This window comes from Delftia sp. 60 (assembly GCF_002754395.1).
Classification (GTDB): Bacteria; Pseudomonadota; Gammaproteobacteria; order Burkholderiales; family Burkholderiaceae_C; genus Comamonas; species Comamonas acidovorans.
Genome location: NZ_PEFD01000001.1, coordinates 4,691,716 through 4,747,236, shown reverse-complemented (window position 1 = coordinate 4,747,236; position 55,521 = coordinate 4,691,716). Strand labels below are relative to the sequence as shown.

49 protein-coding genes (1 of these 49 only partly in view) are annotated in these 55,521 nt (G+C 69.3%); 25 read left to right on the top strand and 24 right to left on the bottom strand.

The features are described 5' to 3' along the window. On the top strand, positions 1–972 hold the 3' portion of the coding sequence (locus CLV01_RS21490) for an alcohol dehydrogenase catalytic domain-containing protein (protein ID WP_099733242.1). 150 nt of this gene lie to the left of the window's left edge; 972 of the gene's 1,122 nt are visible here — the last part of the coding sequence; its start codon lies off the left edge, out of view; the stop codon is at positions 970–972. Positions 973–1,017: 45 nt separating this feature from the next. Next, a complete protein-coding gene (locus tag CLV01_RS21485; RefSeq protein WP_012206377.1) occupies positions 1,018–1,974 on the top strand; it encodes a sugar-binding transcriptional regulator in 957 nt (318 codons plus the stop codon). A gap of 49 nt (positions 1,975–2,023) precedes the next feature. Here CLV01_RS21485 and CLV01_RS21480 read toward each other — a convergent pair whose 3' ends face one another. The 3 genes from CLV01_RS21480 to CLV01_RS21470 all read right to left on the bottom strand — a co-directional run bounded on the left by CLV01_RS21480 (position 2,024) and on the right by CLV01_RS21470 (position 4,400). Beyond that, positions 2,024–2,671, bottom strand: coding sequence for a LysE family translocator (locus tag CLV01_RS21480; protein WP_013801705.1), 648 nt, complete (start codon positions 2,669–2,671; stop codon positions 2,024–2,026). Between the two features lie 106 nt (positions 2,672–2,777). Continuing rightward, positions 2,778–3,449: a glutathione S-transferase gene (locus CLV01_RS21475; protein WP_099733243.1), complete on the bottom strand. Its 672-nt coding sequence runs from the start codon at positions 3,447–3,449 to the stop codon at positions 2,778–2,780. 93 nt (positions 3,450–3,542) lie between these two features. Beyond that, positions 3,543–4,400: a LysR family transcriptional regulator gene (locus CLV01_RS21470; protein WP_012206374.1), complete on the bottom strand. Its 858-nt coding sequence runs from the start codon at positions 4,398–4,400 to the stop codon at positions 3,543–3,545. 109 nt (positions 4,401–4,509) lie between these two features. On the opposite strand from CLV01_RS21470, the gene bla reads away from it, so the two are divergent. After that, on the top strand, positions 4,510–5,421 hold the full coding sequence (gene bla / locus CLV01_RS21465) for a class A beta-lactamase (RefSeq protein WP_099733244.1): 912 nt from the start codon (positions 4,510–4,512) through the stop codon (positions 5,419–5,421). Between the two features lie 170 nt (positions 5,422–5,591). On the opposite strand, the gene argA is transcribed toward bla, so the two are convergent. Further along, positions 5,592–6,938, bottom strand: coding sequence for an amino-acid N-acetyltransferase (argA, locus tag CLV01_RS21460; RefSeq protein WP_099735079.1), 1,347 nt, complete (start codon positions 6,936–6,938; stop codon positions 5,592–5,594). Positions 6,939–7,221: 283 nt separating this feature from the next. On the opposite strand from argA, the gene CLV01_RS21455 reads away from it, so the two are divergent. From CLV01_RS21455 to CLV01_RS21440, 4 genes are read left to right on the top strand one after another with little or no spacing between them, the layout of a single operon-like run. Then, complete coding sequence (locus CLV01_RS21455; RefSeq protein ID WP_099733245.1) at positions 7,222–8,673, top strand: TolC family protein; 1,452 nt, start codon at positions 7,222–7,224, stop codon at positions 8,671–8,673. Then, a complete protein-coding gene (locus CLV01_RS21450) occupies positions 8,670–9,719 on the top strand; it encodes an HlyD family secretion protein (RefSeq protein ID WP_099733246.1) in 1,050 nt (349 codons plus the stop codon). Before CLV01_RS21455 ends, CLV01_RS21450 begins: the two co-directional genes overlap by 4 nt. Before the next feature lie 13 nt (positions 9,720–9,732). After that, positions 9,733–10,947, top strand: coding sequence for an ABC transporter permease (locus tag CLV01_RS21445; protein ID WP_047219430.1), 1,215 nt, complete (start codon positions 9,733–9,735; stop codon positions 10,945–10,947). A gap of 1 nt (position 10,948) precedes the next feature. Then, positions 10,949–12,082, top strand: coding sequence for an ABC transporter permease (locus CLV01_RS21440; protein ID WP_034395430.1), 1,134 nt, complete (start codon positions 10,949–10,951; stop codon positions 12,080–12,082). A gap of 12 nt (positions 12,083–12,094) precedes the next feature. Here CLV01_RS21440 and CLV01_RS21435 read toward each other — a convergent pair whose 3' ends face one another. Together CLV01_RS21435 and CLV01_RS21430 are read right to left on the bottom strand one after the other, a co-directional pair. Further along, positions 12,095–13,300, bottom strand: a complete 1,206-nt coding sequence (locus CLV01_RS21435) for an MFS transporter (RefSeq protein WP_012206367.1) — start codon at positions 13,298–13,300, stop codon at positions 12,095–12,097. A gap of 51 nt (positions 13,301–13,351) precedes the next feature. Next, entirely contained in the window at positions 13,352–14,350 is a 999-nt protein-coding gene (locus CLV01_RS21430) for a LysR family transcriptional regulator (protein ID WP_012206366.1), read from the bottom strand. A gap of 76 nt (positions 14,351–14,426) precedes the next feature. Between CLV01_RS21430 and CLV01_RS21425 the strand changes: the two genes are divergently transcribed. Next, positions 14,427–15,311, top strand: coding sequence for an amidohydrolase family protein (locus CLV01_RS21425; protein ID WP_180288441.1), 885 nt, complete (start codon positions 14,427–14,429; stop codon positions 15,309–15,311). A gap of 26 nt (positions 15,312–15,337) precedes the next feature. Further along, the gene (locus CLV01_RS21420) at positions 15,338–16,333 is read left to right on the top strand and encodes a tripartite tricarboxylate transporter substrate binding protein (protein WP_013801717.1); all 996 of its coding nucleotides are present in this window, start codon (positions 15,338–15,340) and stop codon (positions 16,331–16,333) included. Between the two features lie 15 nt (positions 16,334–16,348). Here the strand turns inward: CLV01_RS21420 and CLV01_RS21415 are convergent, their stop codons facing one another. Together CLV01_RS21415 and CLV01_RS21410 are read right to left on the bottom strand one after the other, a co-directional pair. Continuing rightward, positions 16,349–17,980 carry a gamma-glutamyltransferase family protein gene (locus tag CLV01_RS21415; protein WP_043822809.1) on the bottom strand — a complete coding sequence of 544 codons (1,632 nt, stop codon included), beginning with the start codon at positions 17,978–17,980 and terminating at the stop codon, positions 16,349–16,351. A gap of 13 nt (positions 17,981–17,993) precedes the next feature. Next, positions 17,994–18,983, bottom strand: a complete 990-nt coding sequence (locus CLV01_RS21410; protein ID WP_013801719.1) for a Bug family tripartite tricarboxylate transporter substrate binding protein — start codon at positions 18,981–18,983, stop codon at positions 17,994–17,996. A 132-nt stretch (positions 18,984–19,115) separates the two neighbouring features. On the opposite strand from CLV01_RS21410, the gene CLV01_RS21405 reads away from it, so the two are divergent. After that, complete coding sequence (locus CLV01_RS21405) at positions 19,116–20,000, top strand: LysR family transcriptional regulator (protein WP_043822811.1); 885 nt, start codon at positions 19,116–19,118, stop codon at positions 19,998–20,000. Between the two features lie 36 nt (positions 20,001–20,036). Here the strand turns inward: CLV01_RS21405 and CLV01_RS21400 are convergent, their stop codons facing one another. Next, on the bottom strand, positions 20,037–20,420 hold the full coding sequence (locus CLV01_RS21400) for a tautomerase family protein (RefSeq protein WP_034395446.1): 384 nt from the start codon (positions 20,418–20,420) through the stop codon (positions 20,037–20,039). 100 nt (positions 20,421–20,520) lie between these two features. Between CLV01_RS21400 and CLV01_RS21395 the strand changes: the two genes are divergently transcribed. The 3 genes from CLV01_RS21395 (at position 20,521) to CLV01_RS21385 (ending at position 23,825) form a co-directional block, all read left to right on the top strand. Further along, positions 20,521–21,378: a LysR family transcriptional regulator gene (locus CLV01_RS21395; RefSeq protein ID WP_099733248.1), complete on the top strand. Its 858-nt coding sequence runs from the start codon at positions 20,521–20,523 to the stop codon at positions 21,376–21,378. A 411-nt stretch (positions 21,379–21,789) separates the two neighbouring features. Next, entirely contained in the window at positions 21,790–22,644 is an 855-nt protein-coding gene (locus CLV01_RS21390) for an RNA ligase family protein (RefSeq protein ID WP_065345099.1), read from the top strand. A gap of 35 nt (positions 22,645–22,679) precedes the next feature. After that, positions 22,680–23,825, top strand: a complete 1,146-nt coding sequence (locus CLV01_RS21385) for an AAA family ATPase (protein WP_099733249.1) — start codon at positions 22,680–22,682, stop codon at positions 23,823–23,825. Positions 23,826–23,856: 31 nt separating this feature from the next. On the opposite strand, the gene CLV01_RS21380 is transcribed toward CLV01_RS21385, so the two are convergent. Continuing rightward, complete coding sequence (locus CLV01_RS21380; RefSeq protein ID WP_099733250.1) at positions 23,857–24,840, bottom strand: Bug family tripartite tricarboxylate transporter substrate binding protein; 984 nt, start codon at positions 24,838–24,840, stop codon at positions 23,857–23,859. 57 nt (positions 24,841–24,897) lie between these two features. After that, positions 24,898–25,902 (bottom strand): Bug family tripartite tricarboxylate transporter substrate binding protein, encoded by a 1,005-nt coding sequence (locus CLV01_RS21375; protein ID WP_180288440.1) that lies wholly within the window; start codon positions 25,900–25,902, stop codon positions 24,898–24,900. Between the two features lie 97 nt (positions 25,903–25,999). Here CLV01_RS21375 and CLV01_RS21370 point away from each other — a divergent pair, with 97 nt between their 5' ends. The 4 genes from CLV01_RS21370 to CLV01_RS21355 are packed head-to-tail and all read left to right on the top strand — an operon-like array spanning position 26,000 to position 31,475. Further along, complete coding sequence (locus CLV01_RS21370) at positions 26,000–28,615, top strand: aconitate hydratase AcnA (protein WP_099733251.1); 2,616 nt, start codon at positions 26,000–26,002, stop codon at positions 28,613–28,615. A 25-nt stretch (positions 28,616–28,640) separates the two neighbouring features. Continuing rightward, positions 28,641–29,606: a GntR family transcriptional regulator gene (locus tag CLV01_RS21365; protein WP_099733252.1), complete on the top strand. Its 966-nt coding sequence runs from the start codon at positions 28,641–28,643 to the stop codon at positions 29,604–29,606. A gap of 19 nt (positions 29,607–29,625) precedes the next feature. Beyond that, complete coding sequence (locus tag CLV01_RS21360; protein ID WP_099733253.1) at positions 29,626–30,369, top strand: ABC transporter substrate-binding protein; 744 nt, start codon at positions 29,626–29,628, stop codon at positions 30,367–30,369. Further along, positions 30,366–31,475: a lactonase family protein gene (locus CLV01_RS21355; RefSeq protein ID WP_099733254.1), complete on the top strand. Its 1,110-nt coding sequence runs from the start codon at positions 30,366–30,368 to the stop codon at positions 31,473–31,475. Before CLV01_RS21360 ends, CLV01_RS21355 begins: the two co-directional genes overlap by 4 nt. 27 nt (positions 31,476–31,502) lie before the next feature. On the opposite strand, the gene CLV01_RS21350 is transcribed toward CLV01_RS21355, so the two are convergent. Then, positions 31,503–32,669 carry a metallophosphoesterase gene (locus tag CLV01_RS21350; protein ID WP_180288439.1) on the bottom strand — a complete coding sequence of 389 codons (1,167 nt, stop codon included), beginning with the start codon at positions 32,667–32,669 and terminating at the stop codon, positions 31,503–31,505. 214 nt (positions 32,670–32,883) lie between these two features. On the opposite strand from CLV01_RS21350, the gene hrpA reads away from it, so the two are divergent. From hrpA to CLV01_RS21330, 4 genes are all read left to right on the top strand, one after another. Beyond that, a complete protein-coding gene (hrpA, locus tag CLV01_RS21345; RefSeq protein ID WP_099733256.1) occupies positions 32,884–36,957 on the top strand; it encodes an ATP-dependent RNA helicase HrpA in 4,074 nt (1,357 codons plus the stop codon). A gap of 265 nt (positions 36,958–37,222) precedes the next feature. Next, entirely contained in the window at positions 37,223–37,873 is a 651-nt protein-coding gene (locus CLV01_RS21340; protein ID WP_099733257.1) for a cysteine hydrolase family protein, read from the top strand. A 61-nt stretch (positions 37,874–37,934) separates the two neighbouring features. After that, a complete protein-coding gene (locus tag CLV01_RS21335; RefSeq protein ID WP_099733258.1) occupies positions 37,935–38,837 on the top strand; it encodes a LysR family transcriptional regulator in 903 nt (300 codons plus the stop codon). A 2-nt stretch (positions 38,838–38,839) separates the two neighbouring features. Beyond that, positions 38,840–39,343: a hypothetical protein gene (locus CLV01_RS21330; RefSeq protein WP_099733259.1), complete on the top strand. Its 504-nt coding sequence runs from the start codon at positions 38,840–38,842 to the stop codon at positions 39,341–39,343. 1 nt (position 39,344) lies between these two features. Here CLV01_RS21330 and CLV01_RS21325 read toward each other — a convergent pair whose 3' ends face one another. Beyond that, positions 39,345–39,884 carry a pyridoxamine 5'-phosphate oxidase family protein gene (locus tag CLV01_RS21325; protein ID WP_099733260.1) on the bottom strand — a complete coding sequence of 180 codons (540 nt, stop codon included), beginning with the start codon at positions 39,882–39,884 and terminating at the stop codon, positions 39,345–39,347. 238 nt (positions 39,885–40,122) lie between these two features. Between CLV01_RS21325 and CLV01_RS21320 the strand changes: the two genes are divergently transcribed. The 3 genes from CLV01_RS21320 (at position 40,123) to CLV01_RS21310 (ending at position 43,080) form a co-directional block, all read left to right on the top strand. Further along, a complete protein-coding gene (locus CLV01_RS21320; RefSeq protein ID WP_063325719.1) occupies positions 40,123–41,817 on the top strand; it encodes a long-chain fatty acid--CoA ligase in 1,695 nt (564 codons plus the stop codon). A 171-nt stretch (positions 41,818–41,988) separates the two neighbouring features. Then, on the top strand, positions 41,989–42,789 hold the full coding sequence (blaOXA, locus tag CLV01_RS21315; RefSeq protein ID WP_099733261.1) for a class D beta-lactamase: 801 nt from the start codon (positions 41,989–41,991) through the stop codon (positions 42,787–42,789). A 72-nt stretch (positions 42,790–42,861) separates the two neighbouring features. After that, positions 42,862–43,080, top strand: a complete 219-nt coding sequence (locus tag CLV01_RS21310) for a hypothetical protein (protein WP_013801743.1) — start codon at positions 42,862–42,864, stop codon at positions 43,078–43,080. Positions 43,081–43,153: 73 nt separating this feature from the next. Here the strand turns inward: CLV01_RS21310 and CLV01_RS21305 are convergent, their stop codons facing one another. The 9 genes from CLV01_RS21305 to CLV01_RS21265 all read right to left on the bottom strand — a co-directional run bounded on the left by CLV01_RS21305 (position 43,154) and on the right by CLV01_RS21265 (position 53,309). Next, on the bottom strand, positions 43,154–44,803 hold the full coding sequence (locus CLV01_RS21305) for a PepSY-associated TM helix domain-containing protein (protein ID WP_099733262.1): 1,650 nt from the start codon (positions 44,801–44,803) through the stop codon (positions 43,154–43,156). Then, positions 44,800–45,138: a hypothetical protein gene (locus tag CLV01_RS21300; RefSeq protein WP_097201948.1), complete on the bottom strand. Its 339-nt coding sequence runs from the start codon at positions 45,136–45,138 to the stop codon at positions 44,800–44,802. Before CLV01_RS21300 ends, CLV01_RS21305 begins: the two co-directional genes overlap by 4 nt. Beyond that, the gene (locus CLV01_RS21295; protein ID WP_013801746.1) at positions 45,119–45,391 is read right to left on the bottom strand and encodes a hypothetical protein; all 273 of its coding nucleotides are present in this window, start codon (positions 45,389–45,391) and stop codon (positions 45,119–45,121) included. The genes CLV01_RS21300 and CLV01_RS21295 overlap by 20 nt, the downstream gene beginning before the upstream one ends. 82 nt (positions 45,392–45,473) lie before the next feature. After that, on the bottom strand, positions 45,474–47,627 hold the full coding sequence (locus CLV01_RS21290) for a TonB-dependent receptor (protein WP_099733263.1): 2,154 nt from the start codon (positions 47,625–47,627) through the stop codon (positions 45,474–45,476). A gap of 159 nt (positions 47,628–47,786) precedes the next feature. Continuing rightward, positions 47,787–48,686: an NAD(P)/FAD-dependent oxidoreductase gene (locus CLV01_RS21285; RefSeq protein WP_099733264.1), complete on the bottom strand. Its 900-nt coding sequence runs from the start codon at positions 48,684–48,686 to the stop codon at positions 47,787–47,789. Further along, complete coding sequence (locus tag CLV01_RS21280; protein ID WP_099733265.1) at positions 48,673–49,158, bottom strand: Rrf2 family transcriptional regulator; 486 nt, start codon at positions 49,156–49,158, stop codon at positions 48,673–48,675. The genes CLV01_RS21285 and CLV01_RS21280 overlap by 14 nt, the downstream gene beginning before the upstream one ends. A gap of 66 nt (positions 49,159–49,224) precedes the next feature. Beyond that, a complete protein-coding gene (locus CLV01_RS21275; protein ID WP_034395494.1) occupies positions 49,225–50,217 on the bottom strand; it encodes a tripartite tricarboxylate transporter substrate-binding protein in 993 nt (330 codons plus the stop codon). A gap of 50 nt (positions 50,218–50,267) precedes the next feature. Then, positions 50,268–51,416, bottom strand: coding sequence for a porin (locus CLV01_RS21270; protein WP_013801751.1), 1,149 nt, complete (start codon positions 51,414–51,416; stop codon positions 50,268–50,270). Between the two features lie 183 nt (positions 51,417–51,599). Further along, positions 51,600–53,309 (bottom strand): tannase/feruloyl esterase family alpha/beta hydrolase, encoded by a 1,710-nt coding sequence (locus CLV01_RS21265; protein ID WP_099733266.1) that lies wholly within the window; start codon positions 53,307–53,309, stop codon positions 51,600–51,602. A 195-nt stretch (positions 53,310–53,504) separates the two neighbouring features. Between CLV01_RS21265 and CLV01_RS21260 the strand changes: the two genes are divergently transcribed. Continuing rightward, on the top strand, positions 53,505–54,392 hold the full coding sequence (locus tag CLV01_RS21260; protein WP_013801753.1) for a 4-hydroxyphenyl-beta-ketoacyl-CoA hydrolase: 888 nt from the start codon (positions 53,505–53,507) through the stop codon (positions 54,390–54,392). Positions 54,393–54,398: 6 nt separating this feature from the next. Here the strand turns inward: CLV01_RS21260 and CLV01_RS21255 are convergent, their stop codons facing one another. Together CLV01_RS21255 and CLV01_RS21250 are read right to left on the bottom strand one after the other, a co-directional pair. Next, positions 54,399–54,899, bottom strand: a complete 501-nt coding sequence (locus CLV01_RS21255) for a MarR family winged helix-turn-helix transcriptional regulator (protein WP_099733267.1) — start codon at positions 54,897–54,899, stop codon at positions 54,399–54,401. Between the two features lie 81 nt (positions 54,900–54,980). Then, positions 54,981–55,268: a TFIIB-type zinc ribbon-containing protein gene (locus tag CLV01_RS21250; protein ID WP_099733268.1), complete on the bottom strand. Its 288-nt coding sequence runs from the start codon at positions 55,266–55,268 to the stop codon at positions 54,981–54,983. Positions 55,269–55,521: the final 253 nt, after the last annotated feature.

Below are 55,521 nucleotides of genomic sequence, written 5' to 3'. Positions count from 1 at the left end.
GGCGACTGCAAATGCTGGGCTGGCGCGCCGCGCTTCTGGGGAGATCCGGAAAAAGGCCGCCCCGCCTATGTGCGCCCGCCGGTGATCGCGGGCCACGAGTTCTGGGGCCATGTGGTGCAGGTGGGCGAGGGTGCCCAGGAGCACCACGGCGTGCAGCTGGGTGACCGGGTGATCGCCGAGCAGATCGTGCCCTGCCATGCCTGCCGCTATTGCAGGACCGGCTTTCGCTGGATGTGCGAGGTGCACGATGTCTACGGCTTCCAGGGCCAGGTGGCCGATGGCGGCATGGCCGAGTACATGCGCCTGTCCGCCCGCGCCGTGGTGCACCGGATTCCCGAGAGCGTGGACTTCGAGGATGCGGCCATCACCGAGCCACTGTCCTGCGCCATCCATGCCGTCAACCGCGGCGACATCCAGCTCGATGATGTGGTGGTCATCGCCGGCGCGGGCACGCTGGGCCTGCTCATGGCCCAGGTGGCGCGCCTGAAGACGCCGCGCAGGCTGGTGGTCATGGACCTGTCGGACCAGCGCCTGGCGCTGGCACGCCGCTGCGGCGCCGACGTGACCATCAACCCCGCGCGCGAGGATGCCCGCGCCATCGTGCGTGCGCTGACCGACGGCTATGGCTGCGATGTGTACATAGAGACCACGGGCGCGCCCTCGGGCGTGACGCAGGGGCTGGACCTGGTGCGCAAGCTCGGCCGCTTCGTGGAGTTCAGCGTCTTCGGGCGCGAGACCACGGTGGACTGGTCCATCATCGGCGAGGAAAAGGAGCTGGACCTGCGCGGCGCCCACCTGAGCGCCCATTGCTACCCCATTGCCATCGACCTGCTGGCGCGCGGGCTGGTCACCTCCGAGGGCATCGTCACCCACCGCTATGCGCTGTCGGAGTGGGAGAGCGCCATCCGGGTGGCCGATTCCATGGACTCGGTCAAGGTCCTGCTGCTGCCCCACGCTGGCGAGGCCCGGTGAGCGGCGCTACACTGCGCGCCTTTCCCGGCACCCTTGGAGGCACCCTTGACTGAAAGCGACCTGACGCGACTGGCGACCCTGTACTACGTCGATGGATGCACGCAGGACCAACTGTCCAAGGAGTTCGGCATCTCGCGCGCCACCGTCGGGCGGCTGCTGCGCCGCGCGCAGGAAGAGGGCATTGTCGAGATCCGCGTGCGGCCGCATTCGCTGGTGTCCGCCGACCTGGAGCGGCAGCTGACCGAGCGCTTTCACATCAAGCGCGCGCTGATCGCGGTGGACCACAAGGATGCCGACCGGCAGCGCGAACTGCTGGCAGGGCTGGTGGCCAGCGAGCTGGAGCGCATCCTGGTCGATGGCTCCATCGTGGCCGTGGGCATGGGGCGCAACGTGTCCTCGGTCTCCGAGCACGCCCTGTCCGCCACACGGCGGGAATGCCACTTCGTCAGCGCCATCGGCGGCTCCTACCGTGGCGGGGAGGCGATGAACGCCGATCACATCGCGCGCCGCCTGGCCGCGCGCTTTGGCGGCAAGTCCGAATCGCTCTATGCGCCGGCCCTGGTGGGCGATCCGCAACTGCGCAAGGCGCTGCTGGACAACGACACCGTCAGGCACACCCTGGACAAGGCGCGCCGCGCCGACATCGCCCTCATCGGCGTGGGCGATGTCAGCGTGGACAGCAACATGGCCCGCATGGGCTGGTTTTCCGCGCAGGAGATCTCGGACGCCCGCCGCGCGGGCACGGTGGGCGACATGATGGGCTACGACTTCATCGACATCCACGGCCAGCCGGCCGCAACCCCCATGCAGGACCGCGTCATCGGCCTGAGCCGCGAGGACCTGCTGCGCATACCCAACGTCATCGCCGTGGCGGCCGAATCCAGCAAGGTCACGGCCATCCTGGGCGCCCTGCGCACCGGCGCCATCGACACCCTGGCCACCACCACGGCCAACGCGGCGGCCGTGCTGCAGCTGGACGATGTCATGGGGACGACGCGCTGACGCAGTGGGGGAGGCGCGGCTGTCGGGCGGCGCGCCTAGTTCGACGCGCCTAGTTCGACGCGCGGCGGTAGAAGGCCAGCGAGCCTGCCAGCGCCAGCAGCATGCCGCCGCACAGGCGGTCCAGCCACATCACGGCCCGCCCGCGCAGCAGCCGCGCGGCGCGTGATCCGGCGAAGGCATAGGCCAGCATCACCAGGAAATCGATGAGCGCGAACACCAGCGCAATGGCGATGTACTGCGGCGCCTGGGCGGCCGCCGGGTCGATGAACTGGGGCAGCAGGGCCGAGCAGAACAGGTAGCCCTTGGGATTGGTCACGGCGACCAGGAACGATTTGAACAGCACGGTGCGGGCGCTGTAGCCGTCGGCGCCGGCCTCTGCCTTGCCGTCACCCTGGGGTGCCGACAGCGATCCGCCCTGGCTGCGCAGCATGCGCAGGCCCAGCCAGGCCAGGTAGGCCGCTCCCGCCCACTTGACCACCGAGAACCAGAACTCCGAGGCCGCCAGCAGCGCGCCCAGGCCCAGCGCGACAGCGCCGACCAGCACGAAGTCCGACAGCACGGCGCCCAGCATGCCGGGCAGGGCGCGGCGCACGCCGTGGCGCGAGCCATTGGCCAGGGCCAGCAGCACGGTGGGGCCGGGGGTGATGATCGCGATCAGCGCGACCAGGGAGAAGACGAGCAGGGTGGCGAGGGTCATGTCGGCGAAGGCTCATGCGGTTGGCAACAGCCTGCCACTGTGCCAGCTTTGCCTGCCGTGCGCAGCCCCTGCCGACCCGGGGCAGGGCAGGCGGGGCGGGCAGGCGTCAGTCGCTGCCCACGCCGCCGGCGGCAAAGACCGGGCCGCGCGTGTCGGGCACCCAGCCCGGGTAGGTTTCCATCACTTCGGCGAACAGGGCCGAGTCGATCCAGCGCTGCAGCCAGGCCTGCAGGTGCGGCCAGGGCTGCTCGTTCCATTGCGACTCGTCGATGCGCGCGTACTGGCGCACGAAGGGGCGCAGCGCCATGTCGGCCAGGCTGGGGTTCTGGCCGAACAGGTAGCCGGTGGCCTCCAGCTGGTCGTCCAGCTCGGCCAGCCAGGTCAGGGCATCGGCCTGGGCGTGGTTGACCTCTTCGGCCGTATAGCGCTCGGGGTACTTGCAGCGGTCCAGGGCGTGCTTGAAAAAGCCGTCGTTGCGCTCGATCAGCGCCAGCATGTCCTGCAGCGAACCGCTGGTCGGTGCCAGCCAGCCGTCCGGGTCATTGGCGCGCAGCGCGTGCAGCATGACATCCAGGCTCTGCTCGATCACGCGGCCGTCCTCCAGCACCAGCACGGGCACCGTGCCCTTGGGCGAAGCGTCGAGCAGCGCCTGCGGTTTGTTGCGCAGGTTGATTTCGCGCAGCTCGCAGGCCAGGCCGGCATGGGCCAGCGCCAGGCGGGCGCGGATGGCGTAGGGGCAGCGGCGAAACGAGTAGAGAACCGGCAGGGTCTGGGTCATGGAGCGGGGACGGGGCTAGGGGCCAAAAGCGGCAGATGATAGCGCCGGGGCCAAAGTCAGGCGGCCTGCGGGTCTTGCCGCGGGCGTCCGTGGCTATTGCAGCTGCGCCAGCAGCCATTGCCTGAAGGTCTTGAGCGCCGCGCTGGGTGCGCGCGAGCGCAGGTGGGTCAGCCAGTAGGCGCCCGTGTCCACCTCCTGCTCGAAGGGGCGCACCAGCCGGCCCTGCTGCAGCAGGTGCTGGAACATGCGCGCCGGCAGCAGGGCCACGCCCGCGCCCTGGGCCGCCGCCTCGGCCAGCGTCAGCGAGGAGTCGAACATGGCCCCGCGCGCCAGCGGCGCGCTCTGGTCCAGCGTGGCAAACCAGCTCTCCCACTCCTGCAGGCGGTACGAGCGCAGCAGCGTCTGCCCGGCCAGGTCGGCCGGCTGGCGCAGGCGCTGGGCCAGGGCCGGGGTGCACATGGGCGTCAGCGGCGCGCGCAGCAGCAGCTCGGCGCGCGTGCCCTGCCAGGCGCCGTCGCCGAAGCGCACGGCCGCATCCAGCCCTTCGCCGGCCAGGTCCACGCGGTTGTTGTGCGTGAGCAGTCGCAGGTCGATGTAGGGGTGCTGCTGCTGGAACTGGCCCAGCCTGGGAATCAGCCAGCCGATGGCGAAGGTGCCGACCACGCCCACGGTGAGGACCTCGCGCGGGCGCGGTTCGGCCACCTGCTGCAGCGAATGCTCTATGCGCGCAAAGCTCTCGGCCACGGCAGGCCACAGCGCATGGCCCTCGTCGGTCAGCGCCAGGCCGCGCGGCAGGCGCCGGAACAGCGGCTTGCCCAGGCGCTCCTCCAGGTTGCGGATGTGCTGGCTGACGGCGGCCTGGGTCACGCACAGCTCGTCGGCCGCCCGCGTCAGGTTGAGATGGCGCGCGGCCGCGTCGAACATGCGCAGGGCATTGAGGGGCAGTTGCATGGTGAGCCAATAGTTTTTCTAAGGGATGCTGCCAATTATTCACGCTGGTCGCAGCTTGGGCGCGGCGCTATCGTTGCGGTTGTCGATCTGCAACTGAAAAGGAAAAACAATGCAAAGACGCGATTTTCTGATGACGGGCGGCGCGGCCGCCTGCATGGCTGCCGGGCTGGCCGGCTGCGCCCTGCCATCAAAAAAACAGGGGGCTGCCGACCAGGCCTTCAGGACCGAGCTGGCGCGCATCGAGAAAAGTGTGGGCGGCCGGCTCGGCGTGGCCGTGCTGGAGGTGGAGTCGGGCGCCAGCGTGGACCACCGCGGCGACGAGCGCTTTGTCATGTGCAGCACCTTCAAGCTGCTGCTGGCCGCCCAGGTGCTGGACCGCGTGCAGCAGGGCGATGAGCGCCTGTCGCGCCGCGTGCACTACGCCAGCTCCCGGCTGGTTCCCTACTCGCCGGCCAGCGGCCCGCGTGCCGGTGATGGCGGCGGCATGACCATCTCCGAGCTGTGCGAGGCCGCCGTGGTGCTCAGCGACAACACGGCCGCCAACCTGCTGCTGGACGCCAGCGGCGGACCGCAGGCGCTGACGCAGTGGCTGCGCGCCAGCGGCGACGAGACCACGCGCCTGGACCGCATGGAGCCCGAGCTCAACGAAGGCCTGCCCGGCGACGAGCGCGACACCACCACGCCCCTGGCCATGGTGCAAAGCATGCAGCGCCTGCTGCTGGGATCGGTGCTGGACGGCCATGGCCGCGCCCTGCTGCAGCAATGGCTGGTGGCCAGCCGCACGGGCGACAAGCGCCTGCGCGCGGGCATGCCGGCCGGCTGGCGCGTGGGTGGAAAGACGGGCACCGGCGATCGCGGCACGGCCAACGATGCCGTCATCGCCTGGCCCACGCCGCAAAGCGCACCGCTGCTGGTGACCGGCTACCTCACCGAATGCCCGGCCGACGCGCCGCAGCGCGATGCGGCGCTGGCAGCGGCCGGCAAGGCGGCCGCACGCTGGCAGGCAGCAGTGCAAGGCTAAGTTGCGCCACCATGTCGCTTGATTTGGGCGATTTCAGAAAATTGGCGCGGCCTGAAGACGAGAGACACCGAGGAAGGGCCTGGGCCGGCCGCGCCGCCCCCGCACCGAGGGTGTCGCCGGCCGCCCGTATGCCCCCTCGTGAGGGGGAAGGCGCACAGCGCCTCAGGGGGTTACAACTTCTTGACCAGGACCTGACTTTTGCGGTCCCAGTTGTACTTGGCCTTGCGCGCCTCGGGCAGCCAGTCGGGGTCCACGGGCTGGAAGCCGCGCTTGATGAACCAGTGCATGGTGCGCGTGGTCAGCACGAACAGGCTGTCCAGGCCCTGGGCCTTGGCGCGCTGCTCTATGCGCTTGAGCAGCTTCTCGCCATCGCCCGTGCCCTGGCTCTTGGGCGAGACGGTGACGGCCGCCATCTCGGCCGTACTGGCGCTGGGATAGGGGTAGAGCGCGGCGCAGCCGAAGATCACGCCATCGTGTTCGATGATGGTGTAGTGGGCGATGTCGCGCTCGATCTCGGTGCGGCTGCGCTTGACCAGAGTGCCGTCCTTCTCGAAGGGCTCGATCAGCTGGATGATGCCAGCCACGTCGTCGGGCGTGGCCTCGCGCAGTTCTTCCAGCTTCTCGTCGATGATCATGGTGCCGATGCCGTCGTGCACATAGATCTCCAGCAGCAGCGCGCCGTCGATGGCGAAGGGCAGGATGTGGCTGCGCTCCACGCCGTGCTCGCAGGCATGCACGCAGTGCTGCAGGTAAAAGCCCGTGTCCGTGGGCTGCTCGGGCGTGGGCAGCTCGGCCAGCATGCGGCGGGCCGTGGCCAGCGGCAGCTCGGTGTCGATGGGGTTGGTCTCGTCGGCCGGGCCCGTGGGGTCCATGCGGATGCCCGGCACCTCGGTCATGAAGATCAGCTTGTCGGCCTTCAGCTCGATGGCCACGCGCGTGGCCACCTCTTCCATGCTCAGGTTGAAGGCCTCGCCGGTGGGCGAGAAGCCGAAGGGCGACATCAGCACCATGGCATCCATGTCCAGGGCGCTGCGGATGCCGCTCACATCGACCTTGCGCACCAGGCCCGAATGCTTGAAATCCACGCCGTCCACGATGCCCACGGGCCGCGCCGTGAGGAAGTTGCCCGAGATCACTCGCACCCGCGCGCCGGCCATGGGCGTATTGGGCAGGCCCTGGCTGAAGGCGGCCTCGATCTCGTAGCGCAGCTGGCCAGCGGCTTCCTGGGCGCAGTCCAGCGCCACGGAGTCGGTGATGCGCACGCCGCGCGAGTACTGGGCCTCATGGCCCTTGGCGGCAAGCTGCTCGTTGACCTGGGGACGGAAGCCATGGACCAGCACGATCTTCACGCCCATGGCCTGGATCATGGCCAGGTCCTGGACGATGGAGCTGAGCTTGCCCGATGCGATGGCCTCGCCCGTCAGTCCCACCACAAAGGTCTGGTGTCGGAACTTGTGGATATAGGGAGCCACGGACCGGAACCAGGGGACGAAGGTGAAGTTGAAGACGGTGGACATGGTGGTCAGTCGGGGCATCGGGCCGATGCCGGGCAGAAAAAAAAGGCCTGCGGACAGGTCCGCCAGGACATGCTCGCGCAGGCAGGCGCCAGTGTAGCGGCATGGCGCGGCACCTGCGCACAGAAATGGGATGGAACGCCACGCAAATCGGCCCTGCTGCACAGTGCCGGGGGCACAAGGCACAGGACCTTGTCCGACGGGGGCCCGCCTGCAAGCCCGTGTAAGCTTCGCCACCATCGGTGAACCACGCAAGGCGCCCCCATTCATGCCATTGAGCGCTTCCATGTTTTTTCCGTTGCTTGCGCGGCCCGCGCGCCTTGTGCCGTGGCTGGCGGCGCTGGGCATGGTCGCAGGGGCGGCCCAGGCTGCAGGGGAGGCTCCGGCCTCCCAGGCCGCCGCCGCGATGAGCTTCGCGCAGGCCCGCCAGGCGCTGCTGCAGGGCTCCGACCAACTGGCCGCCTCGGCCAAGGCCGTGGAAAGCGCGCGCCTCAGACGCCAGGGTACGCAGGGGCTGGGCGGGCCTTCCGTGGCCATCACGGGCCTGGGCTACCGCTACTCGGCCAATGCCGACATCGATCTCGATCCTGCGCGGCGCACCCTGGACGGCGTCCTCGGCCAGCTGCCGCCCTCGGTGGGGCCGGCCATTCCCTCGCTGCCGCAACTGCCCACCTCCTATGCCTTGCAGCGCAAGAGCACGAATGCCTCGGCCAGCCTGTCCCTGGTCTGGCCGCTGTACCTGGGCGGCCTGTCCGATGCGGTGCGCAGTGGCCTGGACGCTGCCACCGACGAAGCCCTGGCCGATGCCGCCAGCAGCAGCCACGCCCTGCATTCGCTGCTGGTGCAGCGCTACTTTGGCGCCCAGCTGGCCGAGCGGGCCGCACGGCTGCGCGAGCGTGCGCTTGAAGGCGTGCGCGTGCATGACACGGCGGCGCAAAGCATGCTCAAGGCGGGCGTGATCTCCCGGCTGGAACGCCTGCAGGCCCGTGCCGCGCTGGCCGACGCCGAGCAGCAGGCGCGCAAATCGCGCGACGACGCAGACCTGGCCGCAGCGGCGCTGGCGCGCACGGTCAAGGCGCAGCGGCAGGTGCTGCCCAGCACGCCGCTGTTCGTCAGCAGCCGGCCCCTGCCGCCGCTGGACGGCTTTGTCGCCGCGGCCCAGTCGCACCATCCGGGTCTGGACAAGGTGCAGGCCAAGAAGCGCCAGGCCGAGTCGCTGCACGATGCCCAGGAGGCGCTGCGCCGGCCGCAGCTGCTGGCCTTCGGTTCGCGCGAGGTCAATACCAGCGGCAAGCCCAACTGGGTGGCTGGCGTGGCCGTGCGCTGGACGCTGTGGGACAGCATCGACCGCGATGCGCTGGCCGCCTCCTCGCAGCGCAAGATCGAGCAGGCCGAGCTGACCGAAGCCCAGGCGCTCAGCGACATCGCGCTGCTGGTCGAGAAGAACTGGCTGGGCGTGGAGCAGGCACGCCGCCAGTACCAGGCCCAGCAGGCCCAGGAGGATCTTGCGCGCGAGCTGCTGCGGCTGCGCGAGGCCGGCCTGCGGGAAGGCACCAGCACCACGCTGGACCTGATCGATGCCAGCCTCAATCTCGCCAAGGTCCAGACCCAGCGTGCCGAACTGGCCAACCAGTATGTGCAGGCCCTGGCCGCACTGCTGGAGAGCACGGGCCAGAGCGAGGAATTCGACCGATTCATGGCCCAGGCCGACATACAGATCCCACCCGACGCACCATGAGCACAGCCACGCCCGACCATCCCCCCAGCGCCCCCGAAGCTCCCGGCCCCGCGCCCGTGCCGCCGGGGCGCAGGCGCCCCTGGCTGGCCCTGGCCATCGTGCTGGCCGTGCTGCTGCTCGTGGCCTGGGGCTTTTGGCGTGCGGCGCAGCCCGCCCCCCTGTATTTCCAGGGCCAGATGGAGGCACGCGAGACCGACATCGCGCCCAAGGTCACGGCGCGCATTGCCAAGGTGCGGGTCACCGAAGGCCAGAAGATCCAGCCTGGCGATTTGCTGGTGGAGATGGACAGCCCCGAGGTGCGCGCCAAGCTGGCCCAGGCCGAGGCCGCGCGCGATGCCGCCCAGGCCCAGGCCGACAAGGCGCAGGCCGGCGCACGCCCGCAGGAAGTGCAGATGGCGCGCCTGAACTGGCAGCGCGCCCAGACGGCCGCCGACCTGGCCCAGACCTCGCTGCGCCGTGTGCAAAGCCTGTTCGACCAGGGACTGGTTGCGGCCCAGAAGCGCGATGAAGCCGATGCCAACTGGCGCGCCTCGCGCGACCAGGCGCTGGCCGCGCGTGCGCAGTATGAAATGGCGGCTTCGGGCGCGCGCCAGGAGGATCGCAGCGCTGCCCAGGCCCAGGCACGCCAGGTGCAGGGCGTGGTGGCCGAGGTGGAGGCCGCGCGTGCCGAGACCGAGCTGCGCAGCCCCGTGGGCGGCGAGGTGGTCCAGGTGCTGGCCCGCCAGGGCGAGCTGTCCCCGCAGGGCGTGGCCGTGGTCACCGTGGTGGACCTGGCCGACCAGTGGGTGGTGCTCAATGTGCGCGAGGACCAGCTTGCACGCTTTGCCCAGGGCAGCCGCTTCACCGGCCGCCTGCCGGGCCTGGAAAACCGCGAGGCCGGCTTCGAGGTCTACTACCTGGGGGTGCTGCCCGACTTCGCCACCTGGCGCGCCACGCGTGCGGGCCAGGGCTTCGATGCGCGCACCTTCGAGGTCCGCGCGCGGCCGCAGCAGCCCATTGCGGGCGCGCGGCCCGGCATGAGCGTGGTCGTGGAAGGCGGCCGTTGAGCGGCCGGCGGCAGTGAGCGCGAACCCGCCCACGGCCTTTGCCGCCAGCCTGCGGCGCGAATGGCGTCTGCTGCGCGGGCGGCCCTGGGACCTGGCCATGGTCAGCTGGGTGCCGCTGCTGGCACTGCTGCTCATGGTCTGGATCTTCTCGGCAGGACTGGTCCAGCGCCTGCCCGTCGCCGTCTGGGACCAGGACCACAGCGCCCTGTCGCGCCAGCTGGTGCGCATGCTGGATGCCACGCCGGGCCTGGCCGTGCAGTCGCAGGCGCTCAATGCCTCGGAGGCGCAATGGGCGCTGCAGTCCATGAATGCCTACGCCGTGGTGCAGATCCCGCCCGGCTTTGCGCGCGACATCAAGCGGGGCCAGGGGGCCGACGTGGTGCTCATGCACAACGCCCAGCTGGCCACGCATTCCAGCCTGATCCAGCGTGACCTGCGCCAGGTGGTGGGAACGCTGTCGGCCGGCGTGGAAATGCAGGCCCGTGCCAAGCGCGGCGACCCGGCCCAGGCGCTGCGCGTGCGCATGGAGCCCATACGCACCAACCTGGTGTCGCTGTTCAACATCTCCACCAATTACGAGCAGTTCCTGGCGGCGGCGCTGATTCCCGCGCTGCTGCACATCCTGGGCATGACGGCCGGCGCCTGGTCCGTGGGGCGCGAGCTGCGCGACCGCACGCTGGGCCAGTGGATGGCCGAGGCTGCGGGCCCGGGAAAGCCCGGCTGGAGCGCCATTGCGGGCGCCTTGGCGGGCAAGCTGGCGCTGTCCTGGGCCAGCCTGGGCCTGGGCGGTACGCTGGCCATGCTGTGGCTCACGGCCGGACGGGGCTGGCATCCGGGGCAGGGCGCTGCCAGCCTGGCCTGGGTGGCGCTGGCCCTGCTGCTGCTGATCGCCGTGAGCCTGGCGGCCGGGGCGCTGCTGGCGGCGCTCACGCTGTCGCTGCGCACGGCGCTGTCGGGCGCGGGCCTGCTGTCGGCGCCGGCCTTTGCGTTCAGCGGCGTGGGTTTTCCGCTACTGGCCATGCCCGATTCGGCACGTGCCTGGGCCCTGTCCATGCCCTATACCCACTATGCGCGGCTGCAGATAGAGCAGCTGCAGATGGGCGCGCCCATCGTGCAGAGCCTGCCCGTGGTGGCCGGGCTATTGCTGGCCGCGCTGGTGTTGCTGCTGCTGGCCACGGCAGGCCTGGCGCGCGGCCTTTCCCGCCCCGACAAATGGGGAGGGCGTTGAGATGGCCAGGGGCTTTGCGCAAGACTTCATCAGCGCCCTGCGTGCCGTGTTCGGCGATGTGGGCGTGCTCATGCTGCTGGTGGGCGCGCCCGTGCTCTACGGCTTTTTCTATCCCTGGTTCTACGGGCAGGAGGTCGTGCAGCGCGTGCCCGTGGCCGTGGTGCAGCACGACGGCAGCGGCCTGGCACGCCAGATGCTGCGCTTTGCCCAGGCCAGCCCGCGCATCGAGGTGACCCTGGTCACGGGCGACGAGGCCCAGGCGCAGCAGGCCCTGCTGGATGGCCGCGTCATGGGCTACGCGCTGCTGCCGCGCGACCTCAAGCGCCGCGTGGTGCGCAGCGAAGAGGCCGTGGTCCCCGTCTATGCCAACGGTGCCTACCCGCTGGCCGCCAAGCAGGTGCAGTACGGCTTTGCCGAGGCCTTCGGCACGGTCTCGGCCGGGGTGGAACTGCGGCGCCTGACGGCCGGCGGACAGAGCGCACTGCAGGCCCAGGCCAGCCGCTCGCCCGTCAACCTGCAGATGCAGGCTTTGTTCAATCCGACGGAAGGCTACGGCAGCTTCGTCGTCGCCGCCGTGGCCATCATCATCCTGCAGCAGACACTGCTCATGGGCGGCGCGCTGCTGGTGGGAACCTGGCGCGAGCAGGGATTGGACAGGGCGCCGGCACGCACCTGGCTGGCGCGGCTGCTGGCGCTGTGCACGCTGGGCTGGCTCTCGGGCCTGTACTACTTCGGCTGGATCTTCGTCTGGCACGACTATCCGCGCGGCGGCAATCCCTGGGGTGCGCTGGCGCTGCTGGCCGTCTTCGTCCCGGCCGTGGCGGGCGTGGCGGCGCTGCTGGGCTGGTGGCTGGCCAACCGCGAGCGTGCCATGCAGGTGGTGCTGTTCACCTCCATCCCGCTGGCCTTCGTCGGCGGCTTCAGCTGGCCGGCCGAGGCCCTGCCGCAACTGCTGCAGGCGCTGCGCTGGCTGTCACCCAGCACGGCCGCCATCCAGGCCTCGCTGCGACTGAACCAGGCCGGCGCCCCGCTGGAGGCGGCGCTATGGCATCTGTCCGTGCTGCTGGCCCTGGCGCTGCTGGGCTGGGTGGCCGTGCTCTGGCTGGGCAGCCGCCGCGTGGACCCTGGCGATTGACCGGTCGGGGCTTCAGGCCGGCGCGCCCGCGCCGCGACCCCGTCCCTGCACGGCCAGCATCAGCAGCACCACGCCCACGATGGGCAGCAGCCAGGTGTTGATGCCGTCCCAGCCGGCCGTGTGCAGCAGCTGGCCCGAGCCGAACGAGGCCACGGCCACGGTGCCGAAGACCAGGAAGTCATTGAGAGCCTGCACCTTGGCGCGCTCGGCAGGGCGGTAGCACTCGGTGACCATGGCCGTGGCGCCGATGAAGCCGAAGTTCCAGCCCACGCCCAGCAGCACCAGGGAGCCCCAGAAGTGCAGCAGCTCCAGCCCCATCAACGCCATCAGGGCCGAGGCGGCGATCATCACCAGCCCCAGCGCCGTGATGCGGCGCTTGCCAAAGCGCGCGATCAGCCGGCCCGTGAAGAAGCTGGGCGCGAACATGGCCAGCACATGCCACTGGATGCCCAGCGCCGCCTCGCCCACCGTGTGGCCGCAGCCCACCATGGCCATGGGCGCGGCCGTCATCAGAAAGGCCATGAGGCCGTAGCTGACCACGCCGGCCGAAGCCGCCACGATGAACTGCGGCGTGCGCGCAATCTCGGCCAGCGGCCGGGCCTCGCCCGCCACGGCGCGGGCCTGGGGCGGCGGCAGCTTCAGGCCCAGCAGCAGCGGCAGGGCCAGCAGGGCGAGCACGGCCTGGCTGTAGAAGCTGCCTGCGAACGGCGTCATGGGCAGGGCGTCGCGCGTCCAGATCACCACCTGCGGGCCGATGATGGCCGCGATCAGCCCGCCGATCATCACGCGCGAGATGGCGCGCGCCTGCTCGGCGGGGTCGGTCATGGCGTCGGTGGCGGCAAAGCGGTAGCTCTGCACGCAGGCCGCGTAAAAGCCCGCCAGCGCCGTGCCGATGCAAAAGGTCACGAAGTCCGATTGCGCAATGCCCTGGGCCGCGATCACGCCCGAGACCACGCCCAGGATGGCACCCAGCACATAGGCCGTGCGCCGCCCCATGCGCTGCATCAGCCAGGCCGCAGGCAGCGTGGACAGCGCCAGGCCCAGCTGGTAGATGCTGACCGGCAGCGTGGTGGCCGTGGGATTGGTGGACAGCTGCTGGCCGACCAGGCCGCCCAGCGAAATGATGATGGGCGGCGACGCGCCCCCCAGCGATTGCGCGGCCACGAGCAGGCCGAGGTTGCGGCGCTGCAGCGCTGGAGTGTGTTGTTCTGGTGTCATGGCTTGTGCGGCGGAAAGACCGCATCTTCACCGAAAAGCATGAGGGCTGGGTTAAGCGTTGTTCCGTGTGCCAGCCCTGTCCAGGCGCTGCTGGAGCAGGGACTTGCTGTACGCCTCCTGGAAGATCTGGTGGATCAGCTCCCTGAACCATTTGTGCCCCGCGTCATGGTCGTTGCGCGGATGCCAGACGGCGTCGATGGACAGGGCCAGCTCGGGAAGGGGCATGGGGCGCGCCACGCAGTTGGAGCCGGACAGCACGCTGTGCATCCAGTGCGCGGGCATGGCGGCCACCAGGTCGGTGGATTCGATGACGGGCACCATGCCCAGCCAGGTGGGCACCTGGAACATCACGCGCCGCGCCAGCCCGCGCTCGGCCAGGAGTTCATCCACGATGCTGCTGCCCACGCCCGTGACCTTCAGGTGGCCCTGCTCCAGGTATTTCTCCAGCGTGAGCGGAGAGGCGGCGGCCGGATGGTCCTTGCGCATCAGCACCATCCACTGGTCGTCCAGCAGGCGGCGTGACGCCGACAGCACCGAGCGCCCGCGCGAGACGGAAAGGCGGATTTCCACGCCTTCGTACTCGACGCGGTCCGAGGGCTGGCGGCCGTCGAAGGACTGCACCGACAGGCTGATGCCCGGCGCCACCGCACGCAGATGGATGCACAGCTGCGGGAGCAGCAGCACGCCCACGTAGTCGGACAGGCGCAGGTGGAAATTGCGCCGCGCCGTGGCCGGATCGAAGCCCTTGCTGACCTCGATGGCGCTTTCGATCTCGCTGAAGGCCTTGCGGAAGCTGCGCGCCAGGCGCACGGCCTCGGGCGTGGGCGACATGCCTTCGGCCGTGCGCAGCAGCAGCGGGTCGTTGAACTGGGTGCGCAGCCGGCGCAGCGCATGGCTGACGGCCGAGGAGGTGATGCCCAGCCGCGCGGCGGCCTTGCCCACGCTGCGTTCTTCCACCAGGGCCTCGAAGATCACCAGCAGGTTGAGGTCGATGCTGCGCAGGTTGACCGGAGCCCGGGGCGCGCCGTCTGCATGTTGAATGCTGTTCATTTTGATGATGACAAAGATGAGCTTGACTGAATTTTACGTGCGTCACGACAATGCACCAGCTTTGAAATGAATGCCCATGAATTCACCCAGTTTCAACCGCTGTGCCGGTGATTGCGACGCAGTCGAAAATCCAGCGGAACAATATCTGTTTCCAGAAAATTCCTGCGATACCCATTTCCATGTATTTGGTCGTTCCGATGATTTTCCGTTGATTGCGGAACGCGCCTATACACCGGCTGCCGCGTCCATGGACGATTATTGGAAAGCCTTTCGCCCATTGGGCGTGGACCGTTGCGTTCTGGTCCAGCCCAGCGTGTATGGCCGCGATCACGGCCTTCTCACGCAGACGCTGCGCCATGCCGAGGCGGGCCGCATGCGTGGCGTGGCCGTGATCTACGAGGACACGCCGGATACAGAGATCGAAGCGCTGCACGCCCTGGGCGTGCGCGGCGCACGGTGCAATGCGCTGTTTTCGGGCGGGGTCTCCGTCTCCAGCCTGCGGGCCGTGGCCGACCGCATCCGGGGCCTGGGCTGGCATGTGCAATTGCTGGTGAACGTGGATGAAGACCCTGGCCTGGCGCAGCGCGTGGCCGACATGGGCGTGGCCGTGGTGGTGGATCACTTCGGCCACCCGTCGCGCCAGCTGGGCGCCGGCGGGCCGGGCAGCCGCAACCTGCAGGCGCTGATGAAGGAAGGCCGGGCCTGGGTGAAGTTCTCGGGCGCCTACCGGATATCGGCAACGGCATCGGCCGTGGACCCGGCCGTGGTTCCCATTGCACATGCCTTGGTGCAGGCCAATCCGCACCGGATCGTATGGGGGTCGGACTGGCCGCATCCCGGAATAAAGGCCCGTTCGAATTCTGTTGGCGAATTGGCGCAGGCATTGATGGATTGGGTTCCAGAGGAATACAGGCACACGGTATTGGTCGATAACCCCGCGCGCCTGTATTGGGGTCATTGATTTTCAAATAGCAGGAGACAGAGAAAATGAATCGAATCACATCGGGCCGCAGAGGCTTTATCCGCACGGCGGTATCTTTCGCGGCGCTGGCTGCGGCATCGGCTGCATCGGCAGTGCAGGCGCGCGCATTTCCCGCCAAGCCGCTCACGCTGGTCGTGCCCTTTGCGCCGGGCGGCAATGTGGACATCGTGGCCCGCACGCTGGGCATTCCGCTGGCCCGGCATGCGGGGCAGTCCGTGATCGTGGACAACCGTGCGGGCGGCGGTGGTGCCGTGGGTTCGGGCTGGGTGGCGCGCGCCGAGCCGGACGGGCATACGCTGCTGGTGGCCACGCCGGGCCAGTTGGGCACCTTGCCCGAGATGATCAAGCTGCCCTACCGCGCCGACAGCTTTGCGCCCATTGCGGTGGTCAGCCGCACGCCCGTGGTCGTGGTGGTGCGCGCCAACGACGCGCGCTTCAAGACCGCTGCCGATTTCATCAAGGCGATGAAGGCCAAGGATGGCAGCGTGACCGTGGGCCATGCCGGTCCGGGCTCGCCCAATCACCTGGCCGTGCTGCAGCTGGAAGATGCCGTGAAGGTGCGCGTCAATCCCGTGCCCTACAAGGGATCGGGGCCGGCCCTGGTCGATTTGATCGGCGGGCAGATCGATGCCGTGGTGGACCAGATCACCAGCTCCACGCCGCATATCAAGAGCGGCGCCCTGCGCGCGCTGTTCGTGCTGGGGCCGCGCGCCGGGGGCGGGCTGGCCGATGTGCCCGACCTGGCCCAGCTGGGCCTGCCGGTGTTCGATGCCACTACCTTCGTGGGCGTGTTCGCGCCCAAGGGTGCGCCCACGGCCAGCGTGGACAGCCTGTATGGCTGGATCTCCCAGTCTGTGGCCGACCCGGAGTTCAGCCGCCTGATCCGCGAGCTGGGCAGCGAGCCCTTCCCGGCCAGCGCGGCCGTGCTGCAGCGCCTGGTCAGCGAAGAGGCCGCGCTGGCGGCGCGGCTGACCCGGCAGGGGCGTCTGCGCGCGGAGTAGCCGCCGCGCGCACTTCTAGTACCCGGCCGCCAGCCCGTCGCGGCGCGGGTCGCTGGCGATCTGGTAGCCCTCCACGGCGGGATCGCCCATGCGCCAGATGAACTGGCCGGCGCCGAAGTCCTGGTAGGGGTCGTGGATGACCTCCACCTGGTGGCCCAGCGCCTGCAGACCGGCGATGGTGGCCGGCTCCATGCCGCCTTCCACGTTGATGGCCAGGCCTTCGTTGACGCGCCAGCGCGGCGCATCGCAGGCCGCCTGGGGCGACTGGCGGTAGTCCAGCATGCGCACCACAGTCTGCATGTGGCCCTGGGGCTGCATGTTGCCGCCCATGACGCCGAAGCTCATCACGGGCTGGCCGTCGCGGGTCAGGAAGGCCGGAATGATGGTGTGGAAGGGGCGCTTGCCCGGGCCCACCAGGTTGGCGCGGTTGGGGTGCTGGGGGTCGGTGCCGAAGCCGTGGCCGCGGTTTTGCAGGCTGATGCCGAAGGTCGGCTCCACCACGCCCGAGCCAAAGCCCGAGAAGTTGCTCTGGATGAAGCTGACCATCATGCCGTTCTCGTCGGCTGCCGTCAGGTAGATGGTGCCGCCGCGCACGGGGTTGCCGGCCTTGAAGTCCTGCGCACGGCGCGGATCGATGAGCCTGGCGCGCGAGGCCAGGTAGGCGTCGTCGAGCATCTGTGCGGGCGTCACCTCCATGTCCGCGTCAGCCACGTAGCGGTAGATGTCGGCAAAGGCCAGCTTCATGGCCTCGATCTGCAGATGCTGGGAGGCCACGCCATCCACGGGCAGGCTGGCCAGGTCGAAGTTGGACAGAATGCCCAGCGCGATCTGCGCGGCAATGCCTTGCCCGCCCGGCGGGATCTCGTGCAGCGTGTGGCCGCGGTAGTCCTTGGCCAGCGGCTGCACCCATTGCACCTCGTGCGCGGCCATGTCGGCCATGCCCAGGCAGCCGCCGTGCTGCTGCACGAACGAGGTCACGGCCCGGGCAATCTCGCCTTCATAGAAGGCCTTGCCGCGCGTGGCACCAATGGCGCGCAGGGCGCGCGCTGCGGCGGGAAAGCGGAACAGCTCGCCCACTTCCGGCGCGCGGCCCCGGGGCAGGAAGCTTTCCCTGAACCCCGGCTGCGATTGCAGCTCGGGCGCGCCTGCGGCCCATTTCTGCTGGACCACGGGCGGCACCAGGTAGCCGCGCTCGGCGATCTCGGCGGCCGGCTCCATCAGTGCGTCAAAGGGCAGCTTGCCGAAGCGCTCGTGCAGGGCCACCCAGGCGCTGACGGCGCCCGGCACGGTGATGGAGTCCACGCCCCGGCGCGGCGGCTTGTCCTGGCGGCCATAGCGCTGGTGGAAGTATTCGGGCGCCCAGCCCTGCGGTGCGCGGCCGCTGGCGTTGAGTCCGTGCAGTTCCTTGCCATCCCAGAGGATGCAGAAGGCGTCCGAGCCCAGGCCGTTGCTCACCGGCTCGACGATGGTCATGGCCGCCGCCGCCGCAATGGCCGCGTCCACCGCATTGCCGCCTGCCCACAGCATGCGCAGGCCGGCCTGCGCCGCCAGCGGATGGGAGGTGGACACGGCATTGCGCGCGAACACGGGCACCCGCCTGGAGTCGTAGGGATTGCCGGGAGTGAAGGGAGAGGAAGAGGCGTGCATGAAAGAACCTGCCTCAGTCGGCGGTGATGCCCATGGTCTTCACGTCGCGGCTCCAGCGTGTCAGCTCGCGGTCGATCTGCTGCTTGAAGGACTTGGGGTCGCTGGTCTCGGGGTCCAGGCCCTGGGCCTCGAACTGGGCCTGCACTTCGGGGCGCTCCATGATCTTGCGCACTTCCTGGGCCAGCCGCTCGACGATGGCCGGGTCCGTGCCGCCCGTGGTGAACAGGCCGTACCAGGACGTGAAGGCATAGCCGGGCAGACCGGCCTCGGCGACGGTGGGCACGTTGGGCAGGTTCTTGACGCGCTGCTTCGTGGTCACGGCCAGGATGCGGGTCTGGCCGGTCTTGGCCGAGGTGATGGCGGGCGGAATACCCGAGAAAATGGCCTGCACCTGGCCGCCCGACACATCGGTGATGGCCGGGCCGTTGCCGCGGTAGGGCACGTGAACCAGGTTCACGCCGGCCTGCTGCGCGAACAGCGCGCCGGCCAGGTGCAGCGTGGAGCCGTTGCCCGACGATGCGTAGTTGATGCTGCCCGGTGCCTTGCGCGCTGCCTCGATCATTTCCTGCACCGTCTTGTAGGGCAGGGCGGCGTTCACCAGCAGCGCGTTGCCGGACTCGGCCACCAGGGTGATGGGCTCCAGGTCCTTGCGCGGGTCGAACGACAGCTTCTTGGCCAGCACGGGCGCCACGGTGTTGCTGCCGATGGAGCCCAGCAGCAGCGTGTAGCCGTTCTTGGGCGCCTTGGCCACCACTTCGCTGGCGATCAGGCCGCCTGCGCCGCCGCGGTTCTCCACCACCACGCTCTGGCCCAGGCGCTGCTGCAGCTCCTTGGCCAGGATGCGGGCCACGATGTCGTTGGCGCCGCCGGCGGCAAAGCCCACCATGATCTTCAGCGGCTGCGAGGGCCAGGCATCGGCGGCGGGCGCGGCCCAGCCGGGCGTGGCGCAGGTCAACAGGGCGGCGCAGCAGACGAGCAGGCGGCGGGACACGGGTGCAGGCATGGAGATCTCCAGAAATCCGGGAAGTGGGAGGGTGCGATCAGGACGATCGGCTATCGGTTGCCAGCGATTTTGATGATAGAAACTGTTTGGTGAAAGCTGGAATTTCTTACGAATCTTGAAAGTAAAACTTTTATGCCAAGCCTGCGCATTCTTCGCACTTTTCTGGCCGTGGCGGCCGAGGGCTCCTTCACCGCCGCCGGACAGCGCGTGGCGCTGACCCAGGTGGCCGTGGGGCTGCAGATGCGCACGCTGGAAAACGACCTCAAGCGCAAGCTCTTCGCGCGCCAGGGCAAGCTGGTCACGCTCAATGAGCAGGGCCGGGCGCTGGTGCCCATAGCCACCCAGCTGGTGGCGCTGTACGAGCAGGCCAAGCACGGCACGCGGGCCGACGCACCGCTGGCCGGCACCGTGCAGTTCGGCTCCATCGTCTCGGCGCTGAGCCAGCTGGTGCGCGCCACGCTGGAGCTCAAGCGCCACCATCCGGCGGTGGACCTGCATGTGGTCTCGGGCAAGTCCAACCGGCTGATCGCCCAGGTGGAGAACCATGAGCTGGATGCGGCCGTGGTGGTCTACAACCCGGCCATCAAGCGCCCCTCGCTGGTCTGGACACCGCTGTACGCCGAGCCCATGGTGCTGCTGGCGCCGCGCGCCGCCCGGCCCGCGGCGCCCGCCGACATGGTGGAGCGCTATCCCTTCATCCGCTTCGACCGCACCGAGCACACGGGCGAGCTGGTGGAACGCACGCTGCGCCGCCTGCGCGCCAAGCCCCAGGAGTTCCTGGAGCTCAACTCCATCGAGACCATCGTGGAGCTGGTGCGCGACGGCATGGGCGTGGCCATGCTGCCCAATCTGGCGCGGCATGGCTGGGAGGGCGACCCGCGCTTGCGCGTGCTGCCCATTGCCCAGACCGCCGAGAGCCGGCAGATCGCCCTGGTGCAGCTGCGCACGGCGGCGCGCGCCGAGATCATCACCGCCGTGGGCCAGCAGTTCGTGGCGGCGCTGGCGGTGCCGGCCTGAGCGCGGCGCTGTGGGTGTTGCGCCGATCCGCGTGTCTTAAGTTGCGTATTGCGCGAGCCCGTGGCCCATGGACCAGTTCTCCTTGTCCACCTCGACCAGGTTGACGAACACGTCCTCGGGCCGCAGGCCGGGGCTCTCGACCAGCAGCTCGGCGATGCGGCTAAACAGCGCCTTCTTCTGCTCCAGGCTGCGGGTGTTGCTGACCGTGAGCTGCACCAGCACCAGATCGTCGCTGCGCGCCACGCCCAGATAGGAGGCGCCGTAGCGGAAGTTGTCGCCGTCATGCTCGGTGATGGTCATGAACTGGTCGTCCTCCGGCACGTTGAAGGTCTCGCGCATGGCGCGGTAGAGGCTGTCGCAGATGGCCTGGCGGTAGGCGGGGGACTTGCCGGCGCGCATGTTGATCCGGGTCATGGGCATGGTGTGGCTCCGTTGCTTTGCGTTGTGGGAGCCTCGAAGGTAGGCGGTGCCAGCTATTTTGAAAAGCCATGATTGCTGATATCAGTAATAATGGATTGCAATGATTCAACGACCCCTTGACCTGGATGCCGTGCAGAGCTTCGTGCACATCGCGGAGCTGGGCAGCTTCACGCGCGCGGCCGAAGCCATGCAGACCACGCAGGCCGCCGTCAGCCTCAAGCTCAAGCGGCTGGAGCAGCGGCTGGGCTGCCGGCTGGTCGAGCGCACGCCGCGCCACGTGCAGCTGTCGGCGCTGGGTGCCGACTTCCTGCCCCATGCGCGCGAACTGCTGCAGGCCCATGAGCGCGCACTGGCGCTGGCCGTCAGCACGCGCCAGCGGCTGACCATCGGTATCAGCGACCATGTGGCCGGGCCGGAGCTGCCGGCCCTGATTGCCCGCATGAATGCGCAGGACCCGCAGCTGCTGATCGACATCCGCATCGTATCGTCCGGCCCGCTGCTGCAGGGGTTTGACCGGCGCGAGTACGACACGGTGATCGTTCGCACGCATGCCGGGCGTGACGACGGCGAGCTGCTGGCCGAGGAGCCCTTCGGCTGGTTTGCTGCGCCCGGCTGGCAGCACCGCGCGGGCGAGCCCCTGCCGCTGGCCACGCTGGCCGAACCCTGCGGCGTGCGCGCCATGGCCGGGCAACTGCTGGATTCGGCGCGCATGCCGTGGACCGAGGTGTTCGTGGGCGGCGGCGTGGCCGCTGTCTCGGCCGCCGTCATGGCGGGGCTGGGCGTGGCCGCGCTGGCGCCGCGCATGCTGGCCCTGGGCGCCGTGGACGTGGGCCCGCGCCTGGGCCTGCCCACGCTGCCGCGCCTGCCCGTGCTGCTGCACACCCGCGTGCGCGAAGGCCGGCCGCGCGCGGCGCTGGATGCGCTGGGCGCCGCCTTCAAGTCCGCCGTGCGTGGCTAGCAGCCAACAATCGGCCCGGCATGGCGCGCAGCCGCTTGTGCCTGCGGGGCAACGGGCGATAGACTCGCACCCCTCCCATCCACCCTCACCCTTTCGAGGTGCACCATGCCCCGCCGCACAGCTTCCTGCTGAACGACTTCGTCACACGCTGATCCTGGCCTTGCCACGGATGTCTTTTGCGTGTGCGCTGCGGTGCGTGGCCTTTTGAGGGCTTGCGGCTGACCGTCCGGTTTGCGGACGGCGCCGACAGTCCTGCCATCTTCCCCTTCGACAGCCTGCCGGCCCGGCCACCACGGGCCAGGCCGCGCTGTCGCTGCATCCCCTGCATTGCGGCGCCTGGCGTCGTCGTCGGCTTTTCCCGCTCCACGGCATGTCGCCGTGGGGTGCTGCATCGTTTTCGGAAAGCACGACATGACCCCATCCATTGCCCAAGGCGCTCACTTTCTTTCGAGCGTCGAGATCCTCAAATACCCCCGCACGCCGCACCTGCGCGGCTCGCGCCTGCAGTCCGGTGACCAGGACGACGCCGTGCCCTATGAGCGGCTGGCCGGCCGGCACATCGTCGTCGAGGAAAAACTCGACGGCGCCAACGCCGCGCTGAGCTTTGCCGGCGACGGCCAGTTGCTGCTGCAGTCGCGCGGCCACTACCTGGACAGCGAGCGGCCCGGCGGGCGCGAGCGCCAGTTCAACCTCTTCAAGCAATGGGCCCAGGCCCATGAGGGCGCGCTGCTGTCCCTGCTGGACGACCGCTACCAGGTGTTTGGCGAGTGGATGTACGCCAAGCACTCGCTGTTCTACGACGCGCTGCCGCACTGGTTCTGCGAGTTCGACATCTGGGACCGCTCGGCGCAGTGCTTCCTGGACACACCGCGCCGCCATGCCCTGCTGGCCGGCGTGCCCGTGGTCTCGGTGCCCGTGCTCTACAGCGGGGCGGCGCCCCGGCGCATGCAGGACCTGCTGGCGCTGCTGGCCCCCTCGCTGGGCCGCAGCGCGCGCTGGCGCCAGGCCTTCGAGCAGGTGGTGGCCCGCCAGAAGCTGGACCTGCCGCTGTGCTGGCGGCAGACCGACGGCTCCGAGCTGGCCGAAGGCCTCTACCTCAAGGTGGAGGAGGGCGGCCAGACCGTGGCGCGCTACAAGTTCGTGCGGCCGGACTTCGTGCAGGTCATCCTCGACTCGGGTTCGCACCACAGCGAACGGCCCATCGTCCCCAACGGGCTGCGCGAAGGCGCAGACATCTTTGCGGCCGATATTTCAAAAAGCTGGTGAGGCCTGCAGCGCAGACCCATCGCAAGGAGATTTCCATGACGAACTGGAAACAGATCCAGTCCCTGGTGCCGCAGCCCGGCGCCGACCCCGACTTCGTGGCCTGCCTGGCCGCCTTCCCCCAGCTGGAGCAGGCCAAAACCACGCCGCAGGACCCCGTCTATCACGCCGAAGGCGATGTCTGGACACACACGCAGATGGTGGTGCGCGAACTGCTGGCCGACCCCGGCCATGCGGCGCTCACCGCCACCGAGCGCGAGACGGTCTTCCTGGCCGCGCTGCTGCACGACGTGGCCAAGTGCTCGACCACCGTGGTGGGCGAGGACGGCCGCATCGGCCAGCCCGGCCACTCGCGCCGGGGTGCGCTGGATGCGCGGCTCATGCTCTGGGAAGCCGGCGCGCCCGTGGACCAGCGCGAGGCCATCTGCCGCCTCATTGCCGTGCACCAGGTGCCGTTCTTCGCCTTTGCCGACTCGCGCCGCGGCCTCTCGCCCGAGTTCATCGTGCGCGAGCTGTCCTGGCAGGTGGACCTGCACCTGCTCACCCTGCTGGCGCGCGCCGACATGCGCGGGCGCATCTGCCCGGACATTGCGTCCGTGCTGGTCAACATCGAACTGGTGCGCGAGTTCGCGCTGGAGGAGGGCTGCCTGCGCACGCCACGCCGCTTTGCCTCGGCCGAGACGGCGGTGCGCTACTTCCGGGGCGCGCAGCTGCATCCCGACTATGCGCTGCACGAGCAGACCGGCTCGCGCGCCATCGTCATGTGCGGCCTGCCGGCCAGCGGCAAGAACACCTGGGTGGCCGCCCACCATGGCGACCTGCCCGTGGTCTCTTTCGACGATGCGCGTACGGAGTTGGGCCTGCGCCACGGCCAGAACGAGGGCGCCGCTGCCCACCACGCCGTGGACAAGGCCAAGGCCCTGCTGCGCGCGGGCCAGCCCTTCGTCTGGAATGCCACCCACCTGTCGCGCCAGATGCGCGGCAAGACCGTGGACCTGTGCCTGGCCTACGGCGCCCGCGTGGAGCTCGTGCACCTGGAAGCCAGCCGCCCAACCCTGCTGGCCCGCAACCGCGCGCGCGACACCACGCTGACCAACGCGGCCCTGCTCAGCCTGCTGCAGCGCTGGGATGTGCCTTTGCCTACCGAGGCGCATGCGCTGTCGTTGGTGGTCAATGAGGGGTAGGTCGGGGGTGGGGGTAGGCCCCGCCTTTCGCTCAATCCCTTCGGATTCCGCGCTCCTTCACCAGCCGGCCCCACTTGGCGGCTTCGCTGTCGATGAAGGCGGCGAACTCCTGGCTGCTGCCGCCGCCGAACTCGTTGCCCTGGGAGACGATGCGTTCCCGGACTTCCGGATGGTCCATGGCCTTGGCGAACGCCTTGTTGAGCCGGGCCACGATCTCGGGCGGCGTGCCTTTGGGCGCCACATAGCCCATCCAGTTGGAGACGGTGACCTGGGGGAAGCCGGACTCGGCGAAGGTGGGCACGTCAGGGAGCATGGCCAGGCGCTGTGCCGAGGTCACACCCAGCGCGCGGATCTTGCGCGCCTGTATGGAGGGCGCGGCCGCACCGGTCTGCTCGAACATCAGGTCCACCTGTCCCGACAGCAGGGCGGTGGCGGCGGGGCCACCGCCCTTGAAGGGCACGCCGACCATGTCCAGGCCTGCCGCCGCCTCGAAAAGCTCGGCCGAGAGATGGTGCGCACCACCCGGCCCTGCATTGGCGATGTTCAGCTGCCCCGGCCTGTCCTTGGCGGCCGTCACCACATCGGCCACGCTGCGATAGGGCTTGTCGGCGGGCGTGACCAGCACCAGCGGGCTTTTCTCCAGCAGGATGATAGGGACAAAGGTCTTGGGATCGAAGTTGAGCTTGGGATAGATCCAGGGATTGACGGCCAGCGGCCCGAAGCTGCCCATGGCGATGGTGTAGCCGTCGGCTGCGGCGCGGCCCACGAACTCCATTCCGATGTTGCCGCTGGCGCCGGGCTTGTTGTCCACGATCACGGGCTGGCCCAGTATCTGCGCCAGCTGCCTGGCCACGAGCCGGGTCTTGACGTCGGTGTTTCCGCCGGCCGCGAAGGGCACGACGATGGTGACGGCGCGGACCGGGTAGCCGTCGGGGGCGGTCTGGGACCGGGCCGTGGCCGAAACCAGGACCAGGATGGCGGCGGCCGTGGCGGCCAGAGCGGGATGAAGCTGCATGTCGTCTCCTGTGGTTTTCTGAAGGGAAAGGCAAATGCCGGGAAAGGGCACGCGCCCTCACTCGGCCACGATGCGGGCCGAGGTCACGATGGCGGCGTACCTGGCGGTCTCGGCGGCGATGAAGTCCCTGAACTGCTGCTGCGACATGGGAGCGGGCTCGCCGCCCAGTTCGCGTAGGCGCTGCGCCAGCTCGGGATCCTTGAGCGCATTGACCACCGCCGCATGCAGCCGCGCCTGGACGGCCGGCGGTGTGGAGGCGGGCGCGAAGAGGCCGAACCAGTTGTCCAGGTCGTAGGAGGCCAGGCCCGTGGACTCGGCAATGGCGGCAATGCCGGGGGCGAAGCTGGCGCGCTGCGCTGAAGTCACCGCCAGCGCCTTGACACGGCCGCTCCTGATGAAGGGCGCGGCCCCCGCGTAGCTGACGAAGGCCAGTTCGACCACGCCCGAGGACACGTCCACCAGCTGGTTGGCCGCGCCCCGGTAGGGCACGTGGTTCAGCCGGATGCCGGCCAGCGACTGCAGCAGCTCGCCATTGAGGTGCTGGGGATTGCCCACGCCGCTGGTGGCGTAGCCGAGCTTGCCGGGGCTGGCCTTGGCCAGGCGCACCAGTTCATCGATGTTGCTGGCCGGCAGGCCGGGCGAGGCCACCAGCACGTTGGGCACGCGCGTGACCAGGGTCAGGGGGGCCAGGTCGCGGGACGACTGATAGGGCATGCGGCCCTGGTGCACCAGCGGGGCGATGGCGGTTTCGCCGGCCGAGCCCAGCAGCAGCGTGTGGCCGTCGCCCGCCGCGCGTGCCACGGCGCCTGCGCCCAGCATGCCGCTGGCGCCGGGCCTGTTGTCCACCACCACCGGCTGCTTGAGCGTCACGCGCAGCCGCTCGGCCAGCAGCCGGGCCATGGCGTCGACGCCGCCGCCTGCCGTGAAGGGAACCACGAGAGTGATGCTGCGCTGCGGCGCGTCCTGGGCCGCAGCGGGCAGGCTGCCGATGAGGCCGATGAGGCCGGCGAGCAGCGCGGTGCCCAGGCTGCGCAGCAAGCTGCGGCGGGAGGGAGCGTACATGTCAAAACTCCTTGGCGGCCTTTTGGCCGGGGTTTCAGGGAAAGCGAGATGAGGCGTTTGATTGCATTTTAGAAATTCAATATGCAAAATATCAGCTATGGAAAACACCGAGAACCCCTTTTCCCGCGTCCTTGAACTGGACGGAGTCCGCTACCACGCCGCCGATGTGCCGGGCGTGCTGGGCGAGTGCCTGCCGCGCCTGCCCGTGGTGCTCAGGTTGTTGCTGGAGAACGTGCTGCGCCACATGGAGGGGCAGGAAAGGGACGCTGCCGTGGCTGCCCTGCGGGCCTGGCTGGAACATGGCAGCAGCGAGGCCGAGATCGCCTTCCAGCCGGGCCGCGTGCTCATGCACGACACCACCAGCACGCCGGCGCTGGTCGACATCGCGGCCATGCGCGACGCGCTGCACGAAGAGGGCGTGGATCCGGCCGTGCTCAATCCGGTGCTGCCCGTCGATGTGTCGGTGGACCACTCGCTGGCCGTGGAGGCCTATGCAGTGCCGGGCGCCGCCCAGGCCAACCTGGAGCACGAGATACGGCGCAATGCCGAGCGCTACCGCTTCCTGCGCTGGGCTTCCAGGGCCCTGGCCCATGTGACCATCCACCCGCCCGGCACGGGGATCATGCACACCATCAACCTGGAGCAGCTGGCCACCGTGGTGGCTACCGAGGAGCGGGGCGGCAGGCTCTGGGCCGTGCCCGACATGATGCTGGGCACGGACAGCCACACACCCATGGTCAACGGCATCGGCGTGCTGGGCTGGGGCGTTGGCGGGCTGGAGGCGCAGACCGTGATGTTCGGCATGCCCACCATGCTGCGCATCCCCGACGTCATCGGCGTGCGGCTGACCGGCGCGCTGCGCCCCGGCGTGCAGGCCAGCGACCTGGCCCTGGTCGCCACCCAGCGGCTGCGCGCCCTGGGCGTGGCCGGCGAGTTCGTCGAGTACTTCGGCCCCGGCGTGTCCACGCTGACGGCGGGCCAGCGCAGCGTGGTGGCCAACATGGCGCCCGAGTACGGCGCCACCACGGGCTACTTCGCGGTCGATGGCCAGACGCTTGACTACCTGCGCGCCACGGGCCGCAGCCCACAGCGCGTCGCCCTGGTCGAGGCCTATATGCGTGCCCAGGGCCTGTGGTTCGATCCGCAGGCCCGGCCGCGCTACACACGCCAGATCGAGATCGACCTGGACACCGTGGGCTGGCACATTGCCGGTCCGCGCCGCCCGCAGGACCTGCTCGACTATGGCGACAGCGCCCGCGCGCTGCAGGCCGTGGGCTTTGTTGCGTCCGGCGCGCAGACCGGGCTGCCGCGCCATGCCGTGGCGCTGGCCGCCATCACCAGCTGCACCAATACCTCGGATCCCGCGCTGCTGGTCGCCGCCGGGCTGGTGGCGCGCAAGGCGCGGGCGCTGGGGCTGAAGGTCCCCGCATGGGTCAAAACCTCAATGGCACCGGGCTCGCCGGCGGCTGCCTCCTATCTGGCGCGCGCCGGGCTGCTGCAGGACCTGGAGGCCGTGGGCTTCGGCATCGTGGGCTACGGCTGCACCACCTGCATCGGCAACCCCGGCCCGCTGACGGAGCCGGTGCGCCAGGCCCAGCGCGCCGGCCAGGCCAAGGCCGTGGCCATTTTGTCGGGCAACCGGAATTTTCCGGGCCGCGTGCATCCGGACATCGAGCTGAGCTTCATCATGTCGCCGTCCCTGGTCATCGCCTTCGGCCTGGCCGGCGACGCGGCCCGCAACCTGCGCCTCGAGCCCGTGCAGCAACTGGCCGATGGCCGGCCCGTGTTCCTGGCCGACCTCATGCCCACCCGCGAGGAAGTCCAGGCGGCGCTGGCGCTGGGCCTGCACCCGCAGGACTTCGGCCGCGACTTCGCGCGGGCCACGCTCAACCCGGCCTGGCATGCGCTGAAGGCGCCCGAGGGGCCGTTGTTTCCCTGGGACGCGCGGTCCACCGCGCTGCGCCGCCCGCCCTTTGCCGCGCTGTCCGAGGGCAGCCAGCTGGGCCGCTACCAGGCCCACCCGCTGCTGGTGGTGGGCGACGACATCACCACGGACCATATCTCGCCGGCCAGCGCCATCCCGCCCGACAGCCTAGTGGCCGATTTCCTGGTGGAGCGCGGCGACGACCGGGGTGATCTCAACGTCTTCGCGTCGCGGCGCGGCAACTGGGAGGTGATGGTGCGGGCGGCCTTTCACAGCAAGACGCTGAAGAACCTGCTGGCGCCCGGTGCCCCCGTGGCCCATGGCCTGCATGCGCCATCGGGCGAGATCGCGCCGCTGTGGGACATCGCGCAGTGCTACCGCAAGGCGGGCCAGTCCGTGGTGCTGGTGGCCGGCGAGCGCTACGGCACGGGCTCCTCGCGCGACTGGGCCGCCAAGGGCCAGCGCCTGCTGGGCATACGTGCCGTGCTGGCCCTGAGCTTCGAGCGCATCCACCGCTCCAACCTCATCGGCATGGGCATCGTGCCGCTGCGCTTGCCTGCGGGCATGGGGCCGCAGGAACTGGCGCTGCAGCCGGGCGACCGTATCGAGATCGATGCACCGTCCGACGCCCTGGCGCCGCGCTGCGCCGTGCCCGTGCGCATACTGCGCGGCGATGGCAGCGTGCAGGCGCTGCAGGCCACGGCCGCCGTGGAGACGCAGCTGGAGGCCGGGCTGCTGCGCAGCGGCGGCGTGATTCCTTCCATCCTGCGGCAGGCGGCCGGGCGCTGATGTGGCATGGCATGACAATGGGGGCATGAAGACCTCCACCCAGCTGTGCTCGCAAATCCTGGCACTGGCCCGTTCCGAACAATGGGACAGCGGAACCCACCTGGCCGCCCAGGGCCTGGCCGACCGGCTGCGCGTCTCCCGCCAGCCCGTCAACGAGGCCTTGCAGCAGCTGGAAGAGCAGGGCGTGGTGCGGCGCGAGCGCAACCGGGGGTTTTTCCTGGCCCTGCCGCATGACGGGATTCCGGACGAACTGCTGGCCGAGGCGGCGGCCGGCGACCAGGACCTGACCGAAGCCATCTACTTTCGCATCGCCGAGGACCGGCTGCGCGCCAGCCTGCCCGAATCCGTCACCGAGGCCGCGCTGCGCACGCGCTACGGCCTGAGCAAGGCCCAGCTGGCGGCCGTGCTCAACCGCATCTCGCAGGAGGGCTGGATCGAGCGCAAGCCCGGCTACGGCTGGACCTTTGCGGCCATGCTGACCACGCCCGACAGCCTGCTGCAGTCCTACCGTCTGCGTATGGCGCTGGAGCCGGCCGCGCTGCTGGAGCCCGGCTACCGGCTGGACCGCGCCGTGCTGCAACGCTGCCGCGCGGCCGAAATCCACTTGCTCGAAGGCGGCATCGCCACCGACCCGGCCGACCGCATCCACGACCGGGGGGTGAACTTCCACGAGTCCCTGGTCGAGGCCTCGGGCAACGTGTTCTTCATCGACACCATCCGCCGCGTCAACCGCGTGCGGCGCCTGCTGTCCTACCGCTCCATGCAGGACCGGGCGCGCTACCGCGAGCACTGCGAGCAGCATCTGAACATCCTGGAACTGCTGGGGCGCGAGCGCAACGAAGAAGCCTCCCTCGCCATGCGCGAGCACCTTGCGAGCACCTTGCGCAACCTGGCCAGCATCAGCGATCTCCTCGGTCCCGGCGCAGCGTCCCCGGAACCTTCGCGTACCCCTTCGCGTACCTCTTCCACGCCCCGGCGGGCATCCCGTTGACCCTTGAAGCGAGCCATCCATGAACCTTTCCTCCCAGCTGCTGTCCACCCTCGCGCCGCTTGGCCGCATCCGCGCCTCCATCAACACCGGCAATCCCATCCTTGCGCGGCTGCAGGCCGATGGCCAGCCCGCAGGCGTGTCCATCGACCTGGCCCGGCGCCTTGCGCAGCAGCTGGGGCTGGAGCTGGAACTGGTGGTCTTCGATACGGCCGCCAAGTCGGTGGATGCCGTCACGCGCGAGGAGGCCGACTTCGGCTTCTTTGCCGTGGACCCCGTGCGTGGCGCGGGCATCGGCTTTACCGCGCCCTATGTGCTGATCGAGGGCAGCTACCTGGTGCGCCAGGATTCGCCGCTGACCGACAACGCCCAGGTGGACCGGGCCGGGCACACCGTGGTGGTCGGCAAGGGCAGCGCCTATGACCTGTACCTGAGCCGCGAGCTGCAGCATGCGCAGATAGAGCGCGCCGTGTCCTCGCCCGCCGTGGTGCAGACCTTTGTGGAATCGACGGCCGACGTGGCCGCAGGCGTCAAGCAGCAATTGGAGGCCGATGCCGCACGCCTGCCCGGCCTGCGCCTGCTGCCGGGCCGCTTCATGGTGATCCAGCAGGCCATGGGCCTGCCCAAGGGGCGGGGCGATGAGGCCCTGCGCGTGCTGGCGGCCTTTGTGGAGGAGGCCAAGGCTTGCGGCTTTGTGGCCGAGGCGCTGCAGCGCCATGGCATTCAGGGCGCGGCCGTCGCACCGCTGGCGGGTGCATCGGCATGAGCACCTGTGCGTCGCGCCCCCTGTACGCCTACGTGGGTTCGCGCACCACGCGCGAGCGCGACGCACGTGGCGAGGGCATCACCGTCTATCGCGTGGACGAAGCCACGGGCGGCCTGCAGCATCTGCAGACCGTGGACGGGCTTGCCAACCCCTCGTTTCTGGCGCTCGATGCAGCCGGCACCCGGCTCTACACCGTGCATGGCGATGGCCATGAGGTCAGCGTCTTCGCACGCGATACCGCAACGGGCCGCCTGGCGTTGCTGCAGACCCGGGACTGCGGCGGGCGCAACCCGGTGCACCTGGCCATCGCCCCGGGCGGACGGCAGCTGGTGGTCTCCGACCATCTGGGCGAGCCGGCTGCCAGCGACGGCCACCGGGGGTATGGCGGGCCAGGCGGTACGCTGGCCGTGATGTCGATCGCACCGGACGGGCGCCTGGGCTCCGTGCAGCAGCGGCTTGCGCTACCGGGCCAACCCGGGCCGCATCGCAAGGAGCAGCCGTTTGCCAAGCCGCACTTCAACCCCTTCTCGCCGGACGGGCGCTTCGTGCTGGTGCCTGACAAGGGGCAGGACCGGATCTTCATCTTCGCCTTCGAGCACGGGCGGCTGGTGCCTGCGCCCCAGCCCTGGCTGGACTGCCGCGAAGGCTCGGGCCCGCGGCATATCGCCTTCCATCCTGCGCTGGCCTGCGCCTATGTGGTCAACGAACTGGACAACACTGTGCTCACCTGCCGCTTCGATGCGGCCACGGGGGCGCTGCAGGGCTTGCAGATCCTGTCCACCCTGCCGGAGGGCTTTGTGGGCAACAGCCGGGCGGCAGGCATCGAGGTCTTGCGCGACGGCCGGCAGGTGCTGGTGTCCAATCGCGGCGCTGACGGCATTGCGGTCTTCGATGTCGATCCTTTGACGGGGCTGCTGCACGCCAGTGGCGGCTTCGCCTCGGGCGGGCGCACGCCGCGCTTTTTCACGTCCTCGCCCGATGGGCGCCTGCTCTATGTGCTCAACGAGGACAGCGACAGCATCGTCTGCCATGCCCGGGATGACGCCTGGCGCCCGCTGGCCAGCACCCACTGCGCCAGCCCGGTGTGCATGGTGTTCGCGCGGTAGCCGTCCACGCTGCCCTCCGGGGCAGGATCAGGCGCCGCGCAGCACCAGCAGGTCGATGCTGGCCGGCACGCCCAGGCGCACGGCAAAGCCGGCCCACAGGCCTGCGCCGGCGCTGACGAAGAGCTTCATGGCGCCGACCTCGTACTCGCCGCGCACGAAGCCGTCATTGGCGGGCGCCACCAGCCATTGGTCCATGCCCAGGATCAGGCCGCCGTGCGTATGGCCCGACAGCTGCAGGCCCACGCCGTGGGCCGCATTGTCACGGGCGGTCTTGGGCTGGTGGGCCAGCAGCAGGTGGTATTGCGCACCGGCCTCTTTGGCCTGGCGGGCCACGGTGTCGATGTCGGGCGGCACGCCTTCGGCCACGGAGGGGTCGGTGTTCTGGCGCGACAGGCGGCCATAGGCCGGATCGCCGATGCCCGACAGCGCCAGGCGCGCGCCCTGCACATCGATCAGCTGCATGCGGTTTTCCAGCAGGTTCAGGCCCAGGCGGCGGAATTCGGCCATCCAGGCGTCGTAGCCGCTGTAGTACTCATGGTTGCCGGGCGCCGCCCACACGCCGTAGCGTGCCTTGAGCTGCGCCAGCGGCGCGACGTTGGCGCGGCCGCTGTCCACGTCGCCGTCCACCATGTCGCCGGGCAGCACGATGAGGTCGGGCCGCGCCTCCAGCGTGCGGTCCACGATGGTCTGCACATAGCGCGCGTCGTTGATGGGGCTGGCGTGGATGTCGGCCAGCACGGCCACGCGCAGGCCTTCCAGGCCGGTGGGCAGGCCGGGCAGGCGCAGTGTGCGTTCGTGCACCTCGGGCGGGCGCAGCGCATTGGCCACGCCCCAGGCCGACAGCAGGCCCGCCAGGGCCAGTGCGCCGGCCGTGAGCAGCGGCGCGTGCAGGCGCTGCTTCCAGTCCTCGCGCCGGGCCACGGCGGCCAGCGCCCAGAGGCCGTCGCGGAGCACGATGAAGACGGCCAGCATCAGCAGCATGGCCAGCACCCAGCCGCCCGGCACCTGCAGATAGGCCAGCGTGCGGTACTCGACCGTGCCCTCGCGCAGCAGCACCAGCAGCAGGGCGGGCGTGCAGCCCAGGGCCGCCGTGGCGACGGCCGCCATCAGGCGTGCGCGGCGCGGCATCAGGCGGACGGGCCACCACAGCCACAGGGCCAATAGCGGGATGACGAGGGCGGCAAGAGAAACCATGGGGAGCAGATCGAAGAAGGCGGGTGAGGCGGCCAGCGCCGGGAGCGGGCGGCAAGGCGAGCGCCGATTGTGCGCAATGCCTTGCATGCCGCTGGCCTGACTTGGCGAAGGCCCTGGCATGCGGGGGTTTTCATGCGGGCGGCACAGGGCAGGCGTATGGAAATCTGCAGCCGCGTGGCGCCGCCGGCATGGCGCGGGGATAATCCAGCCCCTTATGCCTTTGAAGATCAGCTTCCCTGAATCCCTGCCCGTATCCGCCCGCCGTGAGGAAATCATGGAGGCCATGGACCGGCACCAGGTCATCATCGTGTGCGGCGAGACGGGCTCGGGCAAGACCACGCAGCTGCCCAAGATCGCGCTGGCGCTGGGCCGGGGCAAGGTCAACGCCACGCCCGACGACAAGGGCCAGGTGCGCGGCCACCTGATCGGCCACACGCAGCCGCGCCGCATTGCCGCCAGCTCGGTGGCCAAGCGCATTGCCGAGGAGCTGAACACGCCGCTGGGCGATGTGGTGGGCTACAAGGTGCGTTTCCAGGACCGGCTGTCCAAGGACGCCTCGGTCAAGCTGATGACGGACGGCATCCTGCTGGCCGAGACGCAGACCGACCCGCTGCTCAAGGCCTACGACACCCTCATCATCGACGAGGCCCACGAGCGCAGCCTCAACATCGACTTCCTGCTGGGCTACATCAAGCAGATCCTGCCCCGGCGCCCCGACCTCAAGGTGGTGGTGACATCGGCCACCATCGATGCCGACCGGTTCTCCAGGCATTTCGAAGGCCCCAAGGGGCCTGCGCCGGTGATCATGGTCTCGGGCCGCACCTACCCCGTGGAAATGCGCTGGCGCCCCTTCGAGGAAAAGCGCGACCACGACCTCAACGACGCCATCGCCGAAGGCGTGGACGAGCTGTGGTCCGGCGGTGTCAGCGGCGACATCCTGGTGTTCCTGCCCGGCGAGCGCGAGATCCGCGAGGCCGCCGACCACCTGCGCAAGCACCTGGCACAGCAGCCCGTGCTGCGCCATGCCGAGGTGCTGCCGCTGTTCTCGCGCCTGTCGCAGGCCGAGCAGGACCGCATCTTCGACAGCCACACGGGCCGGCGCATCGTGCTGGCCACCAACGTGGCCGAGACCTCGCTGACCGTGCCCGGCATCCGCTATGTGATCGATGCGGGCACGGCGCGCGTCAAGCGCTATTCCTTCCGCAGCAAGGTCGAGCAGTTGCTGGTCGAGCCCATCAGCCAGGCAGCGGCCAACCAGCGCGCGGGCCGTTGCGGCCGCGTGGCCAACGGCATCTGCATCCGCCTGTACGACGAGGCCGACTTCGGCACGCGCGCGCGCTTCACCGACCCTGAAATCCTGCGCTCCTCGCTGGCCGGCGTCATCCTGCGCATGAAGTCGCTGGGCCTGGGCGACGTGGTGAATTTCCCCTTCCTTGAATCGCCCTCGGGCCGGGCCATTGCCGACGGCTACCAGCTGCTGGGCGAGCTGGGCGCCGTGGACGAGCGCGGCGAGCTGCTGCCCATGGGCCGCGAGCTGTCGCGCCTGCCGCTGGACCCGCGCGTGGGCCGCATGATTTTGGAGGCGCGCACGCGCGGCGCCGTGGCCGAGGTGCTGGTCATCGCCTCCGCCCTGTCCGTGCAGGACGTGCGCGACCGGCCGCTGGAGGCCCAGCAGCAGGCCGACCAGCAGCACGCCAAGTTCGACGACGAGAAAAGCGAATTCAGCGGCTACCTGCGCCTGTGGAAATGGCTGCAGGATGCGCGCGGCGGCAAGGTGGTGGCCAAGAGCCGCAAGGAAATGGCCGGCGCCCAGGCACCGGCCGCCAAGCCATCGGCGCGCAATGCCGCCTTCCTGCCCGTGGCCCAGCGCAGCGGCGGGCAGAGCGTGGCCGCCCCGGCGGCCGAGGCGCTGGCGGCCTTCCATCCGCAGGACACCGGTCCCGGCACGGATGACGAGCCCTCGCACAAGCTCAGCAACCGCCAGTGGGAGCAACTGCTGCGCCAGAACTTCATCAACATCCGCCGCGTGCGCGAATGGCGCGACATCCACTCGCAGCTGCTGACCGTGGTCAACGAGCACAAGTGGAAGATCAACACCGAGCCTGCGGGTTACGACGCCGTGCACCTGTCCATGCTGTCCGGCCTGCTGGGCAACCTGGGCTACAAGGGCGATGAAAGCGACGCCTACCTGGGCGCGCGCGGCATCCGCTTCTACCCGCACCCGGGCGCCCACCTGTCCAAGAAACCCGGGCGCTGGATCGTTGCGGCCGAGCTGGTGGAAACCTCGCGCCTGTACGGCCGGGGCATCGCCGCCATCGATCCGCAGTGGCTGGAGGAAGTCGGCGCCCACCTGCTCAAGAAGCAGCTGCTCGATCCGCACTGGTCCAAGAACCAGGCCGACGTGGTGGCGCTGGAGCGCGCCACGCTCTACGGCCTGGTGGTCTACAACGGCCGGCGCATGAGCTATGGCCGCATCGATCCGCAGTCCGCGCGCGAGATCTTCATCCGCCAGGCCCTGGTGGAGGGGCAGTGGGATACGCGCTGGCACTTCCTGCCCGCCAACCTCAAGCTGGTGCGCAAGGTCGAGGAGCTGGAGCACAAGAGCCGCCGCCAGGACGTGCTGGTCGATGACGAGCTGATCTACGCCTTCTACGACCAGCAGATCCCCAAGGACGTGTTCAGCGGCGCCACCTTCGACCATTGGTTCCGCGAGGCGGCCAAGGAAAACGCCGACCTGCTGCGCCTGTCGCGCGACGAGCTGATGCGTCACGAGGCGGCCGGCATCACCACCCAGGCCTTTCCCAAGGTCGTCAAGCTCGGCGGCGTGGACTGCACGGCCAGCTACCTGCACAGCCCCGGCGACGCGCGCGACGGCATCACCGTCACCGTGCCGCTGTTCGTGCTCAACCAGGTCAGCGACGAGCGCGTGGAATGGCTGGTGCCCGGCATGCTCAAGGACAAGCTCCAGGCCCTGCTCAAGAGCCTGCCGCAGCGCCCGCGCAGCCGCTTCGTGCCCCTGCCCGAAAGCGCCCAGCGCCTGGCCGAACTCTTCACCACGCCCGAGCGTTGGGGCCAGGGATCGCTCATCGATGCCCTGCTCAAGCAGGTGCGCGACGAGACCTCGCTGGACGTCAAGCGCGCCGACTTCAAGCTGGACATGCTCAGCCCGCACCTGTTCATGAACTTCCGCATCACGGACGAGCATGGACGCCAGCTGGGCCAGGGCCGCAACCTGGGCGCGCTCAAGGCCGAACTCGGCGCCAAGGCGCGCGGCGCCTTCCAGGCGCTGGCCGCGTTGAAGGTGGCTTCGGTCACCGAGGCCCCTGCTGCACCCGCTGCCACCGCGCCCGAAGCCGGCAGGAAGCCTGCGCCCGCTGCCAAGGCGGAAAAGCCCGACCAGGCCACGCCTGCCAGGAATGCCAAGCCCAGCCAGCCCGCCGACAGCCGCTACAAGGAATGGAGCTTTGGCGAGCTGCCCGAGCTGATGGAGATCGGCCGGGGCGGGCAGACGCTGATCGGCTTCCCTGCGCTCATCGACCATGGCGATGCCGTCGGCATCGAGGTCTTCGACGAGCCCGAGGTTGCGGCCGCACGCCACCGCGTGGGCCTGCGCCGCCTGTTCGCGCTGCAGATCCGCGACGCGCTCAAGTACCTGGAAAAGAACATTCCAGACCTGCAGAAGATGGCCGTTGCCTACATGCCGCTGGGCACGCAGGAGGAACTGCGCGAGCAGATCATCGACGTGGCCATAGACCGCGCCTTCCTGCAGGAGCCGCTGCCCACCAACGACGCGCAGTTCAAGCAGCGCGTGCAGGACGGACGCGGCCGGCTGACGCTGATCGCCAACGAGGTGGCGCGCATGGCCTCCACCATCCTGGTCGAGTACGCGGCGGCGCAACGCAAGATCAAGGACACCAAGAACGCGCCTGACGCCACGGCGGACGCCGCCCAGCAACTGCAGCGCCTGGTGCCCAAGAACTTCATCGCGGCCGCGCCCTGGACCCAGTTGCAGCACTATGCGCGCTACCTCAAGGCCATCACCAGCCGGCTGGACAAGTACCGCGCCGACCCTGCGCGCGACGCCAGCCGCCTGACCGAGCTGCGCCCGCTGGAGCAGCGCTACTGGCGCTTGGTGGCCGAGCGCAAGGGCCACATCGATGCGCGCATGCAGGAGTACCGCTGGATGCTGGAGGAGCTGCGCGTGAGCTTCTTCGCCCAGGAGCTGCGCACGCCGTACCCGGTCAGCATCAAGCGGCTGGACAAGGTCTGGCAGCAGCTGCAGAACTAGCGCCGTGCCGGCCTGCGGCCCTTTCTTGAGCGGGAGGGCCGCAGGCCATGTTTCAATGCGGCATCGCCACCTTCCCGGCACGCGGCGGGTTGGAGCGATGCAAGGCCCAAGGCCGTATGCGCCATCACAGAGATGGGGCATTTTTCAAAGCATGGGTGATCTGTGCAGAACCTGCACAGATGCTGGCCGCTCCATGGCGTTGCTGCGGACCCTGTGCGTTTCTAGACTGCAGGCATCAACCACTTCCCGTTTTCAGGAGCACTGCATGTCCCTCGCAGAACAGGCCAGCCAGGCCACCCAATCCACCAGCCATCCCACCCTCCGCGCCCTGTCAGGCGCGCCGGGACGCAGCCAGTTGCCACGGGGTGCCACGGCGCTGCTGGTCATCGACTTCCAGAACGAGTACTTCAGCGGCCGCCTGCCCATCCCGCGCGGCCCGCAGGTCCTGGAGCAGGCCCGGCGCCTGCTGCAATGGGCCGATGCCGGGCAGGTTGCCGTGTTCCACATCCAGCACATTGCCCCTGAAGGTGCGCCCGTGTTCGCCATCAATGGCAGCGCCGTCCAGTTCCACCCCGGCCTGCAGCCGCGCGCGGGCGACACCGTGGTGCAAAAGCGCAGCGTCAGCGCCTTCGTCGGCACCGACCTGGCCGACCAGCTGCGTTCGCGTGGCATCACCACCGTGGTCATCTGCGGCCTCATGACCCACGCCTGCGTGGCCGGCGCCGCACGCGATGCCGCGCCGCTGGGCTTCGAGGTCGTCGTGGCCAGCGATGCCGTGGCCACACGTGCCATCACGCGCAGCAACGGCGAATCCGTGGACGCCGACAGCCTGCACCGTGCCGCGCTGGCCGAGATCGAGGATGTGTTCGGCGATGTGCTGTCCACGGACGGCATCCTGGAGCTGGCGCTGCGCTGAGCGGGCTGGGCGGCATCAGCGGTCCATGCTCCACAATCCCCGCCAAAGGAGTGCATGAGCAATGGACAGATGGCAAGCCATGCGGGTGTTCTGCGGCGTGGTGGACGCGCAGGGTTTCACGGCGGCCCAGGATCGGCTGGGCATGACGCATTCCACGGCGTCGCGCCATGTCAAATGGCTGGAGTCGGAGCTGGGCACGCAACTGCTGCAGCGCAATTCGCGCGGGCTGAGCCTGACCGATGCGGGGCGCAGCTACTACCAGAGCTGTGTGCAGTTGCTGGAGCAGCTCGATGCGGCCGAGGCCGCGCTGGCGCAGCGTCGTGCGCGCGTGGCGGGTGTGTTGCGCATCACGCTGCCGCTGGCCGTGGGCGCCATCGAGCTGGGCGACTGGCTGCCCGATTTCGAGCAGCAATTCCCCGAGCTGGAGCTGCAGCTGCTGTGCACCGACCGGCTGGTGGACCTGGTGGCCGAGGGCGTGGATGCGGCCGTGCGCATCAGCCGGCAATTGCCGGACAGCGGGCTGCAGGCGCGGCTGCTCACGCATTCGCCGCTGGTGCTGGTGGCGTCGCCCGCCTACCTGATGCGCCAGGGCGTGGTGCAGGCGCCCGAGCAATTGGCCGAGCACCGCGCCCTGGCCTTTGCGGCGGGCCCGGCCCCATTGCGCTGGAGCGTGGTGTCCGGGCAGGGCGCCGTGACCGAGGTGCAGCCGCACACGGCGCTGCGCACCGATTCGGTGGCCACCATCTTCGAGGCTGCACGCGCAGGCCGGGGCATTGCGGCGCTGACCTGGCATACCGTGCGCTCGGCCGTGGAGCGCGGCCAGCTGGTGCGGGTGCTGCCCTGTTTTCATCTGGGGCAGTACAGCTACCACGCGCTGTATCCGCGCACGCGGCATCTGCGCCCGGCCGTGCGCGCGTTTGTGGATTTCATGGCGCGGCGCTATCGGCAAGGGCCAGGCGGCTGAGCATGGTCTTCTGGAGCCGGCCACTGGATGCGCAGGAGCAGGCCTTTGTGCGCACGCATTTCGGCGCCTCGCTCGATGCGCTGCTGCCGCGCCTGCGCCTGTACCAGCGGCGCCTGGGCGATACGCGCAGGGCGTTGTCCATGAATGGCGGGCGCATCTTCATGCCGCGCGCCTTCTTCACGCAGTCCGATCCGCGCCAGCCGCTGCGCCTGTCGCATCCGCAGATCGCAGGCATCTTTGCCCATGAGCTGCTGCACCAGTGGCAGCGCCTGCAGGGCATGCCTGTCACGCGGCAGGCCGCCTGGCTGCAGTTCAAGGCGCTGTGCACGCGCAGCGATCCGTATGCCTATGAGAGCTGCGATGATCCCCGGCGCATGCTGCAGCGCTTTGTCCATGCCCAGGTGGAGCAGCAAGGCCAGATGTGGGAGGACCATGTGCGCGCCTGCGTGGCGGGGCAGGGCGATGCGGCGGGCGCCCTGATCGCGGCCCACGTGCGGGGCGCGTGAGTCAGCTGGCCTGGATGCTCAGTGCTTCGATCAGGTCATGGGCCGACACATCGCGCGCCGCGCCAAAGCCCGCCACGTGCCGGGCGATGGATGGCGTGATGCAGACAAAGCGGAAGTCGCCCAGATCAGTCATGAACGCGGCTTCGGGGAAGCGCAGCACATAGCTGTCGCGCGCGCCATCGGCCAGCACGCTGCCGGGCGGCGGTGTGCTGGCCACGCCTTCAATGGCCACGCGCTCCAGTGCATGCACGCCCTCGCCGTCCACTTCGGCCGCGCACACCAGCAGGCTGACGGCCGGGTGCAACTCCATGGCCCGCGTGTGCGCTGCCAGTGCGCTGACGTGCAGCACAAAGCAGCCAAACTGCGCATTCCAGGCCCAGGGCACCATGGACAGCCGGGGAGCGGGCAGTGCATCGCCAGCCCCGGGGGCAGGGGAGCCGGCGGGCTGGGTGGCCAGGGCCGCGCTGCGGTGGCGGGCCAGCAGATCGCGCAGCGACAGCTGCAGGCGGGACAGGTGGGGCATGTCGGGCGTGGAGGGCATGGCGCCATCGTACCTGTGGCGTACCTGTGGCGTGCCCGTGGCGTGCCCGTGGCCGGCTTGCGAAAGCACAAGGCGAGTTGCGGTGGCATCGGTATGCCATGGGCGCTCAAGCGTCACTTTGGCGACGATCTCCTGGGGCCTTCCCCAATGCCGGGAAGCGGGTGTGGGCCTAGCCTCGCTGGCAAGGCGGATTGCCGCCGTCCCTTCCACTCACCGACACTTCAAAGCCCATCCACCCATGCCCTCCCAGCCCGCGCACCACGCTTTCTGGCCCAGCCGCCTGCCCCATTCCATCACCGTGCCCGCCACCAGCGTCTGGGACAACCTGGCCGTCAATGCGCGACGCTACCCGGACAAGGCAGCCATCCGCTACTTCGGCAGCTCCATCAGCTACCGCGAGCTGTGCGAGGGCACGGAGCGCATGGCGGCCTACCTGCACAGCCTGGGCGTGCAGCGCGGCGACCGCGTGATCCTGCTGATGCAGAACACGCCGCAGCTCATCCTGGCGCACTACGCCATCTTCCGCGCCAATGCGGTGGTGGTGCCGGTCAATCCCATGAACATGGCCGAGGAGCTCAGGCACTACATCACCGACGCCGACGCCAAGGTCGCCATCACCACGGCCGACCTGGCCCCCGAACTGGCCAAGGCCAGCAATGCGCTGGCTCCTGGCCAGCGGCTGGAGCACCTGGTCGTCACCCAGTTCACGGACGCCTTCGATGCCGGGGTGCAGGGCGACGACGCCCCGCCCGTGCAGTGGCACGACTGGCTGCTCACCCGGCGTGAGCCGGCCGTGCTCGATGGCGGCAGCGTCCACACCTGGCAGCAGGCCCTGGCCTGTACCGACGCCGCGCCGCCCCATGTGGTGGGCCGCGACGACATGGCCGTGCTGCCCTACACCAGCGGCACCACGGGCCACCCCAAGGGCTGCATGCACCCGCACCGCTCCATCAACCACAACGCCGTGGCGGGCAGCTACTGGGGCAGCGGCACCAGCGAGACCGTGGTCCTGGCCGTCGTGCCCATGTTCCACATCACGGGCATGGTCTCGGTGCTGCACACGGCCATCTTCGTGGGCGCCACCCTGGTCGTCATGCCGCGCTGGGACCGCGAGCTGGCGGGGCGGCTGATCTCTCGCTACCAGGTCACCAGCTGGACCAACATCCCCACCATGGTCATCGACCTGCTGGGCAGCCCCAACTTTGCGCAGTTCGACCTCACCAGCCTCAAGTACATCGGCGGCGGCGGTGCGGCCATGCCACAGGCCGTGGCCCAGCGCCTGCTGGAGCAATACGGCCTGCGCTTCAGCGAGGGCTATGGCCTGACCGAGACGGCCGCGCCCACGCACAGCAACCCGTTCGAGCATCCCAAGCAGCAATGCCTGGGCATTCCCTTCATGAGCACCGAGGCGCGTGTCATCGACCCCGAAACCGGCGCCGATGTCCCACAGGGCGAGCAGGGCGAAATCGTCGTCCACGGCCCCGAGGTCTTCGACGGCTACTGGAAGCGGCCCGACGCCACGGCCCAGGTCTTCATGGAGATCGATGGCAAGCGGTTCTTTCGCACCGGCGACCTGGGCCACGTGGACGAGGACGGCTACTACTTCATCACCGACCGCCTCAAGCGCATGATCAACGCCAGCGGCTTCAAGGTCTGGCCGGCCGAGGTCGAATCGCTGATGTTCCGCCACCCCGCCATCCAGGAAGCCTGCGTGATCTCCACGCGCGACGCCTACCGCGGCGAGTCGGTGAAGGCGGTCGTCGTGCTGCGTGCCGGCAAGGAAGACACCACGGCCGAGGACATCATCCAGTGGTGCCGCGAGAACATGGCCGTCTACAAGGCGCCCAAGATCGTGCAGTTCGTCAAGGCCCTGCCCAAGAGCGGCAGCGGCAAGGTGATGTGGCGGCAGCTGCAGGAGGCGGAGGCCGGCTGACCGGCCCTCAGGGCCTCAAAGCCTGAAGCCCTTGCCCTCGGCGCGTTCCTGACGCGGCCGCCGAGGACGCTGTGGGGATGTTGCTGCATGGGCGTTGCGAAGGCTGCGCGCGCATCTATGATCGCGCGCCAGACACTAACACTGCATCAGACAGCACACAGTACACAGCACATGCTTGGATTTCCTGGGTCCGCTGCCACGGTCGTGGCAGCATTTTTTTGCCTTCCCGCTTGCGCGCACGAACTGTGCACCCTCGTCGCCGACGCCGACACGGGCCAGTCCCTGGTGCACAGCGGCCCGGCCTGCGCCGAGCGGGTCACGCCGGCCTCCACCTTCAAGATCGCCATCAGCCTGATGGGCTATGACGCCGGCATCCTGCAGGACGAATCCCGGCCCGCGTGGCCGTACCAACCGGAGTATCCGGACTGGGGCGGCGATGCCTGGCGGCGCGAGATCACGCCCCAGGCTTGGATGAAGGACTCGGTGTTCTGGTACTCGCAGCAGGTGGCGCGGGAGCTGGGCCAGCAGCGGTTTGGCGCCTACGTGAGGGCCTTCCAGTACGGCAACGAGGATGTCTCCGCCGTTGCCGTGGCCCATCCCGGCCACGACGGCGCTTGGGTGGTGTCCTCGCTGCGCATCTCGGCGGCCGAGCAGGTGGCCTTCATGCGCAAGATCGTGCGCCGGGAACTGTCTGTGAGCAGTCAGGCCATCGACATGACTGCGCGCATCACCCGGCACCCCGTGCCTGTGGACGGCTGGACCGTGCATGGCAAGACCGGCACCGGGTCGCCCGGCAGCGACAACCGCTACGATGCCAGCCGGGCCTACGGCTGGTATGTGGGCTGGGCCACCAAGGACCAGCGCAGGCTGGTGTTCGCCACGCTGATCCAGGATGAGCAGGCCCAAAAGCCCAATGCCGGCCTGCGCGCACGCGATGCCCTGCTGCAGCGACTGCCTGCCGCGGACCGCTGACAATGCACGGGCGTTTTCCTTTCCGCACCTCGCCCACACATCTCCCGCACAAGAGCGACAGACCGACACCCGATGAAGACCATTGACGAAATGCTGAACCTGGACCTGCTCACCCCCGAGCAGCACGTTGAGATCAGCGACTGGATTGCCCGCGCTAACTCCCCCGAGGAAATACTGCAGATGCCGGCCCCGCTGTGGCAGGCCGTGGAGCGGGCCAGCGAAGCCATGGGCGTCAATGCCGATCTTCTGCGGCCGCCCTCGCTGGATGCGGGCGGCGCCATTTTCGGATAGACCCTGCAGCGGGGATGGGCCGGCCCACCAGGCAACCGGCCCACCTGCGCACTCCCATGGCGTGCCGGCCAGGTCAGCTGGCCGGTGCCGGTGAGTCCTTGGTGTCCTGATGCGCCGGCTTGTCGCGCGGCGCGGACCACACACTGTCCTGCGGGCCGCTGCGCGTGCGCCGTGCCGTGGCACGCGCCATCCAGGCCAGGGCCAGCACGCCGGCCACGGCCGTCAGGTCCAGGCCGATCAGCGAGGTGTCCACCCACGCGCCGGTGCCTGGCGCCAGCCAGCCCACCAGCGATGACAGCGCGATCGCGGCCGTGCAGGCAGCGGCCAGCCACAGCAAGGCCGGGGCCGCGCGTGCCGCGCCGCGCACGAAGGCCCAGGCCATGCTGGTGAAGAACACGGCGTAGTAGATGCCCATGTGCCATGCGGCCAGGTCATCGACGCGGCCCGGCAGCCACTTGGCGGCGGCAATGGTGGCGGAAATGCCGGCCACGCAGCCCAGGCAGACGCCGACGGTGGCCGAGGCCATGAGGGCTGTGTCGCGCCGCTGCACGGGCAAGTCTGCGCCCTTGCGCTGGGCCTTGCGCCGCGTCTCCACCCACAGCAGATTGCCGCCGTAGAACAGCCACGCGCCCGCCAGGCCCAGCAGGAAGTACAGCCACCAGACCGCGAGTCCGCCGAAGGAGGCCATGTGCAGCGCGAAGAAGCTGCTGATGAACAGGTTGGGCGTGCTCTGTCCGCCTGACAGGTAGTCGGCCGAGAGCAGCTTTCCGCTGTACGGATCAAGCATGGCAAAGCCGCCCACGGCGCGCGGCGATACGGCCTGGGGATTCCTGCCCCAGACGCGCACGGTGGGCTTAGGGCCGGTGACCTGGGCGTACTGCAGTCTTTCGGGCTCGAAGCCGGGCGCGGCCGCCCTGACGATCTCCACCAGCTGCGAGGGTTTGAGCATGTCGGCGGGATTGCGTGGCGGCGCGTCCGGGGCCTTGCCCGAGGGGCGCGCAAAGGTCTGGGCCCATTGGCCTTCGTGGATCAGCCTGTCCTGCACGTCGAAGATCTGGTCGTGGTAGGCGAAGACCACGGCGCTCAGGGCCATGACGATGTGAAAGGGCAGGCTGACGATGCCCACCACGTTGTGCGCGTCCAGCCACATGCGCTTGAGGTTCCTGCCCACGCGCAGGGCGAAGAAGTCCTTGACCAGCGAGGGCAGCAGGATCACCACGCCCGACACCAGGGCCAGGAAGTACAGGGCCGAGATCGCGCCCATGATCCAGCGGTTGGGGTCCGAGTCCACGGGCAGGCCGACCACGCGGTGCAGCACGTCGATGAACTCCACCAGGCGGGACGGGCGCTGCTCGCTGATCTGCACGCTGCCGTCGGCCGACAGCTGGGCCGTGTAGTGGCGTACGGCGCTTTCGTCATGGTCGTCGGCCTTGGGATCGCGCACCTGCCATTGCAGGCGCGGTATGGCGTTGTCGCCCTGCAGCTGCACGATGGCGCCGCGCGCGGCCGCCGGCGTGCTGGCCAGGGTCCGGGCGATCAGCGGCTGCACCTCGTCCATGGGCACGGCCTGCACCACGGCGGCCGGCGGCGTGGACCATCGCCGGATGGGTTCCTTGAACACCGTCAGCGCACCCGCGTAGAAGGCGATGAACAAGGCCATGCCGCTGAGGATGCCCGTCCAGGTGTGTACGGATTTGTAGATGCGGATGTGGTCGGCTCTCATGACAGGCCTCCTGCGCTGCTGTGCATTGCCGCGCGCACCAGCCACCAGGCGGCCAGGGCCAGCGCGTTGGCCCCGCCCAGCCAGGCCCAGGCGCGCAGGCCGCTGGAAAAGAAATACACCAGGGACTGCACCAGCAGCCAGACCGGCGGCACCAGCCACATGACCAGCTGCCCGCTCACCGCCAGCGGCATGCCGTGCAGCAGGGCGGCCAGCAGGCCACTGGCGCTGATCGCCAGGCCCAGGCCCAGCAGCAGGCCGGCCAGGGTCTTGGAGATCCAGTCCGGCCGGATGGGGGCCGGCTTGCGCGGGCGGGCCTCAGGGTGTGCGTCGGCCATGGAACAGCGCTCCGATATAGGGCAGCAGGGCGAAGGCCAGCATCAGCAGGGTGAGCCAGGTGAACGTGGCGGCCAGCGTCCGCATGTCCTGGGCGAATGCCAGCCAGCCCGCTGCGAGCAGGCCGCCACCGGCCAGGAGGGCAGGCCGGCGCGGCCAGGCGGCCGCCCATAGCCGCTGGTTGGGCGAGGCGGCGTAGATGCACAGGCAGGCCAGCGAGGTGGCAAGCAGGCCGGCGACGGTGAAGAACGGCATGGAAATTCGATCGTGGGAAGCAAAAGACCCGGCGGGACACAACATGCGCCCCACCGGGTGGCCCGCGCAGTGCGTCAGGCGGTCAGAACGACACGGTGGCCGACAGCCTGAAGGTGCGCGGTGCGCCGGGCATGACGAAGCCGTCGGTGAACATGCCGATCCAGTAGTTCTTGTCCGTCACGTTCTCCACGCTGGCATTGAAGCGCACGGGCGTGGCGCCGAACCTGGTCTCGTACTTGGCCATCAGGTCGAAGCGGTTCCAGGCCGGGGCGCGCAGCTTGTTGCCGGAGTCCACCCACTGCGAGCCGGTGTACAGCACGCGGCCGCCGACCGACAGGCCCTGCACGGGCGTTTCCCAGTCGATGCCGATGCGCGCGCGCAGCTTGGGCACGCCGTAGTTTTCACGGCCGGAGTTGATCTGGCGCGACTTGATGTACTCCACCCCGCCCAGCAGCGACAGCGTCTGCGTGAGCTTGCCGAAGGCGCTCCACTCCAGGCCCTTGAGGCGCTGCTCGCCATCGAGCACCTGGGCATTGCCGCTGTTGGTGATGATGGACGGCTTTTCGATGCGGAAGGCGCTCAGCGTGTGCGTGGTCTGGCCCGCCTGCAGCTTCACGCCCACCTCGCCCTGCTTGGTCTGCATGGGCGCCAGGGTCTCGCCGGTGTTGGCAAAGCCCGCGCCCACGGTGCGGCCGGGCTCCAGGCCTTCGGTGTAGTTGGCGTACAGCGAGACGTTGTCGCCCCAGGGCCGCACGACCAGGCCGGCCATGGGCGAGACGCGGCTCTTGCTGTAGTTGGACGACACGCCGTTGACCAGCGGCGTCTTCACCGTCTGGTGGCGTGCGCCCAGCGTCAGCAGCACCTTGTCGTTGGCGAAGCTCATCACGTCGGCCAGGGCCAGCGAGCGGAATTCGTTCTCGGTGGTGTAGCCCTTCCACTGCGGCGCGCCCGGGAAGGTGGGCGTCGTCGGCTCGTACATGTTGGTGGTGTAGCAGTAGTTGCAGGCCGTGTTGTAGGTGCCTTCCTTGTGCTTGAGGATGTTGAACGACAGTTGCAGACGGTGCTGCACGCTGCCCGTGCTCAGCTTGCCGATGACGCCGGCCTCGGCCGTGCGGCGCTCGGACTCGGTGTGCACGTTGTAGATGGCGCCGCGCGTGGTGCCGTCCAGGCCCGTGACGATGGCGCGGGTGCCGAACAGCAGGCCCTTGCCCTGCGCCTCGGAGGCGCCGAAGGCGAAATAGCCCTGCCAGTTCTGCGTGAAGTCCACCTCGGCACGCGCCAGCAGGCCGCTGTTGTCGTACTGGCCGTGGGTGCCGCGGAACATGTTCACGTCGCCGCTGGGCGGTGCCAGCAGCCGGCCCACGCCGGGGATGGCCGCGCTGCCCAGGAAGCTGAACATGCCCGGGCTGCCGCCGTCGATCTTGGTGATGCTGTTGTACAGGTCCAGCGAGAAGCGGGCCCTGTCGCCCAGGTAGTCCAGGCCCAGGGCGCCCACGCGGCGCTTCTGGCTCTCATCCTTGGCGCCCATGTCGCCCGAGCCGTAGACGCCGTTGAAGCGCAGGCCCAGCCGCTGCTCGGGGCCGAAGCGCCTGCCCACGTCGGCATGCATCTGCAGGTAGGAGTCCGAGACGTAGGTGGCGGTCAGGTCCGCCATGGGCTGGGCCAGCGCGCGCTTGGTGACCATGTTGACGGAGCCGGCCACGCTGGCCAGCGGCGGCATGCCGGACAGCAGCACGTTGGGGCCGCGCATCACCTCCACGCGCTCGAACATCTCGATGGGCACCGAATTGGCTGGCGCCACGCCGTACAGGCCGTTGGTGGCGATGTCCATGGCCGTCACATCCAGGCCGCGCAGGTTGAAGTTCTGCAGCAGGTGTCCCTTGTTGGTGGTGAAGACCACGGCCGCATCGTTTTCCAGCACATCCTGCAGCGACAGGGCGGACCAGTCCTCGGCCAGCTCGCGGGTGTAGGCGTTGACATGCACCGGCGCGTCCACGATGGAGGTGGCGCCCAGAATGCCCAGGCGTGCACCCTTGGCGGCCTTGCGCCCCGGTGCCAGCGTGGGCAGGTCCTCGCGCTCGTACTTGTCGCGCACGTCGATCTGCGACAGCGTCGGCGTCGTTGCGGTCGGCGCCTGCGCTGCATCCTGTGCGATCGCCGTGGACCCGGCGCCGGCGGCCAGCATGGCCAGAACAATGGAGTTGAACCGCAGCGTGCGGCCGTTGGTGGTGTGCATGGACTGGACTCTTGATGTTGTAGATGTCAATGAGAATCAGTCTTAATTATATTTACGGATTTAGTTAGCATGGGAAGTTGTTGTATCCACGCATCGTCCGGCGGGCAGTTGATCTGCGTCCATGCACGGGCCCAAGGCCCGCCCCCCATCACCACCTCATCACCACCCCATCATCGACCGGTGCGCGCCAATGCCCGCCATGGCGCCATCGCTCACCGCCATGGCCACGTTGCCGGCGGCGCGGGCCGCGTCGCCACAGGCGAACACGTTGGGGACGCTGGTGGCCTGGCCTTCCGCCACCTTGATGAAGGTGCCCATGGGGCCTTCTTCCAGGGCGCAGCCCAGCTGTTCGGCCACGGGGCTGGCGATGCGGGTGCGCGGCTGGGTGAACAGGCCGTCCATCACCAGGCGGCGGCCATCCTGCAGCACCACGTCGGCCCGGCCTTCCAGGCGGGCGATGGGCGTGGTCTCCACCTGGGTGCCCCGGCGCGCAAGGGTGGAAAGTTCTTCGGCGCCGGGCGTGTAGGCGCCGTTGAGCAGCAGCGTGGTCTGGCCCCAGTCCGGCAGCATGACGGCGTGGTGGTGGGCCAGGGCCGAGCTGGCGATGATGCCGATGCGGCCCGCATTCATCTCGTAGCCGTGGCAGTACGGGCAGTGAAAGACGCTGCGGCCCCAGCGCTCGGCCAGTCCCGGCACGGGCGGCAGGCTGTCATGCACGCCCAGCGCCAGGACGAGGCGGGCGGCGCTGATGGCCGTGCCCGCTGCACGGAACTCCAGCCGGCCATCGGGCGCCACGCGGGCGTCCTCGGCCGTGCCGTCCAGCCACTGCACGGTGGGATAGGCCATCAGCTGCTGCCGGGCCTGGGCGGCGATCTGGGCGGGGGCCACGCCATCCTGGGTGAGAAAGCCGTGCGATGTCTCGCCGGCCTGGTCCACGAAGCGGTTGCGCCGCAGTCCGGCATCGACCACCAGCACCTGGCGGCGCGCACGCGCCAGTTGCAGCGCGGCGGACAGGCCGGCATAGCTGCCGCCGATGACGGCGAAATCAACGTGTTTCATGTGTGTGCTCCTGCAGTTGGTGCCAACCCTGGCCGCCTGCTGCGCGATGGCGGGCCAGGCGGGCGTGGAAGTCATGGGACAGGGCAGCCAGCGTCACCGTGCCCAGGCGTGCAAGCAGGGCGGCCTCGGCCTGCTGCACCGCGTTGCTCAGGGCTTCGTTCACGGCCTGGGCGACCAGGCATTCGGGCCGGTCCTCCCTGAAGCCCAGCGCCACCAGGCCGGGCGCGCCCAGGGCCTCATGCACGTCGCGCAGCGTGGTGCGGTCCAGTTCGCAAGAAAGCACCCAGCCGCCGCCATGGCCCTTGGCGGAGGTGACAAGGCCTGCATCGCGCAGGCCCGACATCAACCGGCGCAGCACGACCGGGTTGGTCTGCAGCGCGGCGGCGAGCATGTCGGAGGTGGCAGGTCCATCGCCCTCGGCCATGTGCAGAAGCACATGGAGGACGTCCGAGAATTGGCTGTTCTGTTTCATGCAACATTATTTGTTGCATGAGTGTGGCCTTGTCCCGTGAAGGGGAATGGGCCTGCCGCCGACTGATCAGGACTCGCCCGTGAACCCGATCTGCTTGACCAGCGAACTCCAGCGCTCGAACTCGGCCTGCTGGTCGGCCGCCATTTCCTGCTGCGTGCTGCCGCGCGCCAGCAGGCCCAGGGCGGCCAGCCCGTCGATCACGGCCTTGTCCTTGAGCGCGGCCGTGATGGCCGCGTTGGCGTTGGCAATGGTGGTGGCCGGGGTCTTGGCGGGAGCGTAGAAGCCGAACCATTCCTCCACCGTGACATCGGGGAAGCCCAGTTCGGTGAAGGTGGGCACGTCGGGCAGGAAGGGCGAGCGCTGCTTGCCCGAGGTGGCCAGCACGCGCAGGCGGCCCGCCTTCAGGTACTGCAGGTAGTCGCCGCTGGGGTTCATGGTGGCCGCGACCTGGCCGCCCACCAGGTCGGTGATGCTGGGCACGGTGCCGCGATAGGGCGCGTGCTTGAGTTCCACCCCCGAGCGCAGGCTCAGCAGCGCGCCCAGCAGGTGCGGCATGGAGCCCGCGCCCGGCGAGCCGAAGTTGGCCCGGTCGGGGTGGGCCTTGGCCCAGGCCAGGAAGTCCTTGAGGGTCTTGACCTCGGCCGGCACGGCAGGCCCCACGGCCAGGCCGTGGTAGATGACGGCGCCGATGGAGACGGGGATCGCGTCCTCGGGCTTGTAGGTCAGCTTGGGGTAGATGTGCGGGTAGACCGAGAAGGCCGACACGGGCGCCAGCGCCAGCACCGAGCCGTTGGGCGGGGCGTTCTTCAGGGCCTCCACCGCGATGCGGCCACCGGCGCCGGGCTTGTTTTCCACAAAGCCCGGCCCTTTGCTGTAGGGCGTGCCGCCCAGCCGCTCGGCCACGCGGCGGGCCACGCTGTCGCCCGAGCTGCCTGCCGGAAAGCCGTACATGATCTTGACCTGGTCCAGTGCCTGGGCCAGGGCCTGCAGTGGCGACAGCGACCCCAGGGCGGCGGCGCTGCCCAGGGCCTGGACGAAATGACGGCGATGCATCTGCATGGATGTCTCCTGGTGAAATCGAAAAAAAGGAAAAGCTGGAAAGAACAGGCTCAGAACATGTGGCGGATGCCGACGTTGATGCCGGTCTGCGAGCGGCCCGGCGCGGTGTTGCTGCCCGGGGCGCCGCCGCTGACCGAGACGGTGGCCAGGCGGTCGTTGCGGATGTGGCCGAGCTGGGTGTAGACCGCCGTGCGCTTGGACAGGTTGTAGATGGCGCGTGCCACCAGCAGGTCGGAGTCGTAGCCCGAGACGCCGCGGTAGCGAAGCGTCAGCCACTGGGTTTCGAGCACCAGCGCCTCGGTGACCGGGTACGAGGCGCCCACGTACCAGAGGTTGCTGCGCGGCTTGACGGCGTCGCCATCGTTGTCGCGGCGCAGCAGGCCGCCGCCGACCTTCACGCCGGCCAGCTTGAAGTAGCCGCCCAGGTGCAGGCGCTCGTCATGCTTGGCGCTGGAGGTCATGCCGCCGAACACCGGGTCGGTGGACGAGGCCGGCGTGCGGCCGTTTTGCTGTTCGTAGCCCAGCGCCAGGCCCCAGACGGGCGTGTCGTACTTGGCATACAGCGACCACTGGCGGCAGGCCTGCGTGTCCGATCCGCTCTCGCCCGGGCAGTTGGTGCCCGCGGGGCTGGGGCCTGCGTTGACGGCATCGCGCCCGAAGCTGTAGCCCGCGCCCAGCGCCAGCCCGCCGAAGTTGCCGCGCCAGGCCAGCATGTTGTCGGCGCGCGAGTTGGGGATGTAGGCGTCCAGCGAGCCCATGGCGAAGACGGCCGGGCCGATGATGTCCGAATCGAGCAGCGACCAGAACAGCATGGAGTTCTGGCGGCCCATGGTCAGGCTGCCCCAGTTGCCGCCCAGTCCCACCCAGCTTTGGCGCCCAAAGCCGCGCCCGCCCTGGTTGAAGGTGCCCTGGTCGGGCGCAAAGCCCGACTCCAGCGTGTAGATGGCCTTGAGACCGCCGCCCAGGTCCTCGCTGCCGCGCAGGCCCCAGCGCGAGGGCACCAGGCTGGTGGTCGATGGCATGCGGCTGAGACCGCCGCCTGCCGCCACATTGTTCAGGTGCTCCACGCCCACATCGACGATGCCGTAGAGCGTGACGCTGGAGGTGCCTTGCGCGAAGGCGCCGAAACTGGTGCTGGAGCCGGCCAGGGCCAGCACGGCGGCGGCCGCCAGGGTCAGCGGGGAAGGGGTTTTTTGCATGGTGATGTCTCCTCTGGTTTGAAAAATCGTTGCCGTCTTGGCGTGGGTGTCCGCACGCCTTTTCTCGGGCGCAGCGGGGCCCGGCCCGCCGGGGCGGCGGGACTGCGGACAAGGGGTGGATGAGGGCGGAAGGGGCGGGCCGTTCAGGAGACCGTTCAGGCGCCGCCCGCCGTCACGGCACGGTCAGCGGCAGCTGAAGCTGGCAGCGCTTTCCATGTCGCCGCTTCCGTTGTAGTGGGCGGCCAGCGGATGGGGGCACAGCGGCCGGGTGCGGGTGGGCGACCAGGTGGCGGGCAGGTCGGCGTTGGCGCCGCCCGCATTGCCTGCGCCGCGCGCACTGGCGATCACGCGGTCTGGCGCCTGGCCTTTCTCCACCCAGGCCACGAGGGAGCTGAGCATGTCGAACTGCTCGGTGGCCGGGCCGCCGCTGCAGTGGTTCATGCCGGGCACCAGGTACAGGCGGGCGAAGTCGGCGGCATCGCCATGGTTGCGGCGCAGCGTGTCGTACCACTGCACGGTGTCGTCGCTGGAGAAGATGGGATCGGCCGTGCCGTGGTAGACCATGAGTTTGGCGCCCCGGTTGCGCAGCACGGGCAGCTTGCCGTAGTCGGGCGGGAGCATGAAGGACAGCGCGCTTTCGGTGTACAGCGCCGTCGTGGCCTGGACCTTGGCCAGCATGCTGTCCACGCTGCCTGTCAGCGCGAACTGCGGGCCGTTGAAGCTGGCCGGGCTCTCCGGTGGCGCCTGCCAGACCAGGCCCACGGCGCCGGTGTCCAGGTTCAGCGAGTTGGAGAATTTCCAGCCGGCCCAGCCGGCCGTATCCAGGCCCGCGTCATACGGGAAGCTGCTGTAGATGCGGCTGCCGCCGCTGGTGGTGGCGCCCTTGAACAGGCCGGCAATGGTGCTCTTTTGCTCGGCGCTGAGGCAGCTGCCGTCGCGCGCGCCGCCGCAGGTGGGCACGTCGCGCGCCAGGTCGAAGCTCGCCTGGCAGGCTGCGCCGGCCTGCACCATGCCGTCAGTGGCGCCGTCCAGCGCATCGCACCGGGCCAGAACGGCCTGGCTGACCAGGCGGCGCTCTGCCTGGGTAAAGCCCGTGCCCAGGTCGGCGGGCGTGGTGGCCAGCTTCGCATAGCCCTGGGCGCCGGCAATGTTGGCAATGGCCGCCAGCGGCAGGCGCGTGCCGGGGTTGCCGGCAATGATGCCGTCGTACTGGTCGGCATAGCGCGAGGCCGCCACCATGGCGTGGCGCCCGCCGTTGGAGCAGCCGCCCAGGTAGGAGCGGTCCGGGCCCTTGCCATAGGCCGTCTGCAGCGCGCTGCGCGCCATGGGCGTGAGCTTGCCCACGGCCTGGTAGCCGTAGTCCAGCCGCGCCTGCGGGTCCAGGCCGAAGAAGGGGCCCAGGCTGCCTGCATGCCCGGCGTCGGAGCTGAGCACGGCAAAGCCCATCTGCAGCGCATTGCCCAGCGGCCCGCCGCCCAGTGCGCCCACGGCCGTGCTCACGCTGCCGTCCAGGCCGCCGTTGGCCTGGTAGAAAAAGCGCCCGTTCCAGTCGCGCGGCAGGCGCATCTCGAATCCCACGGCGTAGTTCTGGCCATCGACGGTGCTGACGCGCTCGTGCATGCGGCCGGTCACGCGGCAGTGCTCGGCAATGGGCTTGCCTGCCACCGTCAGCGTGCCGGCGGCCACGGTCTCGGCGGCGGTGATGCGGGTGTTGGGGAAGGATATTTTCGCGGCCAGGTCCGTGCACGACAGCAGCGTGGCGGGGCGGGCCTCGGCCAGCTGCGCGATGCCGTCGCTCGAGCCGCCGCAGGCCGACAGCAGCAGGGCGGGAAGGGCGGCGGCCAGCGTGGCCGGCAAGGCGCGGGAACGGGTCTTGTGGATCTTTCTGTCCATGTCTGTCTCCTCGGAAGGTGGTGTGAAGCCTCAGCGCGAAACCGTTGCGTGGCAGCCGTTGCCCGCATCCGCATCGCTTTCTGATGGCCGCGATTTTGGTTATATTTAATAACCAATTCAAGCGGCCTTTGCGAATTTCTTATTGGGACTTCCCCTTGATGCCGGGGCAGGCAGCAGGCCGCACAGGAGACAGACATGGACCACGAAAAACTCATTGCCATCGACATCCACACGCATGCCGAGGTGAGCTGCTGGAACCCGTTCGACAACTATGGCGAGGAGTACGACCGCGCCGCCGACAAGTACTTTGGCAACGGCCGGCGCCCGACCATCGCCGAGACCGTGGCCTATTACCGCGAGCGCAACCTGGGCCTGGTGATGTTCACGGTGGACAGCGAATCGCAGCTGGGCCGGCGCCGCATTCCCAACGAGGAGATCGCCGAGGCCGCGCGGGCCAACAGCGACATGATGGTGGCCTTCGCCAGCATCGATCCGCACAAGGGCCGCATGGGTGCGCGCGAGGCGCGGCGGCTGATCGAGGAAGAGGGCGTCAGGGGCTTCAAGTTCCACCCCACGGTGCAGGGCTTCCATCCCTACGACCGCATGGCCTGGCCGATCTACGAGGTGGTGGCCGAGTACCAACTGCCGGCCATCTTCCACACGGGCCACAGCGGCATTGGCAGCGGCATGCGCTGCGGCGGCGGCCTGCGCCTGGCCTACAGCAATCCCATGCACCTGGACGATGTGGCCATCGACTTTCCCGACATGCAGATCGTGATGGCCCACCCCAGCTTTCCCTGGCAGGACGAGGCCCTGTCCGTGGCCCTGCACAAGCCCAATGTCTGGATCGATCTGTCGGGCTGGAGCCCCAAGTACTTTCCCCGGCAGCTGGTGCAGTACGCCAACACCCTGCTCAAGGACCGCGTGCTCTTCGGCAGCGACTATCCGCTGATCACGCCCGAGCGCTGGATGAAGGATTTCCAGGAAGCCGGCTTCAAGCCCGAGGTGATGCCCGGCATCCTCAAGGGCAACGCGGTGCGGCTGCTGGGGCTGGAGCAGCCGGCAGCGGAGAAGGCGGACTGAGCGCGCTCAGTTGTAGATCTTCTGCAGCAGCTGGATCAGCGTCCTGCGCTCGGCGTCGGTCAGGCGGTAGGTGGCATCCATTTCCAATTCCGACGCCGTTCTTTCCGCCCGGGCCGTGAGCTCGGCGCCGGCCGGCGTCAGGTGCACGCCCACGGCGCGGCGGTCGGTGGGGTGGGTGCGCCGCTCGATCAGCTTGCGGCGCTCCAGCGCTGCGATCAGGCCCACCAGGTTGGGCGGCATCACATCCAGCGCCGCGCACAGCTGGCGCGAGGTGATGCCGGGGTTATGGGACACCAGGGACAGCACGGAGAACTCCACCATCTTGAGATCGTGGGTGGCCATGCGCTCCACGAACACTTCGATGATGGACAGCGAGGCACGCCGGGCGTTGTAGCCCACGAGGGTGTGCAGGAAGGAGGCGTCGATGGACGGCCCCGGCGCTGCAGTGCTGGACGGGGCCGTGTTCTCTTCGGCAGGAGCGGGCTTGGGTGTGCGGGCGCGGGGCATGGGGACAAGGAACTGAAAGCCGAATCATAGTGGGGCGCGGCTGCCATGTCCCGATGCCGGCGCAGCGGACTTGCCCTGGTGCTAGAAGTCGAAAAGATCGGAGAGAAAGCCTTCGCGCTTCTTGCGGCGGTAGCCATCGTGGCTGGAGTGCTCGCGCCGGTCATGGGATCCGTCAGGGCCCGCGCGCCGTTCCTGCGGGCGTTCATAGGCTGTTGGCGCTGTGGGTGCCTGGGCGGCGGAGCGCTCGATGAGCTTGTCCAGCTCTCCGCGGTCCAGCCAGACTCCGCGGCATTGGGGGCAGTAATCGATCTCTATGTTCTGGCGCTCGGAGATGATGAGCGTGGCATCTCGGCAGGCGGGACATTGCATGACAGTTTCACCTTTGCCTGTTCAGGCAGTGGCTCCATCGGCAACGATGGAGTGTGGGCCGGGCTGTTATGCGTTGAGGTCTCCAGCGAAGGCCGTTCGACTGCGGGGGCGATGGATAGTTCCGTCGCTCCAAGCGCCATCACCATCTCGTGCCAGTCCATCTCGTGCCAGTCCATGCCGCCGTGGCCCGGGGCCGAGGGCCGTGGCGACTGGCCGCGTTTGCCTTCAGCCTGTCTTCAGGCGCGCTTCAGCG

Coding starts and splice junctions, on each gene's coding strand:
- CLV01_RS21480 (WP_013801705.1), bottom strand. CDS start 2,671: ATGACCCTCGCCACCCTGCTCGTCTTCTCCCTGGTCGCGCTGATCGCG.
- CLV01_RS21475 (WP_099733243.1), bottom strand. CDS start 3,449: ATGACCCAGACCCTGCCGGTTCTCTACTCGTTTCGCCGCTGCCCCTAC.
- CLV01_RS21470 (WP_012206374.1), bottom strand. CDS start 4,400: ATGCAACTGCCCCTCAATGCCCTGCGCATGTTCGACGCGGCCGCGCGC.
- bla (WP_099733244.1), top strand. CDS start 4,510: ATGCAAAGACGCGATTTTCTGATGACGGGCGGCGCGGCCGCCTGCATG.
- argA (WP_099735079.1), bottom strand. CDS start 6,938: ATGTCCACCGTCTTCAACTTCACCTTCGTCCCCTGGTTCCGGTCCGTG.
- CLV01_RS21455 (WP_099733245.1), top strand. CDS start 7,222: ATGTTTTTTCCGTTGCTTGCGCGGCCCGCGCGCCTTGTGCCGTGGCTG.
- CLV01_RS21450 (WP_099733246.1), top strand. CDS start 8,670: ATGAGCACAGCCACGCCCGACCATCCCCCCAGCGCCCCCGAAGCTCCC.
- CLV01_RS21440 (WP_034395430.1), top strand. CDS start 10,949: ATGGCCAGGGGCTTTGCGCAAGACTTCATCAGCGCCCTGCGTGCCGTG.
- CLV01_RS21435 (WP_012206367.1), bottom strand. CDS start 13,300: ATGACACCAGAACAACACACTCCAGCGCTGCAGCGCCGCAACCTCGGC.
- CLV01_RS21430 (WP_012206366.1), bottom strand. CDS start 14,350: ATGAACAGCATTCAACATGCAGACGGCGCGCCCCGGGCTCCGGTCAAC.
- CLV01_RS21425 (WP_180288441.1), top strand. CDS start 14,427: ATGAATTCACCCAGTTTCAACCGCTGTGCCGGTGATTGCGACGCAGTC.
- CLV01_RS21420 (WP_013801717.1), top strand. CDS start 15,338: ATGAATCGAATCACATCGGGCCGCAGAGGCTTTATCCGCACGGCGGTA.
- CLV01_RS21415 (WP_043822809.1), bottom strand. CDS start 17,980: ATGCACGCCTCTTCCTCTCCCTTCACTCCCGGCAATCCCTACGACTCC.
- CLV01_RS21410 (WP_013801719.1), bottom strand. CDS start 18,983: ATGCCTGCACCCGTGTCCCGCCGCCTGCTCGTCTGCTGCGCCGCCCTG.
- CLV01_RS21405 (WP_043822811.1), top strand. CDS start 19,116: ATGCCAAGCCTGCGCATTCTTCGCACTTTTCTGGCCGTGGCGGCCGAG.
- CLV01_RS21400 (WP_034395446.1), bottom strand. CDS start 20,420: ATGCCCATGACCCGGATCAACATGCGCGCCGGCAAGTCCCCCGCCTAC.
- CLV01_RS21395 (WP_099733248.1), top strand. CDS start 20,521: ATGATTCAACGACCCCTTGACCTGGATGCCGTGCAGAGCTTCGTGCAC.
- CLV01_RS21390 (WP_065345099.1), top strand. CDS start 21,790: ATGACCCCATCCATTGCCCAAGGCGCTCACTTTCTTTCGAGCGTCGAG.
- CLV01_RS21385 (WP_099733249.1), top strand. CDS start 22,680: ATGACGAACTGGAAACAGATCCAGTCCCTGGTGCCGCAGCCCGGCGCC.
- CLV01_RS21380 (WP_099733250.1), bottom strand. CDS start 24,840: ATGCAGCTTCATCCCGCTCTGGCCGCCACGGCCGCCGCCATCCTGGTC.
- CLV01_RS21375 (WP_180288440.1), bottom strand. CDS start 25,902: ATGTACGCTCCCTCCCGCCGCAGCTTGCTGCGCAGCCTGGGCACCGCG.
- CLV01_RS21370 (WP_099733251.1), top strand. CDS start 26,000: ATGGAAAACACCGAGAACCCCTTTTCCCGCGTCCTTGAACTGGACGGA.
- CLV01_RS21365 (WP_099733252.1), top strand. CDS start 28,641: ATGAAGACCTCCACCCAGCTGTGCTCGCAAATCCTGGCACTGGCCCGT.
- CLV01_RS21360 (WP_099733253.1), top strand. CDS start 29,626: ATGAACCTTTCCTCCCAGCTGCTGTCCACCCTCGCGCCGCTTGGCCGC.
- CLV01_RS21355 (WP_099733254.1), top strand. CDS start 30,366: ATGAGCACCTGTGCGTCGCGCCCCCTGTACGCCTACGTGGGTTCGCGC.
- CLV01_RS21350 (WP_180288439.1), bottom strand. CDS start 32,669: ATGGTTTCTCTTGCCGCCCTCGTCATCCCGCTATTGGCCCTGTGGCTG.
- hrpA (WP_099733256.1), top strand. CDS start 32,884: ATGCCTTTGAAGATCAGCTTCCCTGAATCCCTGCCCGTATCCGCCCGC.
- CLV01_RS21340 (WP_099733257.1), top strand. CDS start 37,223: ATGTCCCTCGCAGAACAGGCCAGCCAGGCCACCCAATCCACCAGCCAT.
- CLV01_RS21335 (WP_099733258.1), top strand. CDS start 37,935: ATGGACAGATGGCAAGCCATGCGGGTGTTCTGCGGCGTGGTGGACGCG.
- CLV01_RS21330 (WP_099733259.1), top strand. CDS start 38,840: ATGGTCTTCTGGAGCCGGCCACTGGATGCGCAGGAGCAGGCCTTTGTG.
- CLV01_RS21325 (WP_099733260.1), bottom strand. CDS start 39,884: ATGCCCTCCACGCCCGACATGCCCCACCTGTCCCGCCTGCAGCTGTCG.
- CLV01_RS21320 (WP_063325719.1), top strand. CDS start 40,123: ATGCCCTCCCAGCCCGCGCACCACGCTTTCTGGCCCAGCCGCCTGCCC.
- blaOXA (WP_099733261.1), top strand. CDS start 41,989: ATGCTTGGATTTCCTGGGTCCGCTGCCACGGTCGTGGCAGCATTTTTT.
- CLV01_RS21310 (WP_013801743.1), top strand. CDS start 42,862: ATGAAGACCATTGACGAAATGCTGAACCTGGACCTGCTCACCCCCGAG.
- CLV01_RS21305 (WP_099733262.1), bottom strand. CDS start 44,803: ATGAGAGCCGACCACATCCGCATCTACAAATCCGTACACACCTGGACG.
- CLV01_RS21300 (WP_097201948.1), bottom strand. CDS start 45,138: ATGGCCGACGCACACCCTGAGGCCCGCCCGCGCAAGCCGGCCCCCATC.
- CLV01_RS21295 (WP_013801746.1), bottom strand. CDS start 45,391: ATGCCGTTCTTCACCGTCGCCGGCCTGCTTGCCACCTCGCTGGCCTGC.
- CLV01_RS21290 (WP_099733263.1), bottom strand. CDS start 47,627: ATGCACACCACCAACGGCCGCACGCTGCGGTTCAACTCCATTGTTCTG.
- CLV01_RS21285 (WP_099733264.1), bottom strand. CDS start 48,686: ATGAAACACGTTGATTTCGCCGTCATCGGCGGCAGCTATGCCGGCCTG.
- CLV01_RS21280 (WP_099733265.1), bottom strand. CDS start 49,158: ATGAAACAGAACAGCCAATTCTCGGACGTCCTCCATGTGCTTCTGCAC.
- CLV01_RS21275 (WP_034395494.1), bottom strand. CDS start 50,217: ATGCAGATGCATCGCCGTCATTTCGTCCAGGCCCTGGGCAGCGCCGCC.
- CLV01_RS21270 (WP_013801751.1), bottom strand. CDS start 51,416: ATGCAAAAAACCCCTTCCCCGCTGACCCTGGCGGCCGCCGCCGTGCTG.
- CLV01_RS21265 (WP_099733266.1), bottom strand. CDS start 53,309: ATGGACAGAAAGATCCACAAGACCCGTTCCCGCGCCTTGCCGGCCACG.
- CLV01_RS21260 (WP_013801753.1), top strand. CDS start 53,505: ATGGACCACGAAAAACTCATTGCCATCGACATCCACACGCATGCCGAG.
- CLV01_RS21255 (WP_099733267.1), bottom strand. CDS start 54,899: ATGCCCCGCGCCCGCACACCCAAGCCCGCTCCTGCCGAAGAGAACACG.
- CLV01_RS21250 (WP_099733268.1), bottom strand. CDS start 55,268: ATGCAATGTCCCGCCTGCCGAGATGCCACGCTCATCATCTCCGAGCGC.